The sequence below is a fragment of the Silanimonas sp. genome (genome assembly GCF_027530345.1).
Taxonomy (GTDB): domain Bacteria; phylum Pseudomonadota; class Gammaproteobacteria; order Xanthomonadales; family Xanthomonadaceae; genus Silanimonas.
This window is the reverse complement of sequence record NZ_JAPZQK010000009.1, coordinates 56,351-98,656: the sequence shown is the minus strand read 5'-3', so window position 1 is coordinate 98,656 and position 42,306 is coordinate 56,351. Positions and strand designations below refer to the sequence as shown.

The window sequence follows — 42,306 nt, the reverse complement described above, 5'->3', positions numbered from 1 at the left end:
ACAACACAAAGCGACTGCTGGGGCCGATCGGCTACATTCCCCCGGCGGAAGCAGAGGCGGCGTTCTACGCCGAGACCAGCGGTTACGCTAAAGCGGCGTGACTCAACGAAAACAGCCTCCGGAAAAGCCGGGGCGGTTCAGCGGTGGCGAATAACCCTTCCCCTTATCGCGGAAACTCAAGAACCGAAGTATCAGCTCGCAATCTGTCATCCGAGGACTAGGCTCATCCTTCCCCAAGATGCTCAGCCAGTTGGGGTCTTTCGCCAACTGATGCAGAAGGTCGTTGAGGGAGCCGCGGTAGACACAATGGCGAACCTCCTGTGCGTTCAGCGGCACACCGCCTTGGTTGAGCCTCTCGAAGACCTGAAACCTGATCTCCGAATCACTTCTAGCCGAGATAACAAGGCAACGCAGGGTTCGGTTGTTGAAGATCCTTTGCTGACGATCAGTCAAGTCCTCAAAGCGCTTTCCATTCAGCGCAGACAAAGACTCCAAGCCCTTCAAAGGAAATCTGTTTTCCTGAAAATGGTGCAGCGCCGTGAGGCGCTGCTGGCCGTCAACAACGACTTTCGTCTTGTCATCGTCTTCGGCGAAGAAGAGATTAGGGACGGGAATGTTTAGCAAAATTGACTCGACAAATCAGCTTTGACGAACCGCATCCCAGACGAAGGCCCGTTGGAACGTCGGTCGAACCACGAGCTCCTTGTCCTTTATCTCCTGAATAAGGCTTTTCACGGGAGGATCGTACGGCGAGGCAAAAAACTCGCGCTCTGGTGGCAACGATTTCCAAGAGATCTCTGATTCGCCCTGCTCGTCGCTGAACTTCTCGAACTCGTGCTGCATCACAAATCTCCTTCGCTCATTACATGTTCCGCCGATACTCCCCACCCACCTCATACAGCGCATGGCTGATCTGACCGAGGCTGTGGGTCTTCACCGCTTCAACCAACGCGGCGAACAGGTTCTCGCGCTTCCGCGCCGTCTGCTGCAGCGGCTTCAGGCCCTCTGAGGCGCCACCATTCCGCGCGCCCTGGTAGGCGCGCACGTTGGTGATCTGCTGGCCTTTTTCTTCTTCAGTACTACGAATGAGCTCGATGGTGGTGGTGATCTCGCCGCCGTGGTCCTTGCCGAGGAAGGTGTTCACGCCCACCAGCGGCAGGCTGCCGTCGTGCTTCTTGTGCTCGTAGTAGAGCGATTCTTCCTGGATCTTGCCGCGCTGGTACATGGTGTCCATGGCGCCCAGCACGCCGCCGCGCTCGCTGATGGCCTCGAACTCCTTGTACACGGCCTCTTCCACCAGGTCGGTGAGCTGGTCCACCACGAAGCTGCCCTGCCAGGGGTTCTCGTTGAAGTTCAGCCCCAGCTCTTTGTTGATGATCATCTGGATGGCCACGGCGCGGCGCACGCTCTCTTCCGTCGGCGTTGTGATGGCCTCGTCGTAGGCGTTGGTGTGCAGGCTGTTGCAGTTGTCGAACAGCGCGTACAGGGCCTGCAGCGTGGTGCGGATGTCGTTGAACTGGATCTCCTGCGCGTGCAGGGAGCGGCCGCTGGTCTGGATGTGGTACTTCAGCATCTGGCTGCGCTCGTTGGCGCCGTAGCGCTCGCGCATGGCGCGGGCCCAGATGCGGCGGGCCACGCGGCCGATCACCGTGTATTCCGGGTCCATGCCGTTGCTGAAGAAGAACGACAGGTTCGGCGCGAAATCGTCGATCTTCATGCCGCGCGCGAGGTAGTACTCGACGATGGTGAAGCCGTTGCTGAGCGTGAAAGCCAGCTGCGAGATCGGGTTCGCCCCGGCCTCGGCGATGTGGTAGCCCGAGATGCTCACCGAGTAGAAGTTGCGCACCTTCTGGTCGACGAAGTACTGCTGGATGTCGCCCATCATCCGCAGCGCGAACTCGGTGCTGAAGATGCAGGTGTTCTGCGCCTGGTCCTCTTTCAGGATGTCGGCCTGCACGGTGCCGCGCACGGTGGCCAGCGTGTGGGCCTTGATGCGGGCGTAGGTCTCGGCATCCACCACTTGGTCGCCGGTCACGCCCAGCAGGCCGAGGCCGAGGCCGTTGTTGCCCTCGGGCAGCTCGCCGGAATACACCGGGCGCGTGCGGCCCTCGAAGAGCTTGGCGATGCGCTGCTCGGCCACGGCCCACAGTGCGGGGTCGGCCTTCAGGTGCTTTTCCACCTGCTGGTCGATGGCGGTGTTCATGAACATGGCGAGGATCATCGGCGCGGGGCCATTGATCGTCATGCTCACGCTGGTGCTGGGCGCGCACAGGTCGAAGCCGGAGTACAGCTTCTTCATGTCGTCCAGCGTGGCGATGGAGACACCGCTGTTGCCGATCTTGCCGTAGATGTCCGGGCGCTCGGCCGGGTCTTCGCCGTACAGCGTCACGCTGTCGAACGCGGTGGAGAGCCGCGCGGCGGGCTGGCCCACGCTCAGGTAGTGGAAGCGGCGGTTGGTGCGCTCCGGCGTGCCCTCGCCCGCGAACATGCGGATGGGGTCTTCGCCGCTGCGGCGGTAGGGGTACACGCCGCCGGTGTAGGGGTAGTGGCCGGGCAGGTTTTCCTTGCCGAGGAAAATGAGCAGCTCGCCCCAGCTCTTCCACTGCGGGGCAGCGATCTTCGGGATCTTCTGGTGGCTCAAGCTTTCGCGGTAGTTCTCAACGCGGATGACCTTGTCGCGCACCTGGTATTCGGTGAACTCGTCGGTGACCGACTTCAGCCGCTCCGGCCAGGCGCGCAGCAGCGCGAGGCTTTCGGTGGAGAGCGCGTTCAGCGCGTCGTTGTAGCGCTGGCGCAGCGTGAGCAGGCTGCGGTCGCCGCCTTCGCGCAGGGCATCGGCGGCGTAGAGATCGAGCGCCTTGGGCAGGGCGGCATCGCCCAGCTCCTTGAGCGCGGACCAGCAGGCCTGCGCGCGCTCGGCGGCTTCGCTCTGGCGCTGGATGTCGCCATTGATGCGCCGACCTTGTTCGGCAATTTCAGCCAAATACCGGATGCGCGCGCCGGGGATCAGCACGGTGGCGCGCGGTTCCTTCAGGCTTGTATCGATGGTGGGCGCGAAGCTGCAGGCGTTCGAGGCGATGCCCTCGCCCAGCTTGGCCTTCAGGCGCTGGCACAGGTTGGCGAACATCCAGCTCACGCCGGGGTCGTTGAACTGCGAAGCGATGGTCGGGTAGACCGGCACTTCGTCGTCCGGCATCTGGAAGGCCACGCGGTTGCGCTTCCACTGCTTGCGAACGTCGCGCAGGGCGTCTTCGGCGCCGCGGCGGTCGAACTTGTTCAGGATCACCAGCTCGGCGTAATCGAGCATGTCGATCTTCTCGAGCTGGCTGGCCGCGCCGTAGTCGCTCGTCATCACGTACACCGGGAAATCGACGAGGTCGACGATCTCGGAATCGCTCTGGCCGATGCCGGCGGTTTCCACCAGCACGAGGTCGTAGCTCAGGCCGCGCAGAAAGGCGATGCAGTCCTTCAGCACGGCGTTCGTCGCCACGTGCTGGCGGCGGGTGGCCATCGAACGCATGAACACGCGCGGCGAGCGCAGCGCGTTCATGCGGATGCGGTCGCCGAGCAGCGCGCCACCGGTGCGGCGGCGGGTCGGGTCGACCGAGATGACGGCGATGCGCATGCCCGGGAAGGCCTGCAGAAAGCGGTTGATGATCTCGTCGGTGACCGAGCTCTTGCCCGCGCCGCCGGTGCCGGTGAGGCCGACCACCGGGGTCTTGCCGCCGGCCAGCTGCCAGCCCTTGCGCAGGGTGGCGAGCTCGGTTTCAGCAATCAGGCCCTCTTCGATGGCCGAGAGCATGCGGCCCACGGCGATCTCGTCCTGCACGTCGACGGCCGTCGGCTTCTGCGTGGGCTGGCGGTGCTGGTGCGCGCGGCGCACGAGGTCTTCGATCATCCCGACGAGGCCCATCTGCATGCCGTCGTTCGGGTGGTAGATGCGCTCGACGCCGTAGGCCTGCAGCTCGGCGATCTCCTCCGGCGTGATGGTGCCGCCGCCGCCGCCGAACACGCGGATGTGCGAGGCGCCGCGCTCTTTCAGCATGTCCACCATGTACTTGAAGTACTCGGTGTGGCCGCCCTGGTAGCTGCTGAGCGCGATGCCGTCGGCGTCTTCCTGCAGCGCGGCGCGCACCACGTCCTCCACCGAGCGGTTGTGCCCGAGGTGGATGACCTCGGCGCCCTGCGACTGGATCAGCCGGCGCATCACGTTGATGGCGGCGTCGTGGCCGTCGAACAGCGAGGCGGCGGTGACGAAGCGCAGGGGGGTGGCTTCGGCGGCGTTCTGGGGGATCTGGCTGGCGGGGGTGCTCATGGCGGCCACGTCGCTATTGCGGGAAAGGCGGCGAGTTTAACTTCTGGGGCGGGTTCGCAGGTTTTGACGATCCCTCCCCGCTCGCCGCCCTTGCCATGACGGTGTGAACGCCGGGTATGCTGCATTGCCGCAGCCCACGTACTCCCCATGCCCCAGAACGGACTGGCCATCGCCATCGTGCTTGCCCTCGCAGTGATGGGGCCTGCCATGGCGGCGGCGCGCACGCAGGATCCGGCCCTGCTCGACCTCAGCCTCGACGAGCTGCTGGAGATCGACGTCAGCGCGGCCAGCTTCAACGCCAGCTCCCTGCGCGACGCCACGGCCAGCATCACGGTCCTCGAACGCCAGGAGCTGGAGCGGCTGGGCTTTCGCCACCTGCACGAGGTGCTGAACTGGGTGCCCGGCGCCTACACCTCGCGGGTGGCCGCCACGGGCCTCGAGAACCGCACGGTGCTGCGTGGCAACCCCGGCACGGCCGGCGGCGGCCTGCTGGCCATCGATGGCCAGCGGGTGAACACCATGCAGTCCGTTCGGGCCTGGGGCGTGGTGCGCGATTTCCCGCTTTCGATGGTGGAGCGCGTCGAGATCATCCGCGGCCCGGGCGGCGCGCGCTTCGGCGGCGGCCCCAGCGACGAGGTGGTGAACGTGGTCACCCGGCGCGGCGACGGCCTCGTGGGAGCCATGGTGTCGCCGGAGGGGGGCCATGCGGCGCAGGTGATCACCGGGGCGAGCCACGGCGAGTGGCGGCTCGACCTGCGTGCCCTGCAGGAAGAGGACGAAACGCCGGGTTACGAGGGGCTGTTCGACCGCTTCGGGCGGGTCTCGGAGAGCACCGAATCGTCCACGACGCGCACCGCCATCCTCGACCTCGGCCGCGGCAGCCACGGCCTGCAGGTGCTGCACCACGATTCCGACATCGAGGGCCATTACGGCCTCAACGGCTCCATCAACCCCGGCGACGAGAGCGAGCTGGACACCACCTGGTGGCGCTACAGCGGCAAGGTGGACCTCGGCGATTGGCGCCTGGAAGGCTTCGCCAGCGCGCTTCGCCAGCGCTATGCGCTGAGTGCGGTGGTGGGCGTCGTGGCGCTCCCTTCGGCCGGCGGCCCGACCACTACCATCGACCTGCGCCAGCGCGGCGTGCTCACCCACCGCAACCAGTCGGGGGGGCTCACGCTGCAGCGCCGCTTCGGCGCGCACACGCTCACCTTCGGCGGCGAAACGCAATCCGGCCGCACCACGCAAGCCGACCTGCAGGCCAACTACACGCTGGTGCCGATCCTCTTCCCGTTCGGGCGCTTCGAGAGCACGGGCCTGCGCTTCGTCGCCGACGGCGCGCGCGACCGCATGAGCGCGGCCTTCGTCGAGGACGATTGGCGCGTCGCCCCCGACCACCGCTTGGTGCTCGGCGCGCGCTACGACGACTACGAGCAGAGCGGCTCGGCCCTGTCGCCGCGCGCGGCATGGGTGTGGACGCCCGGCGAGCGCTACACGATGAAACTGCTGGTGCAGGAAGCGTTCTTCGCGCCCTCGCTGGGCCAGCTCTTCCTGCAGAACAACCCGGTGATCGCCGGGTCGCCGGGGCTGAAGCCCACGCAGGTGCGCACCACCGAGCTGCTGGGGCGCTACCAGTCCGGCGATTGGCTGCTTTCCGGCACCTACTACCACCGCGATGCGGAGGACGGCTTTGTGGTGGTGCCGCTCAATGGCATCACCGCGACGACGGTGAATGCCGGCCGCCAGCACACCGAGGGCCTGGAAGCGGTGGCGCAGTGGACGCCCTCGCCGCAATGGCGGCTGCGCCTGGCGGGCTCGACGATCTTCGAGGACCGTTACCGCCTGCCCGCGAGCATCGCCGAGGCGCCGCCCGGACAGTTCGTCTCGCACGACACCGCGAGCCTGCTGGTGAACTGGCTGCCCGTGCAGGCATGGGATACCACCGTGGGCGCGCACTGGCGTTCGCGCGAAGGCTTCCAGACCGAGGCCAACGACCCGCGGGTGATGCTGCAGGTGAACTGGCGCCCGAGCGCGGCACTGCGCCTGTGGCTGCACGCCGACAACCTCTTCAACGCCCGCGGCGTGGACATCGACGTGGCCGGCGGGCTCGGCGTGAACCCGCGAACGGGGCACGTCGCCCGCGAACTGCCGCTGCCGGGCCGCGAGTGGCAGCTGGGCCTGGAATGGGCGTTCGATTGATGGCGCCCGGGCGCCACTGGCCTGCTCCGAGGCTCGCCTAGAGCAATTGCTTTACAATGCGCGCCGCCGCCGGGCCCCCCCGGCGGCTTTGCCTATCCGGAGCCCCCGCATGATCTTCGAAACCCTCGCCAAGACCGGCCATGAGGAAGTGGTGTTCTGCCACAACCCGGATGCCGGCCTGAAGGCCATCATCGCTATCCACAACACCGTGCTGGGCCCGGCCCTCGGTGGCACGCGCATGTGGCCCTACGCCACCGAGCAGGATGCGGTGAACGACGTGCTGCGCCTCTCGCGCGGCATGACCTACAAGGCGGCGGTGTCCGGCCTGAACCTCGGCGGCGGCAAGGCCGTGATCATCGGCGACCCGAACAAGGACAAGTCGGAAGCGCTTTTCCGCGCCTTCGGCCGCTTCGTGAATTCGCTCAACGGCCGCTACATCACGGCCGAGGACGTCGGCATCGACGTCAACGACATGGAATACGTGTTCCGCGAGACGGAGTTCGTCACCGGCGTGCATCAGGTGCACGGCGGCTCGGGCGACCCCTCGCCGTTCACCGCCTACGGCACCGTGCAGGGCCTGATGGCCGCGCTGAACGTGAAGTTCGGCAACGAGGACGTGGGCAAGTACAGCTACGCCGTGCAGGGCGTGGGCCACGTGGGCATGGAGTTCGTGAAGCTGCTGCGCGAGAAGGGCGCCAAGGTGTTCGTCACGGACATCAACAAGGACGCCGTGCAGCGCGCCGTCGACGAGTTCGGCTGCGAGGCCGTGGCCCTCGACGAGATCTACGACGTGGACGCCGACGTCTACTCGCCGACCGCCCTCGGCGGCACGGTGAACGCGGCCACCCTGCCGCGCCTGAAGTGCAAGATCATCTGCGGTGCGGCCAACAACCAGCTGGCGAACGACGAGATCGGCATGGAAGTGGCCAACCGCGGCATCCTCTACGCGCCGGACTACGCGGTGAACGCCGGCGGGCTGATGAACGTCTCGCTCGAGATCGACGGCTACAACCGCGAGCGCGCCATGCGCATGATGCGGACGATCTACTACAACCTCGGCCGCATCTTCGAGATCAGCAAGCGCGAGGGCATCCCCACCTTCCGCGCCGCCGACCGCATGGCCGAAGAGCGCATCAACAGCATCGGCAAGCTGAAGCTCCCGCACCTGGGCTCGGCACGACCGCAGTTCATGGGTCGCAAGGGCTGACCGACCCGCGCTTCACCCCGGACCCGGCATCCTTGCCGGGTCCGTTGTTTCCAGCTTCCGAGAAGACACCCATGCGCCCCTTCCCCCTCTCCGACGACATCGATGCCCTCCGCGACGCCGTCCGTCGTTTCGCCGAAAGCGAAATCGCGCCGCGCGCCGCGCAGATCGACCACGACAACCTGTTCCCGGCCGACCTGTGGCGGAAGCTGGGCGAGATGGGCCTGCTGGGCATCACCGTGCCGGGCGAGTACGGCGGCAGCGAGATGGGCTACCTCGCCCACCTCGTGGCGATGGAAGAGATCAGCCGCGCCTCGGGCTCGGTGGGCCTGAGCTACGGCGCGCATTCCAACCTGTGCGTGAGCAACCTCTACGCCAACGGCAACGCGGCGCAGCGCGCGAAGTACCTGCCCAAGCTGTGCAGCGGCGAGTGGGTGGGCGCGCTGGCGATGAGCGAGCCGGGCGCCGGCTCCGACGTGGTGGGCTCGATGGCTTGCCGCGCCGAGAAGAAAGGCGACGTGTGGGTGGCCAACGGCAACAAAATGTGGATCACCAACGGCCCCGAGGCCGACGTGCTGATCGTCTACATGCGCACCGCGGGCAAGGAGGCCGGCAGCCAGTGCATGACGGCCTTCCTCGTCGAGAAGGGCATGAAGGGTTTTTCCACGGCGCAGAAGCTCGACAAGCTCGGCATGCGCGGCAGCAACACCTGCGAGCTGGTGTTCGAGGACTGCGAGATCCCCGCCGAGAACGTGCTGGGCGAGGTGCACAAGGGCGTCAAGGTGCTGATGAGTGGCCTGAACACCGAGCGCCTCGTGCTTACCGGTGGCCCGCTCGGCCTGATGCAGGCGGCGATGGACATCGCCCTGCCCTACGTGCGCGAGCGCAAGCAGTTCGACGCGGCCATCGGCACCTTCGGCCTGATGCAGGGCAAGATCGCCGACATGTACACCGCGCTGCAGAGCAGCCGCGCCTTCGCCTACCAGGTGGGCCGCGACTACGACGCCGGCCACAAGAGCCGCGTCGATGCCGCCAGCTGCCTGCTGCACGCCTCGGAAGCCGCCGTGCAGGTGGCGCTGGAAGCCATCCAGACCCTCGGCGGCAACGGCTACATCAACGAGTACGACACCGGCCGCATCCTGCGCGACGCGAAGCTCTATGCGATCGGCGCCGGAACGAACGAGATCCGCCGCATGCTGATCGGCCGGGAGCTGTTCGCCGGCAACGCCTGAGGCATCAGGCGGCGGCCAGCGACCTCGCGGCGGGCTTGGCGAGGTACTTACGCTCCAGCCACAGCCCGGCAAGGAAGGACACCGCCACCGGCGCGAACCAGGCCACCAAGCCGAGATCGACCGGCACGCCCAACGCGTCGGTGAGGCGGCGGATGCCGATGCCCAGGAAGGCGATGTGCGTCGCCACGCCGCAGCCCAGCATCGCGCCGATGTGCTCGCGCAGCCACCACTTGGCCTCGGCCAACGGCTTCCATGCGCGCCAGAGCATCTGGCCACCAATGATGATGCCGACCCAGCTGAAGCCCATCAGCAAGGCGTCGCCCTGCTGGATACCGAAGGCGAACACCGCGAGGCCGCTGGCGACGTTCGCCACGGCGGCGGCGCGGTAACCGGTGCCGCGGTAACCGGCCTGGTCGCGCTTTCGGCGCAGGGCCAACCAGCCGAGGGCCATGGCGGTCGTCGTGATCACCACGAGGTAGGCGAGGAAAGTGGCGATGACGAACATCTCCCGCGCGAAGGCGAAGCCCGCCATCACCACTGAACTGGCGACGACGCCAATCATGCTGAGCAGGTAGGCCTTGCCCGCACCGCGATGCAGCGGCGAGCCCTTCTTCGACAGGCCGGCCATCCAGTAGGTGGCGAGGGCGATGACGCCACAGGCGATGTGGGCGGTGACGATGGCGCGGTACATGGCAGCTCTCCTTGGGGGTGCCGCCAGTCTCCGAATCGCGCGCCATCGCGCCGAGGTGCCGGTCGGCACCCGCGAGGGGTGAGGAAAGTCACCTTCGCCGTGGGGAGGGCGAAATCCGGGCGTGCAGGCACCGATACTGTGTGCATGAACTCCGAATTCGCCCGCAGCACTCGCACTCGCCTGCTCGCTCCGTTGAGCTGGGCGGCCTACATCACCTGGGGCGGCATCACCGCAAGCGCGGTACCGGCCGCCGCCTTGGTTCGCGGCGACATTGGCGTGTGGCTGGGGTTCGGCGCCCTGCTCGTGATGCTGGCGCTGTTCGTGCTGCAAGCCGCGCACGTGATCGACCATGCACGGCACCGACCGCGCGCCATCGCTGCCTTGCTGGCGCAGGGCCTGATGGTCGTCTTGGCCCAGCATCTGCTCGGATCGGCGGGCGTTTCGGTGCTCCTGATCATCGTGTCCGGCCAGCTGTTCACGATGCTTTCCGTGCCGATGGCCACCGCGATCCTCGTGCTGCTGAACGCGGCGGTGCTCGCGCTGTGGCGCTTGCGCGGCTTCGAGCTCGACGACCTGCTGCTCTCGATCCTGCCGATGCTCGGCTTCCAGGCCTTCGCAGCATTGACGGCGATGTACGCGGAGCGAAGCGAACGTCGCGGCGATGCGCTCGCCGACCTCAACGCCGAGCTGCAGGCCACGCAGCGCCTGCTCGAGGAGTCCACGCGCAGCGACGAGCGCCTTCGCTTGTCGCGCGAACTGCACGACGTGGCCGGCCACAAGCTCACGGCGCTGAAACTGCACCTTCGCGCCCTGCACCGCGACCCGGCCTTCGCCGGCCGCGAGGAACTCGGCATCTCGCTGCAGCTGGCCGACGAACTCTTGGCCGACATCCGCGCGGTGGTCAGCGAACTGCGGCAGCACGACGGCATCCAGCTCGGCGACGCCCTCGCTGCCCTCGCCCGGCCGCTGCCGGGCGTGCGCATCGAGCTGCAGGGCCGGGAGCAGGCCCGGGTGGCCTCGGTGGCCCAGGCTGAGGTGCTGCTGCGCTTCGCCCAGGAGGGGCTGACCAATGCCCTGCGCCACGGGCAGGCCTCGCACGTGGCGCTGCGGGTCGACACCGTCGACGGCCGCCTGCGCCTCAGCGTGGAGGACGACGGCCACGGGCGACTGCCGCTGGCCGAGGGCAATGGGCTGCGCGGCATGCGCGAGCGCCTCGCGGCCTTCGGCGGCGAACTGCACATCGAACCCTGCACACCGCAGGGCCTTCGCTTCCGTGCGGAACTGCCCGCCATCGCCGCTGGGGTGGCCGCATGAACCGCCCGGAAGCCACGCGCATTCGACTTGCACTCGCCGATGACCAGGCGCTGGTGCTGAAGGGGCTCTCGGCCCTGCTCGTCGATCTCGGCTTCGAGGTCGCCTTGGAGAGCCCCGATGCGGAACGGCTGATTGCCGCCCTGCCGCAGCGCCCGGTGGACGTGATCGTCAGCGACATCCGCATGCCGGGGCTCGGCGGCATCGGCCTGATTCGCGCATTGCGCGAAAGCGGCGACGCCACCCCGGTGATCCTACTCACCACCTTCGACGACAGTGCGCTGATGCTCGCCGCCATCGAGGCCGGCGCGCAGGGGTTCCTGCTGAAAGACGCCGCGCCGGAGGACCTGCACGACGCCATCGATCGCGTGGCGCGCGGCGAGACCCTGCTGCAACCCGTTTCGCTGGGCCCGGTGCGCGCCCTGCTTCCGGCCGAGCGCAGTGCAGGCCAACCGCACCTCACCGAGCGCGAAGCCAGCATCCTGAAGCTCGTGGCGGGCGGCTACTCGAACAAGGAGATCGGCCGCGTGCTGCACCTCTCCGAAGGCACGGTGAAGAACTACATCTCCGACCTGCTGGTGAAGCTCGACTGCCGCGACCGAACCCATGCGGTGATGAAGGCGATCAGCCAGCGGCTGGTCTGAGACGAGGCCCGGCCGCGCCCTTCGGGCGGCCGTGTTGACAAGCGAAATGAATCGTGTACGTTTGTCATACGTTCGTTGCCGACGCCGCACATGAGCCCCAAGACCACCCTGCTGAGTGTCCGCATCTCCGACGAGGACGCCGCGTTCCTGGCCGGCCTCGAGCGGCGCGGTGCCACCACCCCCAGCGAAAAGCTCCGCGCTCTCCTCGCCGAAGCCCGCGACGCGGCGGAGGCCCGCACCGATGCGGCCTCCGCGGTGCAGCGCCTTCATGGCGAATTGGCACCGACCGTGGAAGCCATCCGCCGCTTCGAACTCGACACCGGCCAGCGCAGCGCCCTGTTGGCCGAGGCCCTGCAGCGCGTGCCGGAGATCGCCGGCCTGCTGGTGGCCGGCCCCGGCACCGAATCCAAGGACGCCGATTTCCTGGCGCTCGAAGCCCGCGTCGCCGACCGCGCCATGGCCCTGCTTGAAGGCCTGCTCCGGCTGGCCGTCACCCGAACCGCCCCCTGCTATGCGCCCGACGTGGTCGCACGGCGCATCGATTCCGTGCTGGAGCTGGGCACGGTGATCCTTCACCATCGCAGCTCGCCTGAAAGGAGTTCTCCATGAAAGAGGCCATTTCCACCCGCGTCGGCCGGCTGATCGCCGGCTCGGTCAATGCCCTGATCAATGCGGTCGAGGATGCCGCGCCCGAGATGGTGATGGAGCAGGCGCTGCGCGAGATCGATGGCGCGACCGACGACGTGCGCGCCGAGCTCGGCAAGGTCCTGGCCACGCGCCACCTCGCGACCAAGCGCCTCGCGGAAGAGAACCAGAAGCACGAGACGCTCGGTGACCAGATCGAACTGGCCGTCGCGCAGAACCGCGAGGACCTCGCCGAGGCCGCCATTGCCAAGCAGTTCGACATCGAAGCGCAGATCCCGGTGCTCGAGAGCGCCATCACCGAGGCGCAGACGCAGCAGAAGGAACTGGAAGGCTACGTGGCCGCGCTCACCGCGCGCCGTCGCGAGCTGGAAGGCGAACTGCAGCAGTTCCGCGCCGCGCAGAAGGCCGCTGCGGCCGCGCAAGCCGCCGGTGGCGCCGCCGCCGGCAGCGGCCCCTCGCCCGCCCGCCGTGTCAGCGAAGCCGAGACGGCGTTCTCGCGGGTGATGCAGCGCGCTGGCGGCGTGCCGGGCTCGACGCCGAGCGGTGCCGATGCCGCGCGCCTCGCCGAGCTCGAAGCGCTGTCGCGCGCCAACCGCATCCAGGAGCGCCTGGCGCAGATCAAGTCGAAGAAGGCGGACTGAGCCGCGATGCTCGATTTCCTCACCGCGGGCGGCAACCTGCCCTTCGTCGTGGCGCTGCTGATGGTGGTGATGCTTGGCCTGATCGAAGGGCTGGGCATGGTCACCGGCTTCAGCGCCTCCGGCGTGCTCGACGAATGGCTCGACCCTTCGGCCTCCGACGCGGCCGAGGTGGCGGGCTACTCCACTGCGCTAGACCGCTTCCTCGGCTGGCTGCACTTCGGCAAGGTGCCCGCACTGATCCTGCTGGCCACCTTCCTGTTGGCCTTCGGCGTGGTGGGTCTTTCGGTGCAGATGCTGGTGCACGGCGTTTCGGGCTTCACGCTGCCTGCGTGGCTGCTTGCCCCGCTGGCGGTCGTCCCGGCCTTCGGCGGCACCCGTTTGTTCGGCAGCTTCTTCGCCCGCGCCCTGCCCCGCGACGAGACGCAGTCGATCTCGCAGGAAGAGCTGGTCGGCCGCGTCGCCACGATCGTCCTCGGCGAGGCGAAAACCGACTCCGCGGCGCAGGCCAAGGTGCGCGACCGCTTCGGCCGCCAGCATTACGTGCTGGTCGAGCCCGACGAGGCCGGCGCCAGCCATGCCCAGGGCAGCCAGGTGCTCCTCGTCTCGCGCGATGGCGCCGTCTACCGCTGCATCGCCAACGCGAATCCCGCCCTCTCCCCCTGACGCGCTGAAGCGTCTACCCCCCGTTCCATCCCCCACGTTCGTCCCCCGCCACAAGGAGTTCCACCGCCATGGGTCTTGATTTCATGGGCATCGTGCTGATTGCCGGTGCCAGCCTCGGCTTCATCCTCTTCGTCATGCTGGTGCTGTCGCGGCTCTATCGCCGCGCCACCAAGGAAGTCTCGTTCGTCCGCACCGGCTTCGGCGGACAGAAGGTGATCGTCAACGGCGGCGCGCTGGTGTTCCCGGTGCTGCACGAGATCATCCGCGTCAACATGAACACGCTGAAGCTCGACGTGCAGCGTGCCCGCGAGCAGGCCCTGATCACCCGCGATCGCATGCGCGTCGACGTGCAGGCCGAGTTCTACGTGCGCGTGCAGCCGGTCGAGGAATCGATCGCCAATGCCGCGCAGACCCTCGGCATGAAGACGATGGAACCGGAGTCGCTGAAGGAGCTGGTCGAAGGCAAGTTCGTCGACGCCCTGCGCTCGGTGGCCGCCGAGATGGGCATGGAAGAGCTGCACGAGCAGCGCACGCTGTTCGTCCAGAAGGTGCAGCAGGTCGTTTCCGAGGACATCCTGAAGAACGGCCTCGAGCTGGAGTCGGTCTCGCTGACCGGCCTCGACCAGACCGGCAAGGAATTCTTCAACCCGGACAACGCCTTCGACGCCGAAGGCCTCACCAAGCTGACGGAAGCCATCGAGCTGCGCCGCAAGAAGCGCAACGAGATCGAGCAGCAGACGGAAGTCCAGATCCAGCGCATGAACCTCGAAGCCTCGCAGCAGCGCCTGCAGATCCAGCGCGACGAGGAATACGCGAAGCTCGAGCAGGAGCGCGAGGTGGAGATCCGCCGTGCCGCGCAGTCGGCGGAAATCGCCCGCGAGCAGGCGCAGAAGACCCAGGAGGCCGAGGGCGCGAAGATCACCGCCCAGCAGCAGGTCGACTCGGCCAAGATCGCCGCCCAGCGCGCGGTGGAAGAGCAGCGCATCGCGATGGACCAGCAGCTGAAGGAACGCGAGATCGAGAAGACCAAGAACGTCAACACGGCCGAGGTCAACCAGAAGAAAATCGTCGAGCTCGCCGAGCAGGAGAAGGCGATCGCCATCGCCGAGAAGTCGCGCGCGCAGTCGGAAGCCCAGGCGGCCGCGGACATCGCCCGCGCTGACGCCGTGAAGGCGCAGGAGCAGGTCGACACCGTGCGTGAGGTCGAGCGCGCCGAGCGCCAGAAGCGCATCGAGCTGGTCGAAGCGGCGAAGGAAGCCGAGCGCGAGCAGATCGCGATCACCATCGCGGCCGAGTCCGAGAAGCAGGCGGCCGCCGAGAAGGCCGAGGCCATCCGCACGCTGGCGACGGCCAACGCCGACCAGAAGCGCATCGAGGCCGAGGCGGAAGCCGCCGCGGAGAAGCTGCGCGCCGAAGCCGCCGAAGTGCGCTACCGCGTCGATGCCGACGGTGCCAAGGCAGTCAATGCCGCGGCGAACACGCTGTCGGCCGAGCAGATCGAGATGCAGCTCCGCCTGGCGCTGCTCAAGCACCTGCCCGACATCATCCGCGAGAGCGTGCGTCCGATGGAGGCCATCGACGGCATCAAGATCATCAACGTCGACGGCCTCAACGCCGGCGGCGCGAACGGTTCGCTCGCCGCCTCGGGCGAGGGCAACGCCGCGCAGGGCAACCTCGCCGAGCAGGTGGTCGCCAGCGCGCTGCGCTACCGCGCCCACGCGCCGCTGGTCGATTCGCTGATGAAGGACGTCGGCCTGAGCGGCGCCGACCTCAATGGCCTGACCGCCGGCCTGACCGCCGGCCTGAAGGCCCCGCACGCCAGCGGCCCGAGCCGCGGCACCGACGCGTAAGGAGACGACCATGGCGAATTCCCGCAGCTACTTGGACATCGCACTGGCCTCGATCGAGGTGTTCACCGACGACGGCAAGCTCGACCTCGAGGAGTTGAACTTCCTGTTGGGCCTCGCGTTGCGCGACGGCGTGGTCGACGAGGACGAGAAGCGCGTGCTGGCCAACGTGTTCCGGCGCGCCGAGCAGGGCGAACTCCGTCCCGCCGTGCGCGCGCGCATCGCCGAGGTGCGTGCGAAGCACGGCGTACCGGCGTGATGCATCGCGCGGCGCTCGCCATCGCCCTGCTGGCCGGCATCGCCGGTCCAGCGGGCGCGCAGGAGCGCCCCGAAGCAACCTGCAAAGACGACGTCGAAACCGCGTTCCGCAAGGCCTTGGCCGCCGACGCGAATGCCCGGCGCGCTGCGTCGGGAACCCGGTTGCAGCTGGATTGCATCGCCGTGCCCGGCGATGCCAAGGGGGCGGTGCACGTCATTGGCAGCTTCCGCGACGATGCGACGCGCTCCTACACCGAAGGCGGCGACGGCGAGGGCTATGCCTTCGTCCTCGCCACGCTGGACGGCGCGGGCCGCTTGCGCCACCACGTCGTGGCGACGGCCATCGAGGACGCGATGACGTTGTTCCACGGCGGTGAGTTCACGCTCGACACCACCTTCGATGGCATCGCCCCCGGCGGCGGCGTGATCGGCGTGGCCGTCAGCCAGACGGCCCCGGGCGCTAGCGCTCCGGACAATCGCTGGGGTGACGAGTACGCGCTGTTCGTGCCCGACGGTCGCGGTTTCCGCCGCGTGCTGGGGCTGGCGCGCTATCGGCAGGAAGCGATCGAGGGCTGCGTCAACGTGCAGTGCCAGGGCGCCCGCTGGACCAACACCGCCGCCACCCTTGCTGTTGGCGAGGTTTCAGACGACGGCTGGCGACGTCTCGTGATGCGGCTTGATGCGGACGAGTTCGCTGTCGAGCCGGCGGTGGTGCAGTCGGCGCCGACCTCGACGACGCTTGTCCTCGTGCATCGCAATGGCGCTTACCAACGTGATGACGGCAGCCCACCGCCCGGCAGTGAGTACTTCCTGCTGGTGCCTTGGTGACGACGGGCCTCGTCCCCCTACCCCAAGGTCCCGGTGCATACGTTTGCAGCTGAAACCACCGGGGGCGGATAATCCCGGCTTTCCTCCCCGGGACTTCCCCATGTCGGACATCGTCATCCTAGGCGCCAAGCGCACCGCCCTCGGCGCTCTTCTCGGACAGTTCACCGGGGTGCCCACGCCCACGCTCGGCGCGGCCGCCATCAAGGGCGCCCTCGAGCAGAGCGGCGTCGCTGCTGAAGCCGTCTCTGAAGTGATCATGGGCTGCGTGCTGCCGGCCGGCCTCGGCCAGGCCCCGGCCCGCCAGGCCATGCTGGCCGCCGGCATCCCGGCCGCCGCGGGCGCCACGACCATCAACAAGGTTTGCGGTTCGGGCATGAAGGCCGTGATGCTGGGCGCTGACCTCATCAAGGCCGGCTCGGCTGACGTGGTGATTGCGGGCGGCATGGAGAGCATGACCAACGCCCCGCACCTGCTGAACGGCTCGCGCACCGGCATCCGCTACGGCAGCGCCGAAATGCTCGACCACATGGCGTGGGACGGCCTCACCAACCCCTACGACAAGCAGCCGATGGGCGGCTTCGGCGAGCTCTGCGCCGCCAAGTACACCTTCACCCGCGAGGAGCAGGACGCCTACGCCGCCGAGTCGGTGCGCCGCGCACAGACCGCGCAGGCCGAGGGCAAGTTCAAGGCGGAGATCGTCCCGGTGATCGTGGCCGGCAAGAAGGGCGACACCGCCATCGACCAGGACGAGCAGCCGGGCCGCTGCAACATCGAAAAGATCCCGACGCTGAAGCCCGCCTTCAAGAAGGACGGCACGATCACCGCCGCGGCCTCCTCCTCGATCAACGACGGCGCCGCCGCGCTGGTGCTGGCCTCGGCCGACAAGGCCAAGGCCCTCGGCGCCACGCCCATCGCCCGTGTCGTGGCGCACGCCACGCACTCGCAGGCGCCGGAGTGGTTCACCACGGCCCCGGTGGGCGCCATCCAGAAGGTGCTGGACAAGGCCGGCTGGACGGTCGATTCGGTCGATCTGTTCGAGGTCAACGAAGCCTTCGCCGTCGTCGCGATGGCACCGATGCGCGAGCTCGGCATCCCCCACGGGAAGCTCAACATCCATGGCGGCGCCTGCGCGCTCGGCCATCCGATCGGTGCCTCGGGCGCCCGCCTGCTGGTGACCCTGCTGAACGCGCTGGCCCAGACCGGTGGCAAGCGCGGCGTCGCGGCGCTCTGCATCGGCGGCGGCGAGGCCACGGCGGTGGCCGTCGAGCTCGCCTGAGCCCGTGACTTTCGGGGGTGGCAAGCCACCGGCGAAAAAGGGACCGTCAAGGGCTTGACTACGGTCGGGTTCTTGTCATGATGAACACAACGTGCGCCGATGAATGTGCACGTTTTTCTTATTACCTACACGTGTAGACGAGGACTCATTCCATGTCGCTGAACAAGTCGCTGCTCGCTCTGGCCGTCGCCCTGGCCCTGACCGCCTGCTCGAAGCCGGCTGAAGAAGCCGCCCCGGCCGCCGAAGCTCCGGCTGCTGAGGCCCCGGCTGCTGAAGCCCCGGCCGCCGAAGCCCCGGCCGCTGAAGAAATGGCCCCGGCTGCTGACGCCGCCGCCACCGACGCTGCCGCCGCTGTCGAAGGCGCTGCCACCGACGCCGCTGCTGCCGTCGAAGGCGCTGCCACCGACGCCGCTGCCGCCGTCGAAGGCGCTGCTGCCGACGCCGCTGCTGCCGTCGAGCCGGCCGCTGAAGAAGCCCCGGCCGAAGAGACCCCGGCCCAGTAATTCGGGCTGCGAGTCCCTCGCTCTGAAACCGCCGGGCTTGCCCGGCGGTTTTTTTTCGCCCAGACGCTACCATCGCGATCTCCCGTCGCTCCCCCGCCGTCTCGACCCATGCCCCAGCTGCACAGCCAGATCGATCCGCGATCGCCGGATTTCCTTGCCAACGCCGACGCGCTGAAGGCCAATGTCAGCGAACTCGACCAGCGCCTCGCGCGCGCGGCCGAGGGCGGCGGCGAAAAGGCCCGCGCCAAGCACACGGAGCGCGGCAAGCTGCTGCCCCGTGAGCGTATCGAAGCCCTGCTCGACCCCGGCTCGCCCTTCCTCGAGATCGCGCCCTTGGCCGCCGAAGGCCTGTACGACGGCGCCGCACCGGCCGCCGGGATGATCTGCGGCATCGGCAACGTGCACGGCCAGCAGGTCGTCGTCGTCGCCAATGATGCGACGGTCAAGGGTGGCACCTACTTCCCGATGACGGTGAAGAAGCACCTCCGCGCGCAGGAGGTGGCCCTCGAGAACCGTCTTCCCTGCGTCTACCTCGTCGATTCCGGCGGCGCCTTCCTGCCGCTGCAGGACGAGGTGTTCCCGGACAAGGAGCACTTCGGCCGCATCTTCTTCAACCAGGCGCGGATGAGCGGCCTCGGCATCCCGCAGGTGGCGGTGGTGATGGGCAGCTGCACCGCCGGCGGCGCCTACGTGCCGGCGATGTGCGACGAGTCCATCATCGTCAAGGAACAGGGCACGATCTTCCTCGGCGGCCCGCCGCTGGTGAAGGCCGCGACTGGCGAAGTGGTCGATGCCGAAGCGCTCGGCGGTGCCGACGTGCACACACGCATTTCCGGCGTGGCCGACCATTACGCCGAGGACGACCGTCACGCGCTGGCCATCGCCCGCGACGTGCTGGCCCACCTCAATCGCAAGAAGTCGCCGACCGTCGCCACGCAGCCGGTGCGCGAGCCCGCCTACCCGGCCGAGCAGCTGTACGGCGTCGTGCCCAAGGACACCCGCAAGCCCTTCGACATCCGTGAGGTCATCGCGCGCCTCGTCGACGGCAGCGAGTTCCAGGAGTTCAAGGCGCGCTACGGCACCACGCTCGTGTGCGGCTTCGCGCACCTGCACGGCTATCCCGTCGGCATCGTCGCCAACAACGGCATCCTGTTCGCCGAGAGCGCGCTGAAGGGCGCGCACTTCATCGAACTGTGCAACCAGCGCAACATCCCCCTGGTGTTCCTGCAGAACATCACCGGCTTCATGGTCGGCAAAAAGTACGAGAACGCCGGTATCGCGAAGGACGGCGCCAAGATGGTGACGGCCGTGGCCTGCTCGCACATGCCGAAGTTCACCGTCGTCATCGGCGGCAGCTTCGGCGCCGGCAACTACGCGATGTGCGGCCGCGCCTACGGCGCGCGCTTCCTGTGGATGTGGCCGAACGCGCGCATCAGCGTGATGGGCGGCGAACAGGCGGCCAGCGTGCTCGCCACGGTGAAGCGCGACGGCCTCGAGGCCGCCGGCAAGGCCTGGAGCGCGGACGAAGAGGAAGCCTTCAAGGCGCCGATCCGCGAGCAGTACGAGACCCAGGGCAGCCCCTACTACGCGACGGCGCGCCTGTGGGACGACGGCATCATCGACCCCGCCGACACCCGCCGCGTGCTGGGTCTGGCGCTGTCGGCCGCGCTGAACGCGCCGATCGAGCGCACCACCACGACCGAGCAGCGCTACGGCGTGTTCCGCATGTAATCGCTCCTGCGCCGCCCTTCCCCTCCCCCCCGCTCAAGGACGATCGGTTTCCATGATTGTCGGTATCGACCTCGGCACCACCCACTCCCTCATCGGCGCGTTCGTCGATGGACAACCCAAACTCTTCCCGAATGCACACGGCGACGTCCTGACGCCTTCGGCGATCAGCGTCGACGACACCGGCACGCTGCTGATCGGCAAACCCGCGAAGGAGCGGGTGATCAGCCACCCGCGGCAGAGCATCGCCAGCTTCAAGCGCTGGATGGGCAGCCGGCGGGAAACCGTTCTCGGCAAGCGCTCGTATCGGCCCGAGGAGCTGTCGGCGCTGGTGATCCGCTCGCTGCTCGACGATGCCGAGGCAGCACTCGGCATCCGGCCGACCGAGGCCGTCATCAGCGTGCCGGCCTACTTCGGCGACGCGCAGCGGCGCGCCACGCGCCGGGCGGGGGAGCTGGCCGGTGTGAAGGTGGAGCGGCTGATCAACGAACCCACGGCCGCCGCGTTGGCGTACGGCTTGGCCGAGAAGCTCGACGACGCCCACGTGCTCGTGCTCGATCTCGGCGGCGGGACCTTCGACGTCTCGATCCTCGAGCTTTTCGAAGGCGTGGTGAAGGTGCATGCCAGCGCCGGCGACAACTTCCTCGGCGGCGATGACTTCACCGAAGCGCTGGAGCAGCATTTCCTCGTGGAAACCGGCGTGCTTCGGACCACGCTGCCCACCGGCGACGCGAGCCTGCTGAGGCAGCGCGCGGAAGTCGCGAAGCGCCAGCTCTGCGCCAACCAGCCGACCCAGATTGCGCTGACGCTGGGCAGCCGGGAGTACTCCGTTGCGCTCGACCCCGACCGCTTCGACGAGGTGATCTCGCCACTGGTGGCGCGGATGCGCGCACCGATCGAACGCGCGATCCGCGATGCGGGCCTGCGTGGCCCCGACCTCGCGGAGATCGTGATGGTCGGCGGCGCTTCGCGGATGCCGCAGCTTTCGCGCCTTGCTGCGCGTCTGCTGGGCCGGCTGCCGCTGCGCCACGTCGCGCCCGACGAAGCCATCGCCCACGGCGCCTGCGTGGCGGCAGGCCTCAAGGGGCGCGACCAGACGCTCGAGGAGATCGTCCTCACCGACGTCTGCCCGCACTCGCTCGGCGTGGCCATCAGCATCGACCTCGGCAATGGCGTGCGCAGCGACGGCCATTTCGATCCGATCATCGAGCGCAACAGCACGGTGCCGGTGAGCCGGGTTCGCGAGTACACCCCGGTGCATGCGCACCAGTCGACGGTGAAACTGCACGTCTTCCAGGGGGAAAACCCCCGCGTCGAGCACAACATCGCCCTCGGTGCCCTCGACATCCCCCTGCCCCCCGGGAACCCCGAGGAGCGCGGGGTCGATGTGCGGTTCACCTACGACATCAACGGCGTCCTGCAGGTCGAGGCCAGGGTGCAGAAGTCGGGTGTCGTTCGCGAGCTGGTCATCGTGCAGGACGGTTCCGGCCTCGACGACGCCGAAGTGAAGGCGAGGCTGGCCGAGCTGGCGGCGCTGAAGGTGCATCCGCGCGACGAGCAGCCCAACATCGCGATCATCGCGCGCGCCGAACGCCTCTTCGCCGAGGCGCTGGGCGACGACCGCAAGCAACTGCAGGGAATGATCGTGCAGTTCCAGTCGGCGTTGCTGACGCAGGACCGCGACCTCGTCGCAGCCCACCGGACCTCCTTCGAGGAAGCGCTCGACGCCTTCGACGCGCGGCTGCACCGATGAGCACGACGCCTTGGGACATCCTTGGCATCGGCGACGACGCTGATGCCAAGGCCATCAAGCGCGCTTACGCGCGCGCACTGAAGTCCACGAGACCCGACGAGGATCCGATCGGCTTCCAGCGGCTGAACGACGCCTACGAGTGGGCGTTGGGCGCCGTCCGGCATCGCGATGCGAATGCAACACCGCCAACGGCATCGGATGAAGGGTTGCCCACGCCGGACGCGCTGCCGGAGCTCGGGCGTCCCGTCGATGCGCCTCCGGACCTTCCGCCCCCCATACCCGAGCCGGAAAGCCAGCCGGTCGCAGCGCCGGACGAAGGGCGGGGCTTCGACTTCGGTGCATTCTTCGACGCACTCGCACCGCGACTGGCCAAGGATCGACCTGCGACCCTCCAAAGCTGGCTCGACGAACATCCCGATCTCTACTCGATCGACCTGAAGTGGGCCCTGATCCCTCGCGTCGTCGACGCCCTCGCGCGCAGCATCGATGCGATCCGACCCCGGCCGGACAACGTTGCGGCCTTGATGGCGTTCTTCGGGGTCGATGCCCGGCTTCGCCGCCACCCGGCTCTGGCACCGGCGCTCGACCATATCGATGCCTCGCTGGTGCGCATGGCGAGCGGCATCGAGACGCCGCGTGAGACGACCTTTGCCTCGCCGCTCGCGTCCGAGCTCGACGCGGAGACGCTGGACGCCGAGCGCGAGACGCTGCGCCGCGAGATCGGCCTGAGCCTCGACGGGCGCGGACGCGTCCTGACAACCAGACAGGCGGCGCTGCTCCAGCACGCCATCGACGATGTGCCGCGCTGGCGCGTATTCCTCGACCTGCTGCCACCGAATCGCCAACGCGACGCGCAAGCGCACCTGGGGCCGCACGCGCTCCGGCTGCAACGGTGGCAGGCGGCAGGCGTCGACGTTCCGAACCTCGAGTTGCTGCTGGCCTTGTCGGCACCGGCCGGGGTCAACGGTCCGAAGGCACTGTTGAGCATCATCCGCATCCTGCTCGCCGGCGGGTTGGCCGCACCGCTGCTGGTGTATGGCCTGGCGCAGGAACCCGATTCACCCATCAAGGGACTGGTGGCGGCGGGAACGATCGTCACCGGCGCGACTCTCTCGGTCGTCGCCGCGCTATGGCTGTTGGGCCTCGCGTTCGGATGGCTGCTGGAGGCGTTCTCGATCCTGATGGGCCGCCTATGGCCCTGGATCCAGCGTCGGACGTGGAGCCTGTATCGGTGGATCCTTATCGTGCCGGCGACGCTGCTGCCTCTCGCCGGCTGGCCCGGCGATACCGCCGCCAACCTCGCGCTCGGATTCTCCGGTTTCGCGCTGGCCTGGTCGAGCAGGCCCAAGGTCGTGCCGCTGCTCGTGCTGGTCCTGCTGCTGGGCACAACGATGCTGCACGCCGGCCTGGAGATCGAAGCCGTCTCGCTGTTGGATTTGAACCGGTTCGGCATGGCACTGGGCGTTGTCGCCGCCTTCGCCATCGAGCGGGTCGTTCAGGAGCGGGACCTGCGGGAACGGGGCACGCCTCGGGAGGGTTGGGGTCCCACCTTCGCGGCGCTCTGGATGGCCGGGATGGCCTGGTTCCTGGTCCTGATCATCCGCTGAACGGACACCCAGGCGATTCGCGTCAGCGCGTCGGCTCGCAACCGGTGCAGCCACCACAGCCGTTCGATGCAACACGCGGTGGCGCGATCCACCGCCCTGCCCGCTTCATCCATGCCGGCCGCCCCTCGCGCACCAGCGGGACGGCGAGCGCGACGCGCAGGCGGCGGCTGAGGCCCGGGGCGCGGTCGTGCACCACGAAGGCCGCGGCGGCCAACACCAGCAGGGCAACGATGAACTCCTGCAGCATCACCCCGCCCCCATCGCGACGGCGAGCTGGTAGGCGATGAAGGTGGCCCCATAGGCCAGCGCGAACAGGTAGGCCGTGGCGATGCCGGTCTGCCGCCAGCTGTTGGTCTCGCGCTTGATCGTGGCCAAGGTGCTGATGCACTGCGGCGCATAGATGAACCACACCAGGAGCGCGATCGCCGTGGCCAGCGACCAGTCGTTCGCGATCAGCGGCGCCAGTGCGCCGGCCTGGTCGTCGCTGACGGCGGAAATGGCATAGACGGTGGCCAGCGCCGAGACCGCCACCTCACGCGCGGCCATGGCCGGGATCAGCGCGATGCAGATCTGCCAGGTGAAGCCGAGCGGCGCGAACAGCGGCACGATGGCGTGGCCGATCATGCCGGCGAAGCTGTGGTCGATGGCGGCACCGGTAGCGCCGTCGGGCGGCGTGGGGTAGCTGGCGAGGAACCACAGCAGCACCGTGAGGGCGAGCAGGATGCCGCCCACGCGCTTCAGGAAGATCGCCGCGCGCTCGTAGAGGCCGATGGCGACGTCGCGCGGGTTCGGCCATCGATAGGCGGGAAGCTCCAGCAGAAGCGCGTGCTCGCGGGTGTCGCGGCGCCAGCGCTTCATCACCCAAGACACAGCGAGGGCCGAGAGGATGCCCGCGGCATACAGCGCGAAGAGCACGAGGCCCTGCAGGTTGAACACGCCCAGCACGTCGCGCTGCGGGATGAAGGCACCGATGAGCAGGGCGTACACCGGCAGGCGCGCGGAGCAGGTCATCAGCGGCGCGACCAGGATGGTGGCGAGGCGGTCGCGCGGGTCCTGGATGCTGCGCGTGGCCATGATGCCGGGCACGGCGCAGGCGAAGCTCGAGAGCAACGGAATGAAGCTGCGGCCGGAGAGACCGACGCCGGCCATCACGCGATCGAGCAGGAAGGCGGCGCGCGGGAGGTAGCCGCTCTCTTCGAGCGCGAGGATGAAGAGGAAGAGGATCAGGATCTGCGGCAGGAAAACCACCACGCCACCGAGTCCAGCGATCAGTCCATCGACGACGAGGCTCTTCAACGGTCCCGCCGGCATCCACGCGGCAACGGTGGCCCCGAACCACGCGGTGGCGGCTTCGATGCCGCCCATCAGCGGTTCGGCCCACGCGTACACGGCCTGGAACATCAGGAACATCACCGCCGCCAGCAGCACGAAGCCGAACACCGGGTGCAAGGCGATGCAGTCGAGACGGTCTTCGGTGGTGAGGCCCGCCGGCGGCAGCCGCACGGCGGCATCGAGGAGGCGATGCACTTCGGCATGCAGGGCCTCGGCGTCGGGCATCGCGTTCGCCGCAGCGGCCGGTGGCAGGCGCGCCTCACCGGCATCGATCGCCGCCAGCAACGTGTCCGCACCGCCGCGCTGCACGGCAACGGTGGGCACCACGGGCACGCCGAGTTCCGCGGAAAGACGCGCGATGTCGATGGCGATGCCGCGCCGTTTGGCGGCGTCGACGAGGTTCAGCACGACCAGCATCGGCTTGCCCAGCGCCTTCAGCTCCAGCACGAAGCGCAGGTGCAGGCGCAGGTTGGTGGCATCGACGACGCAGAGCAGCAAATCCGGCGGCGGTTCACCGGGATAGAAGCCGCGAAGGAGGTCGCGGGTCACCGCTTCATCCAGGCTGGCCGCCTGCAGGCTGTAGGCACCGGGCAGATCGAGGATCGCCAGCTCGCGACCCGAAGGAAGCCGCGCGCGACCTTCCTTGCGCTCGACGGTGACGCCGGCGTAGTTGGCCACCTTCTGCCGGCTGCCGGTGATGCGGTTGAACAGCGCGGTCTTGCCGCAGTTCGGATTGCCGACGAGCGCGGCGCGCATCACGGCTGCGCCGCCCTGCTTTCGGCGAGCCGTACGCGGGCGGCTTCGACCCGACGCAGCGCGAAGCGCGTGCCGGCGATCTGCACCAGCAGCGGGTCACCACCGAAGGGACCGCGCGTCACCACGCGCACCGGCTCGCCGGCGACGAAACCGAGCTCGCGCAAGCGGCGGGCGATCGTGTCATTGGCATGGACGTCGTCAACGGCGGCGACGGTGGCGGAGCTGCCGGTGGGCAGGTCAAGCAGGGTCATGGGCTGGTCCATGAGAATCGTTCTCATTGTAGACATTTCCATCACGGCGCGCCGGCTCGACCGCCAACGTCGGCGAGGCGGGCGCAGTCGCTAGAATCGGGGGCTTCCCGGCCCCGCCCGGAGCCCATCCGCCCCCTCCGGAGGACGCGTGTCCCATCCCATCGACCTGCTGCGGCGCGGCGCCGTCGCTTGGCTGGCCCTCGCACGGCCCGAGGTGCACAACGCCTTCGACGCCGGCCTGATCGGCGCCCTGAACACCATGCTCGACGCGCTGGCCGCCGACGCTTCGGTGCGCGCCCTCGTGCTGACGGGCCAAGGCAGCACCTTCTCGGCCGGCGCTGACCTGCACTGGATGCGCGGCATGGCCAAGGCCAGCGAAGCCGAGAACCTCGCCGACTCGCTGGAACTCGCGCGCCTGATGCGCACGCTGAACTTCTTTCCGAAGCCGACGATCGCCCGCGTCAACGGTTCGGCCTACGGCGGCGGCGTCGGGCTCGTGGCCTGCTGCGACATCGCCATCGCCGTCGAGGGCGCGAAGTTCTCGCTGTCGGAGGCCAAGCTCGGCCTCGTGCCGGCGGTGATCTCGCCCTACCTCGTGGCGGCCATCGGCGCGCGCCAGGCCCGCAAGCTGTTCCAGACGGCGGAGGTGTTCGAGGCGCCGGAAGCCGCGCGCATCGGCCTGCTGCACCGCTGCGTGCCGGCCGGCGAGCTCGATGAAGCCGTCGACCGCGAGCTGCACTGGCTCGGCAAGGGCGGCCCCATCGCGCAGGCGGAAGCGAAGACGCTCGCCCTGCGCATGGGCGGCCTGACGCGCGAGGACGCCGAGCGCATCGACGCCGAGAACGCCAAACTGATCGCGCGCCTGCGCGTCTCGCCGGAAGGCCAGGAAGGCCTGGGCGCCTTCCTCGACAAGCGCGCGCCGCGCTGGGTGGGCTAAAGCCATGGGCGAGCGCCTCTCCCCCGTCATCAACCTTGACGCGTTGCAGCCGGAGCTGATTACGGCGCCGCCCGACGAAAGCCCGAAGAAGTACCGGGGCGCCATGGTGGCCCCGATCTCGCCCCGCGTCGGCGCGCAGAAGCTGGGCTACAACGTCACCATCGTGCCGCCCGGCAAGGCGGCCTTCCCGGCGCACAACCACTACGGCAACGAGGAGATGTTCCTCGTGCTCGAAGGCGAAGGCGAACTCCGCGTCGGCGCCGAGCGCTACCCACTGCGCGTGGGCGACGTCATCGCCTGCCCCGTCGGCGGGCCGGAAACGGCCCACCAGATCCGCAACACCTCAGCCAGCGCGACGCTGCGCTACCTCGCCGTGAGCACGATGATCTTCCCCGACCTCTACCAGTACCCGGACTCCGGCAAGACCGGCGCCTCGCACTTCCTCGGCTTCGACGAGTCGGGCGAACGCCGCATCGTCCGGCTGCGCAACCGCGAAGCCGACAACCTCGGCTACTGGGACGGCGAGTGATGTTCCAGACCCTGCTCATCGCCAACCGCGGCGAGATCGCCTGCCGCGTCATCCGCACCGCGCGAAAGCTCGGCATCCGCACCGTCGCCGTCTACTCCGACGCCGATGCCGACGCCCAGCACGTGCGCCTCGCCGACGAAGCGCACCGCATCGGCGGCCCGGCGCCCGGCGACAGCTACCTGCGCGGCGACGCCATCCTCGAGGTGGCGAAGAAGACCGGCGCGCAGGCCATCCATCCGGGCTACGGCTTCCTCTCGGAGAACGCCGACTTCGCCGACGCGGTGGCTGCGGCGGGCATCGCCTTCGTCGGTCCGTCGGGCACGTCGATGCGGAAGATGGGCAGCAAGGCCGGCGCCAAGGAGCTGATGCACGCGGCCGGCGTGCCGGTGGTGCCGGGCTACACCGGCGCCGACCAATCGCCCGCGCTTCTGCAGCGCGAGGCCGACGCCATCGGCTACCCGCTGATGATCAAGGCCGCGCACGGCGGCGGCGGCAAGGGCATGCGCATCGTGCGCGCTTCGGGTGAGTTCGCCGCGGCGCTGGAGAGCTGCCAGCGCGAGGCGAAGAACGCCTTCGGCCGCGACCGCGTGCTGCTGGAGCGCTATGTCGAGAAGCCGCGCCATATCGAGATCCAGGTGTTCGCCGACACCCACGGCCACACCTTGCACCTCAACGAACGCGAGTGCTCGGCGCAGCGCCGCTACCAGAAGGTGGTCGAGGAATCGCCCTCGCCCTTCCTGACGCCGGATCTGCGCGAAGCCATGGGCGCGGCGGCCGTGCAGGCGGCGAAGGCCATCGACTACGTCAACGCCGGCACCGTCGAGTTCATCGTCGGGCAGGACGGCGGCTTCTATTTCATGGAGATCAACACGCGCCTGCAGGTCGAGCATCCGGTGACGGAGCTGGTGACCGGGCTCGATCTCGTCGAGCTGCAGCTGCGCGTCGCCGCTGGGCAAGCCCTGCCCTTCGCGCAGCACGAGGTGCGCCAGCACGGCCACGCCATCGAGCTGCGCCTGTACGCGGAAGACCCGGCGGCCGGCTTCCTCCCGGGCTCTGGCAAGCTGGAGCGCCTGCGCCTGCCAGCGCCGTCCGCCCACGTGCGCCTCGACGGCGGCGTGGTCGAAGGCGACACGGTCACGATCTTCTACGACCCGATGATCGCCAAGCTGATCGTCTGGGACGAAACGCGGCCGCGTGCGTTGGCGCGGCTCCGAGAGGCGCTGGCCGACTGCGACATCCGAGGTCCGAAGTCGAACGTGGCCTTCCTCGAAGCGCTGGTGCGCCACCCGAGTGTCATCGAAGGCACCATCGACACCGGCTACCTCGACCGCGCGCTGGGAGAAGTGCTCACCCCGGCCACACCGCCGCCCCCGCCGATGCTCGCCCTCGCGGCGGCCGCCGTGTTGATGCGCGAAGAACAGTCCACGCGCGAACTTGCGGCGGCCGGCCCCGACCCGACCTCGCCCTGGGCGATCGCCGATGGTTGGCGCCTCGGCCACGGCGGCGCGCGTCGCCTGGTGCTCGAAGCCGCCGGCGTCCGCCACGTGCTGAACGCGCGCGGCCACGGTGGCGACTACGCCATCGGGCTCGAAGGCGAGGCATCGACGATCCGCGTCGACGGCCTCCGGCTCGGTGATGACGGCCGCGCCTCGGCCCGCGTCGACGGCGCCGCGGTGCTGGCCCGCGCCCATGTCGATGCCGGCTCGGTGCTGCTCCACGACGGCACGCAACGTTGGCTGATCGAACGCCTCGGCGCCTTCGCGTTCGCCGGCAAGACGGGCGCGGGGGGGGATGGCACGCTGAAGGCCCCGATGCCTGGACGCGTGGTGCTGGCCAAGGTGAAGCCGGGCGACGCCGTGGCCGAAGGCCAGGAATGCGCAGTGATGGAAGCGATGAAGATGGAGCTGAGCCTGAAGGCGCCGCGCGCCGGCACCGTCAAGGAAGTCCGCGCGACTGCTGGTGACTTCGTCGAGGCCGATGCCGTGCTGGTGGTGCTGGAATGAGCACGGCCGCCGCGGTGACCAACGACGTCGTCCGCATCGTCGAGGTCGGCCCGCGCGACGGGCTGCAGAACGAGAAGGCGCTGGTCGGCACCGCCGACAAGATCGCGCTGATCGAAAAGCTTGCCGCCACGGGCCTCGGCACCGTCGAAGCCACGGCCTTCGTCAGCCCGAAGTGGGTGCCGCAGATGGCCGACGCCGCCGAGGTCTATGCCGGCGTGGCGAAGCGCGACGGCGTGCGCTATCCGGTGCTGGTGCCGAACCTGCAGGGCTACGAGCGAGCGCGCAGCGTCGGCGTCACCGAGATCGCCGTGTTCGGCGCGGCCTCGGAAGCCTTCAGCAAGGCCAACATCAACGCCAGCATCGCTGAATCTCTGGAGCGTTTCGCGCCCGTGCTCGACGCCGCGAAGCGCGACGGCTTGGCGGTGCGCGGCTACGTCTCGACGGTGCTCGGCTGCCCCTACCAGGGCGAAGTACCTGTCGCCGAGGTCGTGCGCGTGGCCAAGGCCCTGCATGCGATGGGCTGCTACGAGATCTCACTCGGCGACACCATCGGCGTCGGCACGCCGCGCAAGGCGCGCGCGATGCTCGAGGCCGTCGCCAGCGAAGTGCCGATGACCGCGCTGGCCGTGCACTTCCACGACACCTACGGCCAAGCGGTGGCCAACGTGGCCACCTGCCTCGAAGCCGGCGTGCGCGTCGTGGATGCCGCCGTCTCCGGCACCGGCGGCTGCCCCTACGCCAAGGGCGCGAGTGGCAACGTCGCCACCGAAGACATCGCCTACCTCCTCGACGGGATGGGCTTCGCCCACGGCGTCGACCTCGATGCGCTCATCGCGACCGGCCGCTGGCTGTCGTCGGTGCTGGGCCGCGACTCCATGAGCAAGGTGAACCGTGCAAAGCCATGAACCCCTGCGCGCGGCCGTGGCCTATGCCGGCCGCCGCCCGACCTACGACCACCCGATCGCCTTCGACGCCGGTGAGCGCCTGACGATCACCCGCAACGACGACGAGTGGCCCGACTTCCACTGGTGCATCACGCCGGGCGGCGCGGAAGGCTGGACGCTGCGCAGCGCCTTCGAACTCGACGAGGGCCAGTCGCTCGACACCCTTCCGGCCACCGCCCATGCCGTCGCGGCGTACGACGCCCGCGAACTGGCGCTGACGCCCGGCGAGCGGCTTCTAGTCGCCGACGACCAGGGCGGCTGGCGTTGGTGCTACTCGGCCAAGGGTGACGCCGGCTGGGTGCGGAAGGCCGACCTCAGCCAGATCGAGGACGCGGCGCGCTTCGTGATGCGCCCGATGCGGTCGACGGACGACGCAGCCGTCGCCGACATCATCCGCAGCGTGATGCCGGAGTTCGGCGCCGATGGCCCGGGCTTCGCCATCCATGACGCCGAAGTGGGCGCGATGCATGCGGCCTACGCGCGATCGGGGGCGGCCTACTTCGTCGTCGAAGTGGCCGGCGTCGTGTTGGGCGGTGGCGGCATCGCGCCCTTGGAGGGCATCGATGGGGTCTGCGAGCTGCGCAAGATGTACTTCAAGCCCGGCCTGCGCGGCCTCGGTGCCGGCACGGCGCTGATCGCCCGCTGCCTGCATGCCGCGCGGCGCCTCGGCTACCGCCAGTGCTACCTCGAGACGCTCACCGGCATGGACGCGGCGCAGGCGCTGTACGAGCGCGCTGGCTTCCAGCGAATCACGCAGGCGATGGGGGCCACCGGCCACTTCGGCTGCAACCGCTTCTATCTGCGCGCCTTGTAGGCAAGACGCGCGGACGCCTTGCTTTTTCGGCATCGCTCGGCCACCTTTTCTCGCGCCGAAATCGGCCCATGGAAAGGACCAACGATGCATACCCCCCCGAAATCGGGCGCGAAGCTCGCGCTCGCCCTTGCTGTCACCCTCACCCTGTCGGGTTGCCTGAGCACGCGCTCCTACGTCGATACGGCGCTGCCGATGGTCGGGAAATCCGACGTCGGCACGGTGGCGTCCCCCGCCCCAGTGCAGGTGCTCGCGGAATTCCGCACCCAAGGCAATGCCAATGCCCGCGCCACCGGCTTCATGAAGCCCCGAGTGCTGGCCGTGGCGAACGAATCAGGCCTGTTCACGACGGCGACGGAAGCAGCGGCGTCCAACCAGGCGACGCTCACCGTGGTCATCGACAACGTTCCGCTCACCGACAACGCCGCGGCGAAAGGCTTCGGCACGGGCCTGACCTTCGGCGCCGTAGGAACCATGGTGACGGACGGCTATGCGGCCACGCTCACCTATCGCGTTGGCGAGACATCGAAGTCGGTGGAAGTGAAGCATGCGCTGCACACGACGGTGGGCAACCACGCGGGCCCGGCGAACCTCACGCCCGTGAGCCCGGACCAGGCGGCAGGCCAGGTCATCGACCAGATCACTTGGAACGGCCTGAAGCAGCTCCGCGAACAGGGGGCGTTCGAATGATCGGCCGCGCCATTTCGCTGTCGCGCGCCGGTGGCTTGCTTCTGGCGTCCTGCATCCTCGCAGGCTGCGTGTCGATGCCCGCCGCGCAGTACCAGACCGCGGTCGCGTCGCGTCCGTTGGCCGCAGGTGCACCGGTCGCCGTCGGCGAGGCGCGCGCCGCGGCCGACGTGAAGAACGACCGGGTCTCGCTGCGGGGCTCGCCGATGATGTCTTCGGCCTCCGATGGCCGTTTCAGCGGCTACATTCGCGAAGCGCTCATCGCCGAGCTGTCGGCCAGCGGCCGCTACTCCGCCAGCGCCGAGCGCAGCATCGCTCTCGAGCTGCTGCGCCACAAGGTCGATGCCAGCGGCGTCAGCGAGGGCTCCGCCGAACTCGCCGTACGCATCGTGGTGAGCGGCGGCAACGGCGAACGCTTCGAAAAGACGTACGAGGCCGCACACAACTGGCCCTCGTCGTTCATCGGCGCCGTCGCGATCCCGGCCGCCTACGACAACTACCCGACGGCCGTGCAGAAGCTTCTGGTCGCCGTCCTGTCCGACCCGGACTTCCAGGCCGCGATCGACTGACGCAACAGGCCGGCCACGCGCCGGCCCAAGGCCCTCATCCGAAGCGCCGCGAGCGCGATTCGATGAAGAAGCTGGTGCGTTTGCGCGGCTGCAGGTAGTCGAAGGCCGCACGCGGCAGGGCCATCGGCTTGATGGCCCGCTGGATCGAGAGCTCCGGATGCTCCGCCAGCGGCACGATGAGCGCATCCTCGGGCCGCACGGCCGGGTCGTGGATCAGCACCTTCGGCTTCATCGCGTTGGCTGGGTCGACCGCGACCGACAGCGCGAAGCGGCCATCGGAGAGGTGCAGCACAGAGCCGGGCGGGTAGATGCCCATCATCCGCACGAAGGCGTTCAGCGCGGCAGGGTCGAACTTCTCCTTCGTCTTCCGGTAGACCGCGGCGATCGCGTCATGCGGCGTCAGCGCGTGGATCGGGTTCGGCGGATTGCACAGGTTGTCGTAGTGGTTCACGAGCGCGACGACGCGCGCGGCGGGGTGGATGGCCTCGCCCTTCAGTGCCTGCGGATACCCGCTGCCGTCGCTGGCCTCGTGATGCTGGGCAACGATGGCGGCCGCGGCCTCGCCGAGGCCCATGCGCTCGGCCAGGGTGCGGCTGTGCTCGACGTGGCTCTGGAACATGCGACGTTCCGTCGGGTTCGGCGAATCGGCCTTGCCACGCATCACATCGGGCAACTCGATCTTGCCCACGTCATGCAGCAGCGCGCCGAGGCCAATCGCCTCGACGAGTTCGCCATCGAGGCCCATCGCCCGGCCCAGCAGCACCGAGAGCACCGAGACGTTGATGGCGTGCAGCGCGGTTTCCTGCCCGGATTTTTCGGAGAGCAGCCGGATGGCGACGTCCTGTTCCTGCTGCACCGCGCGGACCATGCCGCCGACCTCGGTCTCGGCGATGGCACGCGCCTCCTCGGGCTGCGCACGGACGTTCTGCAGCACGTTGCGGAAGGCCTTCGAGACGGCGCTGAACCGGCGTTCGCAGCGATCGAGGCTCTGCCGCTGGGCGTCGAGCGCGTCGGTCGGTGGTGCCGTCGCGGGCTCGTCGTCGAACCCCGACACGCGGGGGCCGTGCGCCAATCCTTCCCCCTCGATGCGGTCCGGTTCGGGCACCGCGACGATCTCGATACCGCCGCCCGATGCCGCGCCCGGCAGGGCCGGCGGATCGTCGTCAGGCATCGAGGTCCCGACGGGGTCGGGCGCGGGCTCAGGCTCGGGCAAGGGCGCCACCTCGCTGCGCGCCGGTTCATGCCAGACATGGCTCACGCCCACCTGCGCGAAGGTGGCGATCTGCGCCTCGCTGCGCAGCAGGAAGCCGGTGCCGGGGACGTTCTCCATCGACACCCACAACCCCACCCGCAGGCGCTCGACCGCGATCCGCTCCATGCCCTCTCCCGACTTGTCTGCGATGGCACCAGTGTGCCCCGTCAGCCCACGGCCGGGCAGCGGCCTCGGGTAAAATCCGGCGTCTCTCCGGGAGCACCCCCATGCATCTGAACCATGTCCGCGCCGTCGTCACTGGCGGCGCTTCCGGCCTCGGCTTCGCCGTGGCGAGATTTCTGGTGGCGAACGGCGGCAAGGTCGCCCTGTTCGACGTCAACGCCGAGCGCGGCGCGGCCGCCGTGGCCGAGCTCGGCGCCAGCAACGCGCACTTCTTCCGCACCGACGTCAGCGACGAGGCCGGCGTGGCGGCCAACGTGCAGGCGGCGAAGGACGCCCTGGGCGGCCTGAACGCGGCGATCAACTGCGCCGGCATCCTCGGGGCGGGCCGCGTGCTCGGCAAGGAAGGCGCGATGCCGCTTTCGACCTTCGCCACCACGGTGATGGTGAACCTCGTCGGCAGCTTCAACGTCGCCAAGGCCGCGGCGGCGCTGATGCAGGGCAACGAGCCGGGCGAGGACGGCGAGCGCGGCGTCATCGTCAACACCGCGTCCGTCGCCGCCTACGAGGGCCAGATCGGTCAGGCCGCCTACGCGGCCAGCAAGGGCGGCGTGGTCGGCATGACCCTGCCGATGGCCCGCGAATTCGCCCGCATCGGCGTTCGCGTCATGACCATCGCGCCGGGTGTGTTCCACACCCCGATGGTCGATGGCATGCCCGAGGCCGTGTACCAGAGCCTCTGCGCCCAGGTGCCCTACCCCTCGCGCCTCGGCAAGCCGGAGGAGTTCGCGGAAACCGTGGGCTTCATCCTCCAGACCCGCTACCTCAACGGCGAAACCATCCGCATCGATGGCGCCATCCGCATGCAGCCGAAGTAAGGGCATTCCATGAAGGCTTTCGAGATCAAGAAAGGCAACGTCGTCGAGCACAACAACGGCGTCTGGCAGATCCGCGACATCGAGCGGAGCTCTCCGCAAGCGCGCGGTGGCAACGTCACCTTCCGCTTCACGATGTATTCGGTGCCCGGTGGCACCAAGCTGGACCTCTCGCTCCGCGCCGACGACGAACTGAAGGAAGTCGACCTGGTGCGCCGCGCGGCCAGCTTCTCGTACAAGGACGGCGAGGCCTTCGTGTTCCTCGACGACGAGGACTTCACCCCCTACACGCTCGACCCGGACGCGATCGGCGAGGCCGCGGGCTACATCACCGACGGCCTCACCGGCTGCTACATCCAGACCATCGACGACGCGCCGGTGGCGCTGCAGTTGCCGGCCACGGTCACGCTGGAAGTCGTCGATACGCCGCCGGAAATGAAGGGCGGCACGGCCACCAAGCGCCCGAAGCCGGCGCGCTTGAGCACCGGCATCGAGATCATGGTCCCGGAGTACATCAGCAACGGCGAGAAGGTGCTGATCAACACCGCGACCGGCGAGTTCTCAGGCCGCGCCTGAGCCTGAGCGGGCCAACCAGCGCGCCGCCATCCGCCGGATCGACGGTTCGAGCGTCCCGTCGACGGCGAGTTCGTCGATGCGGCGCCAGGCGGCGGCTCGGGATTCGCGGTTGATCTGGGGCGTCTCGTCGCTGGTGCAGCGCACCACGAAACGGACGTCCCAGTGCGAGTGTTCCGGCTCCGCGCCGCGGGCCGGGATGCCGTGGCGGTCGAGGTCGAAGATGCCGCTCTCGACGACCAGCCCCGGCAAGCCGGTTTCCTCCTCGGCCTCGCGCAAGGCGACGGCCGCGAGGTCAATCTCGCCGTCAGCATGGCCGCCCGGCTGGAGCCAGCGGTCGAGTTTGGCGTGGTGGAGCAGCAGCGCCCGCGCACCGTCGGCGGACACCACGAAGGCGGAGCCGGTGAAGTGCCCCGCGAGGTGCGCTCGGGTGAAGACGTCGGGCGCAACGGCCGCGAATCCGGCGAAATCGTCCACCAATGAGCGATGTTCGGGACAGGTCTGCGCATATCGCCTCAGGCTGTCGATGAATTCGGCGATCTTCGGGTCCATCGCACCATTATCGCCGACGTGAAGGGAATGTATTGCCGCCCCGTGACCGCCCCGGGTATGGTTTGCCGTTGCCCGCGTTCCAGGGGAATCGGGCGGCGACACTCCAGCTTGTTCCACACCGCACCACCCAGGGGATCTCGGGATGCTCAACCAATTGTTTGCCATCAAGCCGGTGGACGCGAACGCCTTCGCGAACAGCGGCCTCAAGCGCGTGCTCGGCGCACGCCAGCTGTTCCTGCTCGGTATCGGCGCGATCATCGGCGCGGGCATCTTCGTGATGACGGGTACCGCAGCGGCGAACTATGCCGGCCCCGGCGTGATGCTGAGCTTCGTGATGGCCGGCCTTGCCTGCGCCTTCGCCGGCCTGTGCTATGCCGAGTTCGCGGCGATGATGCCGGTGTCCGGCTCGGCCTACTCCTACACCTACAGCACGATGGGCGAAGTGGTCGCCTGGTTCATCGGGTGGAACCTCGTCCTCGAGTACCTGTTCGCCGCCTCCACGGTGGCCGTGGGCTGGTCGGGTTACCTCAACAGCTTCCTCTCGACCTTCGGGATGGCCTTCCCCGACGCGCTCTCCCAGGCCCCTTACACCTTCGTCGCCGAGACCAAGAGCTTCGTCAGCACCGGCGCCACGCTGAACCTTCCGGCCGTTCTGATCGTCGCGGCCATCAGCGCGCTCTGCTACCGCGGCATCACCCAGAGCGCCTGGGTAAACGCGCTGATCGTGTTCATCAAGGTCACCGTGATCGTGCTGTTCCTGGGCTTCGCCTTCCAGTTCATCAACCCTGAGAACTGGAACGCCTGCGCGGCCGTCGCCAAGAGCAGCGGCCTGCTCAGCGCCGAACTCGCGGCCAAGCTGGTCGCGGCCTGCGCCACCGACCCGAGCGCGATCGCCCTGATCCCGCCGACCGTCGAAACCGCCGGCCACGCCCAGTACGGCATGGACGGCGTCATCCGCGGCGCGGCCGTGGTGTTCTTCGCCTACATCGGCTTCGACGCCGTCTCGACCGCCGCCGGCGAAGCCAAGAACCCGCAGCGCGACATGCCGATCGGCATCCTCGGCTCGCTGGTGTTCTGCACCATCCTCTACATCGCGATGGCCGCCACGATGACGGGCCTGCTGCCCTTCACCGAGCTGGGCACCTCGAAGCCGATCGCCACGGCGATGCAGGCTTACCCGCAGTTGGAGTGGCTGAAGCACATCGTCGAGATCGGCGCCATCGCCGGCCTGAGCTCGGTGATCCTCGTCATGCTCATGGGCCAGCCGCGCATCTTCTACGCGATGGCGCAAGACGGCCTGCTGCCCAAGGCCTTCGAGAAGGTGCACCCGACCTACGGCACGCCCTACATCGGCACCATCATCGTCGGCATCTTCGCGGCCATCATGGCCGGCTTCCTGCCGCTGAGCTTCCTCGGCGACCTCGTCTCGATGGGCACCCTGCTCGCCTTCGCCACCGTCTCGGCCGGCGTCCTCATCCTGCGCTACACGCGTCCGGAGCTGGACCGCCCGTTCCGCGTGTGGGGCGTGTGGCTGGTGGTGCCGATCGCCGTGATCTCGTGCCTGTACCTGTTCATCCAGCCGTTCGCCGACCATTGGCAGGTGATGACGGGCTGGACCGTGCTCGGCTTCCTGATCTACTTCTTCTATGGCTTCCGCAACAGCAAGCTGCGCAAGGTCTGACGGAGCAGCACCGCGATGACTGACGCTCGCAAGATCGGGCCGGTGTTGGCCACCTTCGTGGTGGCCAACAACATGATCGGCTCGGGGTTCTTCCTGCTGCCGGCCACGCTGGCGACGCAGGGCGGCGTGACCGCCCTGAGCTGGCTGGCCTGCACGGTCATCGCGGCCTTCCTCGGCGGGGCGTTCTCGCGCCTCGCCCGCGATTACCCCAACCTCGAATCGCCGGACGACTACGTGCGTCCGGCGCTCGGCCGCGACATGGGCTTCCTCGCCACCGCGCTGTACTGGCTGAGCTCGTGGATCGGCAACAACGCCATCGCCGTCGCGGCCTTCGGCTACCTCGTCACCCTGCTGCCGCTCGACGGCGGCAACTCGACGGTGCAGCTGTTCGGCCAGCTGGTGCTGATCTGGACGATGTTCGCCATCAACCTGTTCGGTCCGCGTGGCGTGGCCCGCTTCCAGTCGATGTGCGTGATCTTCGGCCTGCTGCCGGTCGCAGCGGTGTTGCTGGGCGGCTGGGGCCGCTTCGACGGCGAACTGTTCCTGTCGGCCTGGAATACCAGCGGCGAAGCCTGGAACGTCGGCGACAACGGCGTACCGAACCCGCAGTCCGACCTGGCGCTGATGTTCTCGGCCCTCGCCCCGGTGTTCTGGGCCTTCGTCGGGCTGGAGACCGGCGCGATGGTCGCCGGCATCGTCCGCGATCCGGAAAAGAACGTGCCGCGCGCGACGCTGGCCGGCATCGGCATTGCCGGCACGGTCTACCTCGTCTCGTCCGTGCTGGTGATGGGCATCGTGCCTGCGCAGGAACTTGCTGCGTCGAGCGCCCCGTTCGCCCTGGTGGCCGGACAGATTTTCGGTGCTTGGGCGGTGCCGATGATCGCCGCCGCCGCCGCGCTGAAGGCCACCGGCACGCTGGGCGGCTGGATGCTCGTTTCCGGCGAGTCCGGTGCTCGCGCCGCGCAGCGCGGCTACCTGCCGCGCATCTTCGGCGTGCTGCGCCCGAACGGCGCCGCGGGCTGGGGCCTGTTCGCGGTGGCCCTCGGCATGAGTGCCATCGCTTTCATCACCATCAGCGACACGGTGGCGTCGCAGTTCGGCGACATCGTGGGAATGGTCGTGCTGCTGGTGGTCCTCGCCTATGCGGCGGCGGGCCTGAGCCTGCTGCTGGGAACGCCCACGCGGCGTCCCTCGGGCGGCGACCGGCTACTCGGCATCGGCGCCCTGCTCGCCTGCGCACTGCTGATCCTGTCTTCGCCGCCGAAGATGGCTGCCGGTGCGGCGCTGATCGCCCTGCTGGCCTGGGGCGGCTTCCGCCTGTTCGGATCGCGAACCGCGCCGACGCCCTGATCGGTCGGCGGCAACGCCAGCCCACGAAAACGGCGCGGATTTCCGCGCCGCTCTTGTTTTCCGTCTCCGCCCGTGAGACGTCACGCGCCTAGAATGGCGGCGTATGGACGACGCATCGATGAACCTCGGGATCCTCTCCACCCTGCTGGTGCTGCTCGTGGCCGCCTGCGCGGTGGCGATCGGGCTGTGGCGCCGCCGCCGGGCGCTGGAAGAGCGCGCGGCGCAACTGGAGGCACAGCTCGGCGAGCAGCAGGCGCGCATTGACGGCCTGTTGCGCGATGCGGCCCGCCTCCCGGACATGGAGCGGCGCGTGGCGGAAGCCGAGTCCTCGCTGCGCGGCCTGCGCGACGACCTGACCACCGCCGCCGCACGCGAGGCCGGCGCGCTCGCGCAGCTCGACGCCGCCCGCGCCGCGCAGGCGAAGGCCGAGGGGGCCGCCACGGACGCGAGCACCCGGGTGGAAGTGGCACAGCGCGAGGCCCGCGAGCTGTCGTCCTCGCTGGCGAGGGCCGCGGCGGAACGCGACGCCGCGATCGCCTCGCGCGAGCAGGCCAAGGCCTTCCTCGAGGACGCGCAGGCCAAGCTCAGCACCGCCTTCATCGAAGTGGCCAGCAAGGTGTTTGACGAAAAGGCCGTTGCCCTGGACCGCAAGATCGGCGATTCCGCGGTCGCCTCGAAGGTGGGCCTCGAGTCCGCGCTGACGCCCTTCGCGACGAAGCTCAACGAGTTCCAGGCCGAGCTTCGGAAGCTGGGCACCGACCAGACCGCGACGGTGCACACGCTACGCGGCTCGATCGAGCAGCTCCAGCAGCTCAACCAGCGGATGGCGACCTCGACCGACGACCTCGCGCGGGCGCTGAAGGGCAATGCGAAGACGCGCGGCGACTGGGGCGAGATGATCCTCGACACCGTGCTCAAGGCTTCGGGCCTCGAGGAAGGCCGCAATTACGTCAAGCAGAACAGCGCACGCGACGAGGACAGTGGCAGCCTGCTGCGCCCCGACGTGCTGGTGCACCTCCCGGACGACCGCCAGGTGGTCGTCGACGCCAAGGTGAACCTCGTGGCCTGGGCCGAAGCCTGCAACGCCGAGACCCCGGCCGCACACCAGGAGGCCCTGGCGCGACACACCACCGCGCTGCGCGGCCACATGCGCGACCTCGCCGAAAAGAACTACCCGAAGGCGATGGGCGGGAAGTCGCTCGACCTCACCGTGATGTTCGTGCCGATCGAGGGGGCGCTGGCCGCCGCACTCGAATTCAATCCGGGCCTGCAGGCCGAGGCCTTCGAGCGCAAGGTCGTGTTCGTCTCACCGAACACGCTGATGGCCATGTTGCGTGTCGTCGAACGGCTGTGGACGCGCGACAAGCTGCAGCGCCAGGTCGGCATCATTGGCGACGAGGCCGGCAAGCTGCTCGACGCGCTGTCGTCCTTCATCACGGACTTCGACGAGATCGAAGCCAAGCTCGATGCCGGCCAGAAGGCGTTCAAGACGGCGCGGAATCGCCTGTCGGAGTCGCCGCAATCGGTCGTCGCGCGCGCCCGTCGCCTTGTCGAGGCCGGCGCCAAAGGCAAGCGACCGCTCCACGAGGACCTCTTGCCGGTGGCCGGCGCGGACACCGGCGCGTTGCCGCTGCTCGACAGCCCGCCGGACGCCTCCTGAGGGGCGAGATCCGGGGGAACCCCGTCCGCCACCGCGGACGGGGCGGATCGATCAGGCTTTCTTCGCCCAAGCCGCGCACCAGCCCTTCGGCTCGACGCTGAAGCCGGCGAACAGGGTGCAGCCCTGGTTGGCGGCTGTATAGAACTGGCAGTTCAGGCAGTTGCTGCCCGGCTTGAAGCTGGCGTGCGTGGTCTTCGTCGCGTCTTCGATGTAGGCCAGCGCCTTGCCTTGCGGATGGTCGAGCGGGAGACGCGGAAGGGCCTGCGCCTGGGCCTCTGGAATGGCAAGGCGGGCGGCGAAGGGCGCGGCCAGGGCGACGGCGCCCAGCTGCAGGAAACGACGGCGGTTCGGGGTATCCAAGGGGCTCTCCCAGTGGGTTGGCGACCGCCACGGTAGCCGCCTTCGCGTCGCCGGCATTTGACGATCCGCAAGCCCATTGGCGAATGCTTCGCATCGCGAATGGCCCATTCACCCGGCGCACCCTAAACTTCGCCCATGAGCGCCCTGCCCTACGACCCCCACCGTCTCGCCGACGCCGCCGGTAGCCTGATCACGAACTGCCGTGAGCTGGCCCACCTCGGACTCACCCCGGCCACGAGCAGCAACTTCTCGCAGCGCCTCGACGCGCAGCACTGCGCGATCACCGTGTCGGGCCGCGACAAGGGCCGCTTGGTGCAGGACGACATCATGGTCGTCGACTTCGACGGCCGCCCGGTCGCGACGGAGAAGCGCCCCTCGGCCGAGACGCTGCTGCACACGCAGCTCTACCGCCGCTTCGCCGACGTCGGCTGCATCCTGCACACGCACTCGAAGACGCAGACGATCGCCTCGCGCCTGTTCGCGAAGCAGGGCCATATCACCTTCGAGGGCTACGAGCTGCAGAAGGCCTTCCGCGGCAACGACACCCACGAAGGCGCCGTGCGCGTGCCCGTGCTGCCGAACTCGCAGGACATGCCGGCGCTGGCCGCGATGGTGGAGGCCGAACTCGATCGCGGCCCGCTGTGGGGCTATCTGATCGAAGGCCACGGCCTGTACGCGTGGGGCCGCGACATGGCCGAAGCCCGCCGCCACCTCGACGCCTTCGAATTCCTCCTTTCCTGCGAACTCGAGCTCCGGAGACTGCACGCATGAGCCGCATCCGCCTGTTCAACGACACCGACCCGTCCACCGTGCTGCTCGAGACCCGCGAGCACAGCGCCATCGCCGCGGAGCTCGCGAAGATCGGCGTGCGCTTCGAGCAGTGGGCCGCCAATGCCCCGGTGCAGCCCGGCGCCTCGCAGGACGAGGTGATCGCCGCGTACAAGGGCGACATCGATCGCCTGATGGCCGAGGGCGGCTACAAGGCCGTCGACGTGATCAGCCTGACGGCCGACCACCCGCAGAAGGACGCGCTGCGCCAGAAGTTCCTCAACGAGCACACGCACAGCGAGGACGAGGTGCGCTTCTTCGTCGCGGGCTCGGGCCTGTTCACCCTGCACGTGGGCGGCAAGGTCTACGAGATCCTGTGCGAGGCCGGCGACCTGATCGGCGTACCGGACGGCACGACGCACTGGTTCGATATGGGCCCGGAGCCGTTCTTCATCGCCATCCGCCTTTTCACCAACGTCGAAGGCTGGGTGGCGAACTTCACCGGCAGCGACATCGCCCAGCGCTTCCCGCGCTTCGAACGCGGCGAGGCCTTGGCTTGAACACGACCCCCACCGTCATCCTCACCGACATCGAAGGCACGACGAGCAGCATCGCCTTCGTCAAGGACGTGCTGTTCCCCTACGCGCGCGCGGCGCTGCCCGGCTTCGTGGAAGCCCGTCGGCACGAGCCGGAGATCCGCCGCTGGCTCGATGCCGTGGCGCTGGAGATCGGCCACCCGCACCAGGACTCGCGCGACGAGGCCGCGGTGCAGCAGCTGCTCGCCTGGATCGACGAGGACCGCAAGCACACGGCCTTGAAGGCGATCCAGGGCCAGCTCTGGGCCGAGGGCTACGCGCTGGGCGAGTACCGGGCGCACGTCTACGCCGACGCGGGCGACGCGCTGAAGCGCTGGAAGGCCGCGGGCCACGATCTCTACGTGTACAGCTCGGGCTC

Annotated in this window: 41 protein-coding genes (1 of these 41 running past the window's edge); 31 read left to right on the top strand and 10 right to left on the bottom strand. The window is 68.7% G+C overall.

Translation table 11 applies throughout. From position 1 onward, the window contains the following. Positions 1-102: 102 nt before the first annotated feature. The 3 genes from O9255_RS06140 to O9255_RS06130 are packed head-to-tail and all read right to left on the bottom strand — an operon-like array spanning position 103 to position 4,315. The gene (locus O9255_RS06140; protein WP_297865972.1) at positions 103-627 is read right to left on the bottom strand and encodes a DUF262 domain-containing protein; all 525 of its coding nucleotides are present in this window, start codon (positions 625-627) and stop codon (positions 103-105) included. A 12-nt stretch (positions 628-639) separates the two neighbouring features. Continuing rightward, positions 640-843, bottom strand: a complete 204-nt coding sequence (locus O9255_RS06135; RefSeq protein WP_297865969.1) for a hypothetical protein — start codon at positions 841-843, stop codon at positions 640-642. A gap of 19 nt (positions 844-862) precedes the next feature. Continuing rightward, positions 863-4,315, bottom strand: a complete 3,453-nt coding sequence (locus O9255_RS06130) for a methylmalonyl-CoA mutase family protein (RefSeq protein WP_297865968.1) — start codon at positions 4,313-4,315, stop codon at positions 863-865. A gap of 147 nt (positions 4,316-4,462) precedes the next feature. On the opposite strand from O9255_RS06130, the gene O9255_RS06125 reads away from it, so the two are divergent. The 3 genes from O9255_RS06125 (at position 4,463) to O9255_RS06115 (ending at position 8,947) form a co-directional block, all read left to right on the top strand. Continuing rightward, a complete protein-coding gene (locus tag O9255_RS06125) occupies positions 4,463-6,511 on the top strand; it encodes a TonB-dependent receptor (protein WP_297865967.1) in 2,049 nt (682 codons plus the stop codon). Positions 6,512-6,620: 109 nt separating this feature from the next. Continuing rightward, a complete protein-coding gene (locus tag O9255_RS06120; protein WP_297865966.1) occupies positions 6,621-7,718 on the top strand; it encodes a Glu/Leu/Phe/Val dehydrogenase dimerization domain-containing protein in 1,098 nt (365 codons plus the stop codon). Positions 7,719-7,789: 71 nt separating this feature from the next. Next, on the top strand, positions 7,790-8,947 hold the full coding sequence (locus O9255_RS06115) for an isovaleryl-CoA dehydrogenase (RefSeq protein ID WP_297865965.1): 1,158 nt from the start codon (positions 7,790-7,792) through the stop codon (positions 8,945-8,947). Between the two features lie 4 nt (positions 8,948-8,951). On the opposite strand, the gene O9255_RS06110 is transcribed toward O9255_RS06115, so the two are convergent. After that, positions 8,952-9,638, bottom strand: coding sequence for a hypothetical protein (locus O9255_RS06110; protein ID WP_297865964.1), 687 nt, complete (start codon positions 9,636-9,638; stop codon positions 8,952-8,954). Positions 9,639-9,782: 144 nt separating this feature from the next. Between O9255_RS06110 and O9255_RS06105 the strand changes: the two genes are divergently transcribed. From O9255_RS06105 to O9255_RS06045, 13 genes are all read left to right on the top strand, one after another. After that, positions 9,783-10,952 (top strand): histidine kinase, encoded by a 1,170-nt coding sequence (locus O9255_RS06105; RefSeq protein ID WP_297865963.1) that lies wholly within the window; start codon positions 9,783-9,785, stop codon positions 10,950-10,952. Then, the gene (locus tag O9255_RS06100; protein ID WP_297865962.1) at positions 10,949-11,593 is read left to right on the top strand and encodes a response regulator transcription factor; all 645 of its coding nucleotides are present in this window, start codon (positions 10,949-10,951) and stop codon (positions 11,591-11,593) included. Before O9255_RS06105 ends, O9255_RS06100 begins: the two co-directional genes overlap by 4 nt. A gap of 90 nt (positions 11,594-11,683) precedes the next feature. Next, positions 11,684-12,202, top strand: coding sequence for a hypothetical protein (locus O9255_RS06095; RefSeq protein ID WP_297865961.1), 519 nt, complete (start codon positions 11,684-11,686; stop codon positions 12,200-12,202). Beyond that, the gene (locus tag O9255_RS06090) at positions 12,199-12,879 is read left to right on the top strand and encodes a PspA/IM30 family protein (protein WP_297865960.1); all 681 of its coding nucleotides are present in this window, start codon (positions 12,199-12,201) and stop codon (positions 12,877-12,879) included. Before O9255_RS06095 ends, O9255_RS06090 begins: the two co-directional genes overlap by 4 nt. 6 nt (positions 12,880-12,885) lie before the next feature. Then, positions 12,886-13,542 carry a YqiJ family protein gene (locus O9255_RS06085; protein WP_297865959.1) on the top strand — a complete coding sequence of 219 codons (657 nt, stop codon included), beginning with the start codon at positions 12,886-12,888 and terminating at the stop codon, positions 13,540-13,542. Positions 13,543-13,610: 68 nt separating this feature from the next. After that, positions 13,611-15,392: a flotillin domain-containing protein gene (locus tag O9255_RS06080; RefSeq protein ID WP_297865958.1), complete on the top strand. Its 1,782-nt coding sequence runs from the start codon at positions 13,611-13,613 to the stop codon at positions 15,390-15,392. Positions 15,393-15,402: 10 nt separating this feature from the next. After that, positions 15,403-15,648 carry a hypothetical protein gene (locus O9255_RS06075; RefSeq protein ID WP_297865957.1) on the top strand — a complete coding sequence of 82 codons (246 nt, stop codon included), beginning with the start codon at positions 15,403-15,405 and terminating at the stop codon, positions 15,646-15,648. Further along, on the top strand, positions 15,645-16,475 hold the full coding sequence (locus O9255_RS06070) for a hypothetical protein (RefSeq protein WP_297865956.1): 831 nt from the start codon (positions 15,645-15,647) through the stop codon (positions 16,473-16,475). The genes O9255_RS06075 and O9255_RS06070 overlap by 4 nt, the downstream gene beginning before the upstream one ends. Positions 16,476-16,575: 100 nt before the next feature. Beyond that, a complete protein-coding gene (locus tag O9255_RS06065) occupies positions 16,576-17,751 on the top strand; it encodes an acetyl-CoA C-acyltransferase (RefSeq protein ID WP_297865955.1) in 1,176 nt (391 codons plus the stop codon). A gap of 152 nt (positions 17,752-17,903) precedes the next feature. Continuing rightward, entirely contained in the window at positions 17,904-18,254 is a 351-nt protein-coding gene (locus O9255_RS06060) for a hypothetical protein (protein ID WP_297865954.1), read from the top strand. A gap of 108 nt (positions 18,255-18,362) precedes the next feature. Further along, positions 18,363-19,985 (top strand): carboxyl transferase domain-containing protein, encoded by a 1,623-nt coding sequence (locus O9255_RS06055; RefSeq protein WP_297865953.1) that lies wholly within the window; start codon positions 18,363-18,365, stop codon positions 19,983-19,985. A 52-nt stretch (positions 19,986-20,037) separates the two neighbouring features. Then, a complete protein-coding gene (locus tag O9255_RS06050; protein ID WP_297865952.1) occupies positions 20,038-21,735 on the top strand; it encodes an Hsp70 family protein in 1,698 nt (565 codons plus the stop codon). Next, a complete protein-coding gene (locus O9255_RS06045) occupies positions 21,732-23,342 on the top strand; it encodes a J domain-containing protein (RefSeq protein ID WP_297865951.1) in 1,611 nt (536 codons plus the stop codon). The genes O9255_RS06050 and O9255_RS06045 overlap by 4 nt, the downstream gene beginning before the upstream one ends. Positions 23,343-23,364: 22 nt before the next feature. Here the strand turns inward: O9255_RS06045 and O9255_RS06040 are convergent, their stop codons facing one another. Genes O9255_RS06040 through O9255_RS06030 form a run of 3 tightly spaced genes read right to left on the bottom strand, consistent with a single transcriptional unit; the run spans position 23,365 to position 25,681 of the window. After that, on the bottom strand, positions 23,365-23,589 hold the full coding sequence (locus O9255_RS06040) for a DUF6587 family protein (RefSeq protein ID WP_297865950.1): 225 nt from the start codon (positions 23,587-23,589) through the stop codon (positions 23,365-23,367). Beyond that, complete coding sequence (locus O9255_RS06035; RefSeq protein WP_297865949.1) at positions 23,589-25,430, bottom strand: ferrous iron transporter B; 1,842 nt, start codon at positions 25,428-25,430, stop codon at positions 23,589-23,591. Before O9255_RS06035 ends, O9255_RS06040 begins: the two co-directional genes overlap by 1 nt. Beyond that, positions 25,430-25,681 carry a FeoA family protein gene (locus O9255_RS06030; RefSeq protein WP_297865948.1) on the bottom strand — a complete coding sequence of 84 codons (252 nt, stop codon included), beginning with the start codon at positions 25,679-25,681 and terminating at the stop codon, positions 25,430-25,432. The genes O9255_RS06035 and O9255_RS06030 overlap by 1 nt, the downstream gene beginning before the upstream one ends. Before the next feature lie 148 nt (positions 25,682-25,829). Between O9255_RS06030 and O9255_RS06025 the strand changes: the two genes are divergently transcribed. From O9255_RS06025 to O9255_RS05995, 7 genes are all read left to right on the top strand, one after another. Continuing rightward, the gene (locus O9255_RS06025; RefSeq protein ID WP_297865947.1) at positions 25,830-26,618 is read left to right on the top strand and encodes an enoyl-CoA hydratase-related protein; all 789 of its coding nucleotides are present in this window, start codon (positions 25,830-25,832) and stop codon (positions 26,616-26,618) included. Between the two features lie 4 nt (positions 26,619-26,622). Further along, a complete protein-coding gene (locus tag O9255_RS06020) occupies positions 26,623-27,147 on the top strand; it encodes a cupin domain-containing protein (RefSeq protein ID WP_297865946.1) in 525 nt (174 codons plus the stop codon). Beyond that, positions 27,147-29,150 carry a biotin carboxylase N-terminal domain-containing protein gene (locus tag O9255_RS06015; protein ID WP_297865945.1) on the top strand — a complete coding sequence of 668 codons (2,004 nt, stop codon included), beginning with the start codon at positions 27,147-27,149 and terminating at the stop codon, positions 29,148-29,150. Before O9255_RS06020 ends, O9255_RS06015 begins: the two co-directional genes overlap by 1 nt. Then, entirely contained in the window at positions 29,147-30,055 is a 909-nt protein-coding gene (locus O9255_RS06010) for a hydroxymethylglutaryl-CoA lyase (protein ID WP_297865944.1), read from the top strand. The genes O9255_RS06015 and O9255_RS06010 overlap by 4 nt, the downstream gene beginning before the upstream one ends. Beyond that, positions 30,042-30,908 (top strand): GNAT family N-acetyltransferase, encoded by an 867-nt coding sequence (locus O9255_RS15260; protein ID WP_345781362.1) that lies wholly within the window; start codon positions 30,042-30,044, stop codon positions 30,906-30,908. Before O9255_RS06010 ends, O9255_RS15260 begins: the two co-directional genes overlap by 14 nt. Before the next feature lie 84 nt (positions 30,909-30,992). Continuing rightward, positions 30,993-31,595 carry a hypothetical protein gene (locus tag O9255_RS06000; protein WP_297865943.1) on the top strand — a complete coding sequence of 201 codons (603 nt, stop codon included), beginning with the start codon at positions 30,993-30,995 and terminating at the stop codon, positions 31,593-31,595. Next, positions 31,592-32,161, top strand: coding sequence for a hypothetical protein (locus O9255_RS05995; protein WP_297865942.1), 570 nt, complete (start codon positions 31,592-31,594; stop codon positions 32,159-32,161). Before O9255_RS06000 ends, O9255_RS05995 begins: the two co-directional genes overlap by 4 nt. Before the next feature lie 34 nt (positions 32,162-32,195). Here O9255_RS05995 and O9255_RS05990 read toward each other — a convergent pair whose 3' ends face one another. After that, entirely contained in the window at positions 32,196-33,539 is a 1,344-nt protein-coding gene (locus O9255_RS05990) for an HD-GYP domain-containing protein (RefSeq protein ID WP_297865941.1), read from the bottom strand. A gap of 101 nt (positions 33,540-33,640) precedes the next feature. On the opposite strand from O9255_RS05990, the gene O9255_RS05985 reads away from it, so the two are divergent. Further along, complete coding sequence (locus O9255_RS05985; RefSeq protein WP_297865940.1) at positions 33,641-34,411, top strand: SDR family NAD(P)-dependent oxidoreductase; 771 nt, start codon at positions 33,641-33,643, stop codon at positions 34,409-34,411. 9 nt (positions 34,412-34,420) lie between these two features. Then, entirely contained in the window at positions 34,421-34,984 is a 564-nt protein-coding gene (gene yeiP, locus O9255_RS05980; RefSeq protein WP_297865939.1) for an elongation factor P-like protein YeiP, read from the top strand. Here yeiP and O9255_RS05975 read toward each other — a convergent pair. Further along, the gene (locus O9255_RS05975) at positions 34,970-35,533 is read right to left on the bottom strand and encodes an NUDIX hydrolase (protein WP_297865938.1); all 564 of its coding nucleotides are present in this window, start codon (positions 35,531-35,533) and stop codon (positions 34,970-34,972) included. The genes yeiP and O9255_RS05975 overlap by 15 nt on opposite strands. Positions 35,534-35,675: 142 nt before the next feature. On the opposite strand from O9255_RS05975, the gene O9255_RS05970 reads away from it, so the two are divergent. The 3 genes from O9255_RS05970 to O9255_RS05960 all read left to right on the top strand — a co-directional run bounded on the left by O9255_RS05970 (position 35,676) and on the right by O9255_RS05960 (position 40,224). Continuing rightward, positions 35,676-37,214, top strand: a complete 1,539-nt coding sequence (locus tag O9255_RS05970; RefSeq protein ID WP_297865937.1) for an amino acid permease — start codon at positions 35,676-35,678, stop codon at positions 37,212-37,214. Between the two features lie 15 nt (positions 37,215-37,229). After that, entirely contained in the window at positions 37,230-38,564 is a 1,335-nt protein-coding gene (locus O9255_RS05965; RefSeq protein WP_297865936.1) for an amino acid permease, read from the top strand. 118 nt (positions 38,565-38,682) lie between these two features. Beyond that, positions 38,683-40,224 carry a DNA recombination protein RmuC gene (locus O9255_RS05960; protein WP_297865935.1) on the top strand — a complete coding sequence of 514 codons (1,542 nt, stop codon included), beginning with the start codon at positions 38,683-38,685 and terminating at the stop codon, positions 40,222-40,224. A 51-nt stretch (positions 40,225-40,275) separates the two neighbouring features. On the opposite strand, the gene O9255_RS05955 is transcribed toward O9255_RS05960, so the two are convergent. Further along, positions 40,276-40,584: a high-potential iron-sulfur protein gene (locus O9255_RS05955; protein ID WP_297865934.1), complete on the bottom strand. Its 309-nt coding sequence runs from the start codon at positions 40,582-40,584 to the stop codon at positions 40,276-40,278. A 135-nt stretch (positions 40,585-40,719) separates the two neighbouring features. Here O9255_RS05955 and O9255_RS05950 point away from each other — a divergent pair, with 135 nt between their 5' ends. The 3 genes in view from O9255_RS05950 to mtnC are tightly spaced (each overlapping or abutting the next) and all read left to right on the top strand, a layout consistent with a single transcriptional unit that may run on beyond the window. Beyond that, complete coding sequence (locus tag O9255_RS05950) at positions 40,720-41,355, top strand: methylthioribulose 1-phosphate dehydratase (RefSeq protein ID WP_297865933.1); 636 nt, start codon at positions 40,720-40,722, stop codon at positions 41,353-41,355. After that, positions 41,352-41,912: an acireductone dioxygenase gene (locus O9255_RS05945; protein ID WP_297865932.1), complete on the top strand. Its 561-nt coding sequence runs from the start codon at positions 41,352-41,354 to the stop codon at positions 41,910-41,912. The genes O9255_RS05950 and O9255_RS05945 overlap by 4 nt, the downstream gene beginning before the upstream one ends. Then, positions 41,909-42,306 carry the 5' portion of an acireductone synthase gene (mtnC, locus tag O9255_RS05940; RefSeq protein ID WP_297865931.1) on the top strand. The gene runs 310 nt beyond the window's last position, so 398 of the gene's 708 nt are visible here — the first part of the coding sequence; it begins with the start codon at positions 41,909-41,911; its stop codon lies beyond the right edge, outside the window. Before O9255_RS05945 ends, mtnC begins: the two co-directional genes overlap by 4 nt.

Coding starts and splice junctions, on each gene's coding strand:
- O9255_RS06135 (WP_297865969.1), bottom strand. CDS start 843: ATGCAGCACGAGTTCGAGAAGTTCAGCGACGAGCAGGGCGAATCAGAG.
- O9255_RS06130 (WP_297865968.1), bottom strand. CDS start 4,315: ATGAGCACCCCCGCCAGCCAGATCCCCCAGAACGCCGCCGAAGCCACC.
- O9255_RS06125 (WP_297865967.1), top strand. CDS start 4,463: ATGCCCCAGAACGGACTGGCCATCGCCATCGTGCTTGCCCTCGCAGTG.
- O9255_RS06120 (WP_297865966.1), top strand. CDS start 6,621: ATGATCTTCGAAACCCTCGCCAAGACCGGCCATGAGGAAGTGGTGTTC.
- O9255_RS06115 (WP_297865965.1), top strand. CDS start 7,790: ATGCGCCCCTTCCCCCTCTCCGACGACATCGATGCCCTCCGCGACGCC.
- O9255_RS06110 (WP_297865964.1), bottom strand. CDS start 9,638: ATGTACCGCGCCATCGTCACCGCCCACATCGCCTGTGGCGTCATCGCC.
- O9255_RS06105 (WP_297865963.1), top strand. CDS start 9,783: ATGAACTCCGAATTCGCCCGCAGCACTCGCACTCGCCTGCTCGCTCCG.
- O9255_RS06100 (WP_297865962.1), top strand. CDS start 10,949: ATGAACCGCCCGGAAGCCACGCGCATTCGACTTGCACTCGCCGATGAC.
- O9255_RS06095 (WP_297865961.1), top strand. CDS start 11,684: ATGAGCCCCAAGACCACCCTGCTGAGTGTCCGCATCTCCGACGAGGAC.
- O9255_RS06090 (WP_297865960.1), top strand. CDS start 12,199: ATGAAAGAGGCCATTTCCACCCGCGTCGGCCGGCTGATCGCCGGCTCG.
- O9255_RS06085 (WP_297865959.1), top strand. CDS start 12,886: ATGCTCGATTTCCTCACCGCGGGCGGCAACCTGCCCTTCGTCGTGGCG.
- O9255_RS06080 (WP_297865958.1), top strand. CDS start 13,611: ATGGGTCTTGATTTCATGGGCATCGTGCTGATTGCCGGTGCCAGCCTC.
- O9255_RS06075 (WP_297865957.1), top strand. CDS start 15,403: ATGGCGAATTCCCGCAGCTACTTGGACATCGCACTGGCCTCGATCGAG.
- O9255_RS06065 (WP_297865955.1), top strand. CDS start 16,576: ATGTCGGACATCGTCATCCTAGGCGCCAAGCGCACCGCCCTCGGCGCT.
- O9255_RS06060 (WP_297865954.1), top strand. CDS start 17,904: ATGTCGCTGAACAAGTCGCTGCTCGCTCTGGCCGTCGCCCTGGCCCTG.
- O9255_RS06055 (WP_297865953.1), top strand. CDS start 18,363: ATGCCCCAGCTGCACAGCCAGATCGATCCGCGATCGCCGGATTTCCTT.
- O9255_RS06050 (WP_297865952.1), top strand. CDS start 20,038: ATGATTGTCGGTATCGACCTCGGCACCACCCACTCCCTCATCGGCGCG.
- O9255_RS06045 (WP_297865951.1), top strand. CDS start 21,732: ATGAGCACGACGCCTTGGGACATCCTTGGCATCGGCGACGACGCTGAT.
- O9255_RS06040 (WP_297865950.1), bottom strand. CDS start 23,589: ATGCTGCAGGAGTTCATCGTTGCCCTGCTGGTGTTGGCCGCCGCGGCC.
- O9255_RS06035 (WP_297865949.1), bottom strand. CDS start 25,430: ATGCGCGCCGCGCTCGTCGGCAATCCGAACTGCGGCAAGACCGCGCTG.
- O9255_RS06030 (WP_297865948.1), bottom strand. CDS start 25,681: ATGACCCTGCTTGACCTGCCCACCGGCAGCTCCGCCACCGTCGCCGCC.
- O9255_RS06020 (WP_297865946.1), top strand. CDS start 26,623: ATGGGCGAGCGCCTCTCCCCCGTCATCAACCTTGACGCGTTGCAGCCG.
- O9255_RS06015 (WP_297865945.1), top strand. CDS start 27,147: ATGTTCCAGACCCTGCTCATCGCCAACCGCGGCGAGATCGCCTGCCGC.
- O9255_RS06010 (WP_297865944.1), top strand. CDS start 29,147: ATGAGCACGGCCGCCGCGGTGACCAACGACGTCGTCCGCATCGTCGAG.
- O9255_RS06000 (WP_297865943.1), top strand. CDS start 30,993: ATGCATACCCCCCCGAAATCGGGCGCGAAGCTCGCGCTCGCCCTTGCT.
- O9255_RS05995 (WP_297865942.1), top strand. CDS start 31,592: ATGATCGGCCGCGCCATTTCGCTGTCGCGCGCCGGTGGCTTGCTTCTG.
- O9255_RS05990 (WP_297865941.1), bottom strand. CDS start 33,539: ATGGAGCGGATCGCGGTCGAGCGCCTGCGGGTGGGGTTGTGGGTGTCG.
- O9255_RS05985 (WP_297865940.1), top strand. CDS start 33,641: ATGCATCTGAACCATGTCCGCGCCGTCGTCACTGGCGGCGCTTCCGGC.
- yeiP (WP_297865939.1), top strand. CDS start 34,421: ATGAAGGCTTTCGAGATCAAGAAAGGCAACGTCGTCGAGCACAACAAC.
- O9255_RS05975 (WP_297865938.1), bottom strand. CDS start 35,533: ATGGACCCGAAGATCGCCGAATTCATCGACAGCCTGAGGCGATATGCG.
- O9255_RS05970 (WP_297865937.1), top strand. CDS start 35,676: ATGCTCAACCAATTGTTTGCCATCAAGCCGGTGGACGCGAACGCCTTC.
- O9255_RS05965 (WP_297865936.1), top strand. CDS start 37,230: ATGACTGACGCTCGCAAGATCGGGCCGGTGTTGGCCACCTTCGTGGTG.
- O9255_RS05960 (WP_297865935.1), top strand. CDS start 38,683: ATGAACCTCGGGATCCTCTCCACCCTGCTGGTGCTGCTCGTGGCCGCC.
- O9255_RS05950 (WP_297865933.1), top strand. CDS start 40,720: ATGAGCGCCCTGCCCTACGACCCCCACCGTCTCGCCGACGCCGCCGGT.
- O9255_RS05945 (WP_297865932.1), top strand. CDS start 41,352: ATGAGCCGCATCCGCCTGTTCAACGACACCGACCCGTCCACCGTGCTG.